Source organism: Streptomyces sp. NPDC059906, from assembly GCF_042730645.1.
Classification (GTDB): domain Bacteria; phylum Actinomycetota; class Actinomycetes; order Streptomycetales; family Streptomycetaceae; genus Streptomyces; species Streptomyces rubrogriseus.
Map to the genome: position 1 here is coordinate 111012 of NZ_JBHWKU010000016.1, position 57671 is coordinate 168682.

General features: G+C 71.3%; 50 protein-coding genes, 1 tRNA gene and 1 pseudogene (2 of these 52 cut by a window edge). 21 read left to right on the plus strand and 31 right to left on the minus strand.

From position 1 onward, the window contains the following. From tmk to bldG, 8 genes are all read right to left on the minus strand, one after another. Positions 1-130: the beginning of a dTMP kinase gene (tmk, locus tag ACFV9J_RS24060; protein WP_385356978.1), read on the minus strand. The gene continues 3233 nt to the left of window position 1, outside the view; 130 of the gene's 3363 nt are visible here — the first part of the coding sequence; the start codon lies at positions 128-130; its stop codon lies off the left edge, out of view. Between the two features lie 106 nt (positions 131-236). After that, positions 237-3107: a type I DNA topoisomerase gene (gene topA / locus ACFV9J_RS24065; protein ID WP_385356980.1), complete on the minus strand. Its 2871-nt coding sequence runs from the start codon at positions 3105-3107 to the stop codon at positions 237-239. A 268-nt stretch (positions 3108-3375) separates the two neighbouring features. Further along, positions 3376-3573 carry a hypothetical protein gene (locus ACFV9J_RS24070; RefSeq protein WP_356859680.1) on the minus strand — a complete coding sequence of 66 codons (198 nt, stop codon included), beginning with the start codon at positions 3571-3573 and terminating at the stop codon, positions 3376-3378. 230 nt (positions 3574-3803) lie between these two features. Next, positions 3804-5321, minus strand: coding sequence for a methyltransferase (locus ACFV9J_RS24075; protein ID WP_385356981.1), 1518 nt, complete (start codon positions 5319-5321; stop codon positions 3804-3806). A 62-nt stretch (positions 5322-5383) separates the two neighbouring features. After that, positions 5384-5974, minus strand: coding sequence for a small secreted protein (locus tag ACFV9J_RS24080; RefSeq protein WP_385356982.1), 591 nt, complete (start codon positions 5972-5974; stop codon positions 5384-5386). Positions 5975-6193: 219 nt separating this feature from the next. Further along, positions 6194-8578, minus strand: coding sequence for a sodium-translocating pyrophosphatase (locus ACFV9J_RS24085; RefSeq protein WP_385356983.1), 2385 nt, complete (start codon positions 8576-8578; stop codon positions 6194-6196). A gap of 324 nt (positions 8579-8902) precedes the next feature. Then, positions 8903-9334 (minus strand): ATP-binding protein, encoded by a 432-nt coding sequence (locus tag ACFV9J_RS24090; protein ID WP_164419823.1) that lies wholly within the window; start codon positions 9332-9334, stop codon positions 8903-8905. A 110-nt stretch (positions 9335-9444) separates the two neighbouring features. Continuing rightward, the gene (gene bldG, locus ACFV9J_RS24095; RefSeq protein WP_003975386.1) at positions 9445-9786 is read right to left on the minus strand and encodes an anti-sigma factor antagonist BldG; all 342 of its coding nucleotides are present in this window, start codon (positions 9784-9786) and stop codon (positions 9445-9447) included. 82 nt (positions 9787-9868) lie between these two features. Here bldG and ACFV9J_RS24100 point away from each other — a divergent pair, with 82 nt between their 5' ends. Further along, positions 9869-12343 carry a DEAD/DEAH box helicase gene (locus ACFV9J_RS24100; protein ID WP_385356985.1) on the plus strand — a complete coding sequence of 825 codons (2475 nt, stop codon included), beginning with the start codon at positions 9869-9871 and terminating at the stop codon, positions 12341-12343. On the opposite strand, the gene ACFV9J_RS24105 is transcribed toward ACFV9J_RS24100, so the two are convergent. The 7 genes from ACFV9J_RS24105 to ssd form a co-directional block, all read right to left on the minus strand. Beyond that, positions 12288-12770 carry an Rv3654c family TadE-like protein gene (locus tag ACFV9J_RS24105; RefSeq protein WP_385356986.1) on the minus strand — a complete coding sequence of 161 codons (483 nt, stop codon included), beginning with the start codon at positions 12768-12770 and terminating at the stop codon, positions 12288-12290. The genes ACFV9J_RS24100 and ACFV9J_RS24105 overlap by 56 nt on opposite strands. Before the next feature lie 146 nt (positions 12771-12916). Beyond that, a complete protein-coding gene (locus ACFV9J_RS24110; RefSeq protein ID WP_385356988.1) occupies positions 12917-13369 on the minus strand; it encodes a TadE family type IV pilus minor pilin in 453 nt (150 codons plus the stop codon). 7 nt (positions 13370-13376) lie between these two features. After that, positions 13377-13604: a DUF4244 domain-containing protein gene (locus ACFV9J_RS24115; RefSeq protein WP_385356989.1), complete on the minus strand. Its 228-nt coding sequence runs from the start codon at positions 13602-13604 to the stop codon at positions 13377-13379. A gap of 80 nt (positions 13605-13684) precedes the next feature. Beyond that, entirely contained in the window at positions 13685-14488 is an 804-nt protein-coding gene (locus ACFV9J_RS24120) for a type II secretion system F family protein (protein WP_385356990.1), read from the minus strand. After that, a complete protein-coding gene (locus ACFV9J_RS24125; RefSeq protein ID WP_385357049.1) occupies positions 14485-15402 on the minus strand; it encodes a type II secretion system F family protein in 918 nt (305 codons plus the stop codon). The genes ACFV9J_RS24120 and ACFV9J_RS24125 overlap by 4 nt, the downstream gene beginning before the upstream one ends. Positions 15403-15437: 35 nt before the next feature. After that, positions 15438-16631: a TadA family conjugal transfer-associated ATPase gene (locus ACFV9J_RS24130; RefSeq protein WP_385356991.1), complete on the minus strand. Its 1194-nt coding sequence runs from the start codon at positions 16629-16631 to the stop codon at positions 15438-15440. Positions 16632-17047: 416 nt separating this feature from the next. Beyond that, positions 17048-18247, minus strand: coding sequence for a septum site-determining protein Ssd (ssd, locus tag ACFV9J_RS24135; protein ID WP_385356992.1), 1200 nt, complete (start codon positions 18245-18247; stop codon positions 17048-17050). 612 nt (positions 18248-18859) lie between these two features. Here ssd and ACFV9J_RS24140 point away from each other — a divergent pair. Then, positions 18860-19717: an HAD family hydrolase gene (locus ACFV9J_RS24140; RefSeq protein WP_385356993.1), complete on the plus strand. Its 858-nt coding sequence runs from the start codon at positions 18860-18862 to the stop codon at positions 19715-19717. A gap of 367 nt (positions 19718-20084) precedes the next feature. On the opposite strand, the gene ACFV9J_RS24145 is transcribed toward ACFV9J_RS24140, so the two are convergent. Then, a complete protein-coding gene (locus tag ACFV9J_RS24145) occupies positions 20085-20909 on the minus strand; it encodes an oxidoreductase (protein ID WP_385356994.1) in 825 nt (274 codons plus the stop codon). A gap of 111 nt (positions 20910-21020) precedes the next feature. On the opposite strand from ACFV9J_RS24145, the gene ACFV9J_RS24150 reads away from it, so the two are divergent. Further along, on the plus strand, positions 21021-22001 hold the full coding sequence (locus ACFV9J_RS24150; RefSeq protein WP_385356995.1) for an ATP-binding protein: 981 nt from the start codon (positions 21021-21023) through the stop codon (positions 21999-22001). A gap of 55 nt (positions 22002-22056) precedes the next feature. On the opposite strand, the gene ACFV9J_RS24155 is transcribed toward ACFV9J_RS24150, so the two are convergent. Next, entirely contained in the window at positions 22057-23352 is a 1296-nt protein-coding gene (locus ACFV9J_RS24155; protein WP_385356996.1) for a hypothetical protein, read from the minus strand. Positions 23353-23606: 254 nt separating this feature from the next. Here ACFV9J_RS24155 and ACFV9J_RS24160 point away from each other — a divergent pair, with 254 nt between their 5' ends. The 6 genes from ACFV9J_RS24160 to ACFV9J_RS24185 all read left to right on the plus strand — a co-directional run bounded on the left by ACFV9J_RS24160 (position 23607) and on the right by ACFV9J_RS24185 (position 31859). Beyond that, complete coding sequence (locus ACFV9J_RS24160; protein WP_385356997.1) at positions 23607-26093, plus strand: SulP family inorganic anion transporter; 2487 nt, start codon at positions 23607-23609, stop codon at positions 26091-26093. A gap of 262 nt (positions 26094-26355) precedes the next feature. Then, entirely contained in the window at positions 26356-28311 is a 1956-nt protein-coding gene (acs, locus tag ACFV9J_RS24165) for an acetate--CoA ligase (protein WP_385356998.1), read from the plus strand. 183 nt (positions 28312-28494) lie between these two features. Further along, the gene (nhaA, locus tag ACFV9J_RS24170) at positions 28495-29919 is read left to right on the plus strand and encodes a Na+/H+ antiporter NhaA (RefSeq protein WP_385356999.1); all 1425 of its coding nucleotides are present in this window, start codon (positions 28495-28497) and stop codon (positions 29917-29919) included. A gap of 134 nt (positions 29920-30053) precedes the next feature. Continuing rightward, positions 30054-30542, plus strand: coding sequence for a phage holin family protein (locus ACFV9J_RS24175; protein WP_003975371.1), 489 nt, complete (start codon positions 30054-30056; stop codon positions 30540-30542). Then, a complete protein-coding gene (locus ACFV9J_RS24180) occupies positions 30539-31513 on the plus strand; it encodes an alpha/beta fold hydrolase (protein WP_385357001.1) in 975 nt (324 codons plus the stop codon). Before ACFV9J_RS24175 ends, ACFV9J_RS24180 begins: the two co-directional genes overlap by 4 nt. A gap of 160 nt (positions 31514-31673) precedes the next feature. After that, on the plus strand, positions 31674-31859 hold the full coding sequence (locus ACFV9J_RS24185; protein ID WP_078582024.1) for a hypothetical protein: 186 nt from the start codon (positions 31674-31676) through the stop codon (positions 31857-31859). A gap of 51 nt (positions 31860-31910) precedes the next feature. On the opposite strand, the gene ACFV9J_RS24190 is transcribed toward ACFV9J_RS24185, so the two are convergent. The 3 genes from ACFV9J_RS24190 to nth are packed head-to-tail and all read right to left on the minus strand — an operon-like array spanning position 31911 to position 35073. Further along, the gene (locus ACFV9J_RS24190) at positions 31911-33116 is read right to left on the minus strand and encodes a MarP family serine protease (RefSeq protein ID WP_385357003.1); all 1206 of its coding nucleotides are present in this window, start codon (positions 33114-33116) and stop codon (positions 31911-31913) included. 45 nt (positions 33117-33161) lie between these two features. Continuing rightward, positions 33162-33941 (minus strand): NUDIX hydrolase, encoded by a 780-nt coding sequence (locus ACFV9J_RS24195; protein WP_385357005.1) that lies wholly within the window; start codon positions 33939-33941, stop codon positions 33162-33164. Between the two features lie 52 nt (positions 33942-33993). After that, a complete protein-coding gene (gene nth / locus ACFV9J_RS24200; RefSeq protein WP_385357006.1) occupies positions 33994-35073 on the minus strand; it encodes an endonuclease III in 1080 nt (359 codons plus the stop codon). Between the two features lie 333 nt (positions 35074-35406). Here nth and ACFV9J_RS24205 point away from each other — a divergent pair, with 333 nt between their 5' ends. Then, a complete protein-coding gene (locus ACFV9J_RS24205; RefSeq protein ID WP_064729047.1) occupies positions 35407-36081 on the plus strand; it encodes a Crp/Fnr family transcriptional regulator in 675 nt (224 codons plus the stop codon). Positions 36082-36152: 71 nt separating this feature from the next. Here ACFV9J_RS24205 and ACFV9J_RS24210 read toward each other — a convergent pair whose 3' ends face one another. The 5 genes from ACFV9J_RS24210 to ACFV9J_RS24230 form a co-directional block, all read right to left on the minus strand. Beyond that, entirely contained in the window at positions 36153-36995 is an 843-nt protein-coding gene (locus ACFV9J_RS24210) for an MBL fold metallo-hydrolase (protein ID WP_385357008.1), read from the minus strand. Continuing rightward, positions 36992-37924 carry an NUDIX hydrolase gene (locus ACFV9J_RS24215; RefSeq protein ID WP_385357009.1) on the minus strand — a complete coding sequence of 311 codons (933 nt, stop codon included), beginning with the start codon at positions 37922-37924 and terminating at the stop codon, positions 36992-36994. The genes ACFV9J_RS24210 and ACFV9J_RS24215 overlap by 4 nt, the downstream gene beginning before the upstream one ends. Positions 37925-37982: 58 nt before the next feature. Continuing rightward, positions 37983-39050: an alpha/beta fold hydrolase gene (locus ACFV9J_RS24220; protein ID WP_385357010.1), complete on the minus strand. Its 1068-nt coding sequence runs from the start codon at positions 39048-39050 to the stop codon at positions 37983-37985. 248 nt (positions 39051-39298) lie between these two features. Beyond that, the gene (locus ACFV9J_RS24225) at positions 39299-39766 is read right to left on the minus strand and encodes a RidA family protein (RefSeq protein ID WP_003975361.1); all 468 of its coding nucleotides are present in this window, start codon (positions 39764-39766) and stop codon (positions 39299-39301) included. After that, positions 39763-39924: a DUF4177 domain-containing protein gene (locus tag ACFV9J_RS24230; protein ID WP_003975360.1), complete on the minus strand. Its 162-nt coding sequence runs from the start codon at positions 39922-39924 to the stop codon at positions 39763-39765. The genes ACFV9J_RS24225 and ACFV9J_RS24230 overlap by 4 nt, the downstream gene beginning before the upstream one ends. A 176-nt stretch (positions 39925-40100) precedes the next feature. On the opposite strand from ACFV9J_RS24230, the gene ACFV9J_RS24235 reads away from it, so the two are divergent. After that, the gene (locus ACFV9J_RS24235; RefSeq protein ID WP_385357011.1) at positions 40101-41078 is read left to right on the plus strand and encodes an ArsA-related P-loop ATPase; all 978 of its coding nucleotides are present in this window, start codon (positions 40101-40103) and stop codon (positions 41076-41078) included. Continuing rightward, positions 41075-42520, plus strand: coding sequence for an ArsA family ATPase (locus ACFV9J_RS24240; RefSeq protein ID WP_385357012.1), 1446 nt, complete (start codon positions 41075-41077; stop codon positions 42518-42520). Before ACFV9J_RS24235 ends, ACFV9J_RS24240 begins: the two co-directional genes overlap by 4 nt. Before the next feature lie 14 nt (positions 42521-42534). Here the strand turns inward: ACFV9J_RS24240 and wblA are convergent, their stop codons facing one another. Beyond that, the gene (gene wblA / locus ACFV9J_RS24245; protein WP_385357013.1) at positions 42535-42873 is read right to left on the minus strand and encodes a transcriptional regulator WblA; all 339 of its coding nucleotides are present in this window, start codon (positions 42871-42873) and stop codon (positions 42535-42537) included. A gap of 460 nt (positions 42874-43333) precedes the next feature. Here wblA and ACFV9J_RS24250 point away from each other — a divergent pair, with 460 nt between their 5' ends. Next, positions 43334-45604 (plus strand): transglycosylase domain-containing protein, encoded by a 2271-nt coding sequence (locus tag ACFV9J_RS24250; protein ID WP_385357015.1) that lies wholly within the window; start codon positions 43334-43336, stop codon positions 45602-45604. Between the two features lie 166 nt (positions 45605-45770). Here ACFV9J_RS24250 and ACFV9J_RS24255 read toward each other — a convergent pair whose 3' ends face one another. Then, positions 45771-46235, minus strand: a complete 465-nt coding sequence (locus tag ACFV9J_RS24255) for a GatB/YqeY domain-containing protein (protein ID WP_385357016.1) — start codon at positions 46233-46235, stop codon at positions 45771-45773. A 119-nt stretch (positions 46236-46354) separates the two neighbouring features. Between ACFV9J_RS24255 and ACFV9J_RS24260 the strand changes: the two genes are divergently transcribed. From ACFV9J_RS24260 to ACFV9J_RS24275, 4 genes are all read left to right on the plus strand, one after another. Next, a complete protein-coding gene (locus ACFV9J_RS24260) occupies positions 46355-47284 on the plus strand; it encodes a metallophosphoesterase (RefSeq protein ID WP_385357017.1) in 930 nt (309 codons plus the stop codon). A gap of 147 nt (positions 47285-47431) precedes the next feature. Continuing rightward, positions 47432-48184: a Pr6Pr family membrane protein gene (locus tag ACFV9J_RS24265; protein ID WP_385357018.1), complete on the plus strand. Its 753-nt coding sequence runs from the start codon at positions 47432-47434 to the stop codon at positions 48182-48184. 67 nt (positions 48185-48251) lie between these two features. Further along, a tRNA-Pro gene (locus ACFV9J_RS24270) sits at positions 48252-48325 on the plus strand. 225 nt (positions 48326-48550) lie between these two features. Continuing rightward, positions 48551-50197, plus strand: a complete 1647-nt coding sequence (locus tag ACFV9J_RS24275) for a PE-PGRS family protein (RefSeq protein ID WP_385357019.1) — start codon at positions 48551-48553, stop codon at positions 50195-50197. On the opposite strand, the gene ACFV9J_RS24280 is transcribed toward ACFV9J_RS24275, so the two are convergent. From ACFV9J_RS24280 to ACFV9J_RS24295, 4 genes and pseudogenes are all read right to left on the minus strand, one after another. Beyond that, positions 50127-50969: a PE-PGRS family protein gene (locus ACFV9J_RS24280; protein WP_385357020.1), complete on the minus strand. Its 843-nt coding sequence runs from the start codon at positions 50967-50969 to the stop codon at positions 50127-50129. The genes ACFV9J_RS24275 and ACFV9J_RS24280 overlap by 71 nt on opposite strands. 157 nt (positions 50970-51126) lie before the next feature. Next, a pseudogene (locus tag ACFV9J_RS24285) lies at positions 51127-52656 on the minus strand (LacI family DNA-binding transcriptional regulator). A 51-nt stretch (positions 52657-52707) separates the two neighbouring features. Continuing rightward, on the minus strand, positions 52708-53064 hold the full coding sequence (locus tag ACFV9J_RS24290; RefSeq protein ID WP_093845284.1) for a helix-turn-helix domain-containing protein: 357 nt from the start codon (positions 53062-53064) through the stop codon (positions 52708-52710). Positions 53065-53136: 72 nt separating this feature from the next. Further along, complete coding sequence (locus tag ACFV9J_RS24295) at positions 53137-53394, minus strand: helix-turn-helix domain-containing protein (RefSeq protein ID WP_093845228.1); 258 nt, start codon at positions 53392-53394, stop codon at positions 53137-53139. A 509-nt stretch (positions 53395-53903) separates the two neighbouring features. Between ACFV9J_RS24295 and ACFV9J_RS24300 the strand changes: the two genes are divergently transcribed. The 4 genes from ACFV9J_RS24300 to ACFV9J_RS24315 form a co-directional block, all read left to right on the plus strand. Next, positions 53904-54836 carry a hypothetical protein gene (locus tag ACFV9J_RS24300; protein WP_385357021.1) on the plus strand — a complete coding sequence of 311 codons (933 nt, stop codon included), beginning with the start codon at positions 53904-53906 and terminating at the stop codon, positions 54834-54836. Beyond that, the gene (locus ACFV9J_RS24305; RefSeq protein ID WP_385357050.1) at positions 54833-55531 is read left to right on the plus strand and encodes an ATP-binding protein; all 699 of its coding nucleotides are present in this window, start codon (positions 54833-54835) and stop codon (positions 55529-55531) included. The genes ACFV9J_RS24300 and ACFV9J_RS24305 overlap by 4 nt, the downstream gene beginning before the upstream one ends. A gap of 227 nt (positions 55532-55758) precedes the next feature. Further along, positions 55759-57045, plus strand: coding sequence for a hypothetical protein (locus ACFV9J_RS24310; RefSeq protein ID WP_385357022.1), 1287 nt, complete (start codon positions 55759-55761; stop codon positions 57043-57045). Between the two features lie 317 nt (positions 57046-57362). Continuing rightward, a protein-coding gene (locus tag ACFV9J_RS24315) for a plasmid mobilization protein (RefSeq protein WP_093845231.1) crosses the window boundary here: on the plus strand, positions 57363-57671 show its 5' portion. 84 nt of this gene lie beyond the right edge of the window; the window shows 309 of its 393 coding nt (coding positions 1-309); it begins with the start codon at positions 57363-57365; the stop codon falls past the right edge of the window.

Below are 57671 nucleotides of genomic sequence, written 5' to 3' on the forward strand. Positions count from 1 at the left end.
GCTGTGCGCTCCACAAACGCCTCAGCTGCGGGCGGCGCAGCAGGGCGCGGACGGCGCGCTCGCGGGAGTCCGCGACGAGGGCGTCGTCCGGGGCGGGGTGAGGGGCCGTTGGCTGCTCGGCTCGCGTCATGCGTTCAGCCTATCGGTCGCCGCCGACAGTCCGGTGTGCCCGGCCGAACGTACGCGCGCCCCGACACCGAATCGATGCCGGGGCGTTCGTTTCGCGAAGAGCGCGCTCAGTCCTCCGACGCCTTCGACGCGGTCGCCTTCTTCGCCGCCGTCTTGGCGGTCGTCTTGGCGGTCGTCTTCTTCGCGGTGCTCTTGGCGGCGGTCTTCTTGGCCGCCGTGGTCTTCGCGGCGGCCGTCTTCTTGGTCGCCGCCGCCTTCTTGGCCGGGGCCTTCTTGGCGGCCGTCTTCTTCACGGTCTTCTTCGCCGTCTTCTTGGCGGGCCCCTTGGCGCGCTTCTCGGCGAGCAGCTCGTAGCCCCGCTCGGGCGTGATCTCCTCGACGCTGTCGCCGGAGCGCAGGGTCGCGTTGGTCTCGCCGTCGGTGACGTACGGGCCGAAGCGGCCGTCCTTGACGACGACGGGCTTCTCGCTGACCGGGTCGGTGCCCAGCTCCTTCAGCGGCGGCTTGGCCGCGGCCCGGCCACGCTGCTTGGGCTGGGCGTAGATCGCCAGCGCCTCCTCCAGCGTGATGTCGAAGAGCTGCTCCTCGGTCTGGAGGGACCGCGAGTCCGTGCCCTTCTTCAGGTACGGGCCGTAGCGGCCGTTCTGCGCGGTGATCTCCACGCCCTCCGCGTCGGCGCCGACGACCCGCGGCAGCGACATGAGCCTCAGGGCGTCGTCGAGGGTCACCGTGTCCAGGGACATCGACTTGAACAGCGAGGCGGTGCGCGGCTTCACGGCGTTCTTACCGGTCTTCGGGGTGCCCTCGGGGAGCACCTCGGTGACGTACGGGCCGTAGCGGCCGTCCTTGGCGACGATGGCGTGACCGGTGGCCGGGTCGGTGCCCAGCTCGAAGTCGCCGCTCGGCTTGGCGAGCAGTTCCTCCGCCAGTTCCACGGACAGCTCGTCCGGGGCCAGGTCCTCGGGTACGTCGGCGCGCTGGTGGTTCTCGGCGTCCTTCTCGCCGCGCTCGACGTAGGGGCCGTAGCGGCCGACGCGCAGCTTGATGTCGTTGCCGACGGGGAAGGAGGACACCTCGCGCGCGTCGATCGCGCCGAGGTCGGTCACCAGCTCCTTGAGGCCGCCGAGGTGGTCGCCGTCGCCGTTGCCCGCGTCGGCCGCGCCGCCGCCGCCCGTGCCGTCGCCCTCGCCGAAGTAGAAGCGGCGCAGCCACGGCACCGACTGGGCCTCGCCGCGGGCGATGGCGTCGAGGTCGTCCTCCATCTTGGCGGTGAAGTCGTAGTCGACGAGCCGCCCGAAGTGCTTCTCCAGGAGGTTGACCACGGCGAAGGAGAGGAAGGACGGGACGAGGGCCGTGCCCTTCTTGAAGACGTAGCCGCGGTCCAGGATGGTGCCGATGATCGACGCGTACGTCGACGGGCGGCCGATCTCGCGCTCCTCCAGCTCCTTGACCAGCGACGCCTCGGTGTAGCGGGCCGGGGGCTTGGTGGCGTGGCCGTCGACCGTGATCTCCTCGGCCGTCAGCGCGTCGCCCTCGGCGACCTGCGGCAGGCGGCGCTCGCGGTCGTCCAGCTCGGCGTTCGGGTCGTCGGCGCCCTCGACGTAGGCCTTGAGGAAGCCGTGGAAGGTGATGGTCTTGCCGGAGGCGCTGAACTCGACGTCCCGGCCGTCGGAGGCGGCGCCGCCGATCTTCACGGTGACGCTGTTGCCGGTCGCGTCCTTCATCTGAGAGGCGACGGTCCGCTTCCAGATCAGCTCGTACAGCTTGAACTGGTCGCCGGTCAGCCCGGTCTCGGCGGGCGTGCGGAAGCGGTCACCGGAGGGGCGGATCGCCTCGTGCGCCTCCTGCGCGTTCTTGACCTTGCCGGCGTACGTGCGCGGCTGGGGCGGCAGGTAGTCGGCGCCGTACAGCTGCGTCACCTGGGCGCGGGCGGCGGAGACCGCCGTGTCGCTCAGGGTCGTGGAGTCCGTACGCATGTAGGTGATGTAGCCGTTCTCGTACAGCTTCTGGGCGACCTGCATGGTCGACTTCGCGCCGAAGCCGAGCTTGCGCGAGGCCTCCTGCTGAAGCGTCGTCGTACGGAACGGGGCGTACGGCGAGCGCCGGTACGGCTTGGACTCGACGGAGCGGACGGCGAAGCGCGTGTTCTCCAGGGCGGCGGCGAGCGCGCGGGCGTTCGCCTCGTCGAGGTGGAGGGTGTTCGCGCTCTTGAGCTGCCCCAGGGAGTCGAAGTCGCGGCCCTGGGCGACTCGCCGTCCGTCCACTGTCTGGAGGCGGGCGACCAGCGACGACGGGTCGGAGGCGTCTCCCGCGCGGCCGGTGGCGAAGGTGCCGGTGAGGTCCCAGTACTCGGCGGAGCGGAAGGCGATGCGCTCGCGTTCCCGCTCGACGACGAGCCGGGTGGCGACGGACTGGACGCGGCCGGCCGACAGGCGCGGCATGACCTTCTTCCACAGGACCGGCGAGACCTCGTAGCCGTAGAGGCGGTCGAGGATGCGGCGGGTCTCCTGGGCGTCGACGAGCTTCTGGTTCAGCTCGCGCGGGTTGGCGACGGCGGCGCGGATCGCGTCCTTGGTGATCTCGTGGAACACCATGCGCTTGACCGGGATCTTCGGCTTGAGGACTTCCTGGAGGTGCCAGGCGATGGCCTCGCCCTCGCGGTCCTCATCGGTGGCGAGGAAGAGTTCGTCGGACTCCTTCAGCAGGTCCTTGAGCTTCTTGACCTGGGACTTCTTGTCCGCGTTGACCACATAGATCGGCTGGAAGTCGTGTTCGACGTCCACACCGAGGCGGCGGACCTCGCCGGTGTACTTCTCCGGCACCTCCGCCGCGCCGCTGGGAAGGTCGCGAATGTGCCCGACGCTCGCCTCGACGACGTAGCCAGGGCCCAGATAGCCCTTGATCGTCTTCGCCTTGGCAGGCGACTCGACGATGACGAGTCGACGGCCGCCCTTCGCGGTCTCGCTGGTCGGGGACAACTTCGCTCTTCTCTCCGGTCGACGCTGGGCCTCCCCAGGGCGTGGTCCCGGGTCGGGTCGTTCTGTGTTTCGATCGTGACGCTGCGGAGTGTGACGGTACCTCCCGCCCCCGTGTCAAACGGGAAAAGCCCGCAACGGCCACTCGAACGGTAACCCGACGAACCGTGTTCCTGCCGCCCGGAGTGCTCACCTGCCCCGACCCGGGTATCCGGAGCGCGATCCCCCGGTTACCCGGGCGGCGCCCCGGCCGGGGTGCGCAACCGGCTCCTCACACCTGGGTCAGGCACCAGGCCCCGAGGCCCAGCGCGACCACGGCGGCGACGCTCGCGACGGTCGCCGATGCGACAGGGCTCACACCGTGCGCGACGGGCCGGCCGTGCCGCACCCGCGTCGTGGTCCACACCAGCAGACCGGCCCCGAACAGGGCGAACACCACTCCCGCGAAGATCGCCGGCCCGCTCTCCATGGTCCCCGTGCCCCTTTTCTCCAGCCCGCGCGTGTCCAGCCTCCGGGAGGCTGTCACGCACGGGCGGCGGGCAGGCGAACCCGAGGTGAACGGGGAGCCGACGGATGCGCCGGGTGGCGTCGGGCGGGACCGGGCGGGGCCGGTCCCCGTACGCCGGGCGGGGCGGGCGGCGCGGGCGGCCGCGGTAGGGGAAATGGGTGCGCGCACCCACGCCCGGCGACCGGGCCGCCCTACGCCGGTTCGAGGAAGCCCTGCTCCACCAGCAGCCGGATCTGCGCGGGCGTGCGGTCGCGCAGGGCCACCGGGTCCTCGCCGACCAGCTGGGCGATGGCGTCCAGGATGCGGCCCGCGCTCATCGTGCCGTCGCAGACGCCCGCGAAACCGGCGCCGACCGTGTCGACCCGGGTGGCCCGGCGCATCCCGCGGTTCTGGCGCAGGACGACGTGCTCCGGGTCCTCGGCGCCGGGCAGCCCGACCTGCTCCTGGACGACCTCGCCGGACAGCGTGAAGTGCGCCTCCAGCAGGGCCGCGTCGTCGTGGGAACGCAGGTAGTCGACGCGGTCGAAGTGGGCGCGCACGGTCTCGCCGAGTGGCTGCTCGACCGGGTGCGGCCATTCCTCGGCGACGACCGAGGGTTCCGCGGCCCCGGTCCGGCGCAGCGTGATCCAGCCGAAGCCGACGGCCTTGACCTTGCGCGCCTCGAACTCGTCCAGCCAGGCGTCGTAGCGCGCCTGGTAGTCGGCCGGGTCACCGCGGTGGTCGCCCGCGTCCCGCAGCCACAGCTCGGCGTACTGGGTGACGTCCTGCACCTCGCGCTGCACGATCCAGGCGTCGCAGCCGCGCGGCACCCAGGAGCGCAGCCGGTCCGTCCACTCCTCCCCCTCCACGTGCTGCCAGTTGGCGAGGAAGTGCGCGAACCCGCCCTCGTTCAGGCGCTCCCCCGTCTGCTGAACGAGCGAGCGGCACAGATCGTCCCCGCCCATCCCGCCGTCGCGGTAGGTGAGCCGGGCGCCGGGCGAGATCACGAACGGCGGGTTGGAGACGATCAGGTCGTACGTCTCGTCGTCGGCGACCGGCTCGTAGAGGGAGCCCTCGCGCAGGTCGGCGGCCGGAGCGCCGGACAGGGCCAGGGTGAGCGCGGTGATGTGCAGCGCGCGCGGGTTGACGTCGGTGGCCGTCACACGCGTGGCGTGCGCGGCGGCGTGCAGGGCCTGGATGCCGGAGCCGGTGCCGAGGTCGAGGGCGGCGGAGACGGGCGTACGGACGGTGAGGCCGGCCAGGGTCGTGGAGGCGCCGCCGACGCCCAGGACGACGCCCTCGGCGTGGTTGCCGATGCCTCCGGCGCCGCCGACCGCGCAGCCGAGGTCGGAGACGACGAACCAGTCCTCGCCGCCGGGCCCGCCGTAGGGCCGTACGTCCACGGTGGCCGTCACCTCGTCGTCGCCCGCGCGGTCGAGCCAGCCGCTCTCCAGGCAGGCGTCGACGGGCAGGACGTCCGCCACGCGCGCGTGGGGGACGGGTTGCTGGAGCAGGAACAGCCGGACGAGCAGTTCCAGCGGCGTGTCGCCGCGGGTCGCCCGGAGCGCGGGCACGGTCTCGCTGCGCGACAGCGCCGCGTAGGCGGGGGCGCCGAGCAGCTCCAGCAGTCCGTCGGCGGTGAAGGACACCCCGAGCAGGGCGTCCCGCAGCCGGGTGGCGACGTCGGAGCGGTCGGCGGCGGGCAGGGGGGACAGGCTGGCGTTACTCACACCCCCATTGTGGCCCGGCCGTCACCGCCCCGCCCCGTGCCCGCGCGGGGACGCCGGTTCCGTCAGCCCTCGGCGGCCGACGGGGTCACCGAGGCCGACTTGCAGCTGGGCTGCTTGGCCATCGCCTGGCCGACGTCGCCCTCCTCCAGGGTCTTCAGCGCGTCGCTGCCGCTCTTGCTGAGCTTGTTCAGCTCGGTGGCGATGTCCTTGAGGCCGTCGGCGAACTCGGCCTGGTCCTTGGTGTTGAGGTCCTCCACCTGCTTGCGCAGGGAGGCGTAGGACGAGGAGAGGCCGTTCAGCTCGGTGACGGCGTCCTTCTGCTTCTTCTCGCCGTCGTCGACGTCCGGGGGGCCGGCCTTCTGGACGGTGGCGCCCATCGCCTTGTAGGCGTCGGACATGTCCTGGAACGCCTTGGCGTCGGTCTTCTGGACCTCGGCGGGAGTGCTGTTGTCCGAGGTCTCCTTCTGGATGGCCGCGTTGGCCGCCTCGATCTTCTTGGCCTGCGGCTGCACGCCCTCGCAGACCTCCTTGGCCCAGGAGTCCAGCTTCTCGTTGTCGTCGCTGCTGCTGCATCCCGTCAGCGCCAGTACCAGTACCGCACCGCCGGACAGTGCGGCCGCGAGCTTCTTGTTCACCGGATTGGTCCCTTCCATGGCTCTCGGCCCCGGAACATACACGCCGGATGGGGGACATCCACCGGACGAACAGCCGTTATGACGGTATTGAAGCCATTTGCACCAAGAGAGAGAAGGCTCACGGTGAGGTGGCGCACGCGGGCGCGAAACGGGCGGACGACGCGTCAACACGCGCCGTCCGCCCGTCCCTTGAGCGGTGCCCGGATCGAATCCGCGCGGTGGCCCGGCGGGCGGAGGCTACGAAACCACCGCCGGATCGGCCGACTTGGGTTCGGGATCGGCGTCGTCCTCGTCGCCCATGGCGATCCCGCGCCGCTTGGACACGTAGACGGCCGCCGCGATGACGGCGAACGCGACGACGGCGATCAGTACCCGTACGCCGACGCTCTTGTCGGCTCCGTAGGAGAACTTGATGACCGCCGGCGCGATGAGCAGCGCCACCAGGTTCATGACCTTCAGCAGCGGGTTGATCGCCGGGCCCGCAGTGTCCTTGAACGGGTCGCCGACCGTGTCGCCGATGACGGTGGCGGCATGGGCCTCGCTGCCCTTGCCGCCGTGGTGGCCGTCCTCGACGAGTTTCTTGGCGTTGTCCCAGGAACCACCGGAGTTGGCGAGGAACACCGCCATCAGCGTCCCGGCGCCGATCGCGCCCGCCAGGAACGCGCCGAGCGCGCCGACGCCGAGCGTGAACCCGATGAAGATGGGCGCCATCACGGCGAGCAGTCCGGGCGTGGCGAGTTCCCGCAGGGCGTCCCTGGTGCAGATGTCGACGACCTTGCCGTACTCGGGTTTCTCGCTGTAGTCCATGATTCCGGGCCGTTCCCGGAACTGCCGCCGCACCTCGTAGACCACCGCGCCCGCCGACCGCGACACCGCGTTGATCGCCAGCCCCGAGAAGAGGAAGACGACCGCGGCACCGGCGATGAGCCCGACGAGGTTGTTGGGCTGTGAGATGTCCATCATCAGGTTCATCGGCGCGCCCTCGCCGCTGAGCTTCTCGCCCACGTCCGCCGCGCCGGTGGTGATGGCGTCGCGGTACGACCCGAAGAGGGCCGCGGCGGCCAGTACGGCGGTGGCGATGGCGATGCCCTTGGTGATGGCCTTGGTGGTGTTGCCGACGGCGTCCAGGTCGGTGAGCACCTGGGCGCCGGCGCCCTCGACGTCGCCGGACATCTCGGCGATGCCCTGCGCGTTGTCGGAGACCGGCCCGAAGGTGTCCATGGCGACGATCACACCGACCGTGGTGAGCAGTCCGGTGCCGGCCAGCGCCACCGCGAACAGCGCCAGCATGATCGACGTACCGCCGAGCAGGAAGGCCCCGTAGACGCCGAGGCCGATCAACAGGGCGGTGTAGACGGCGGATTCGAGGCCGAGCGAGATTCCGGCGAGGACGACGGTGGCGGGCCCGGTGAGCGAGGTCTTGCCGATGTCCTTGACCGGGCGCCTGGTGGTCTCGGTGAAGTAGCCGGTGAGCTGTTGGATCAGGGCGGCGAGCACGATGCCGATCGCGACGGCGACCAGCGCCAGGATCCGCGGATCGCCGCTCTTGCCCGCGATCGCCGCGTCGGTGACACCGTCGAGGTCGGCGTACTTGCCGGGCAGGTAGACGAAGACGGCGACCGCCACCAGCACCAGCGAGATCACCGCGGAGATGAAGAAGCCCCGGTTGATCGCGCTCATGCCGCTGCGGTCGGACCGCCGGGGCGCCACCGCGAAGATGCCGATCATGGCCGTGAGCACGCCGATCGCCGGGACCAGCAGCGGGAACGCCAGCCCGGAGTCGCCGAACGCCACCTTGCCGAGGATCAGCGCGGCCACCAGGGTGACGGCGTACGACTCGAAGAGGTCGGCCGCCATGCCCGCGCAGTCGCCGACGTTGTCGCCCACGTTGTCGGCGATGGTCGCGGCATTGCGCGGATCGTCCTCCGGGATGCCCTGTTCGACCTTGCCGACCAGGTCGGCGCCGACGTCGGCGGCCTTGGTGAAGATGCCGCCGCCGACGCGCATGAACATCGCGATCAGCGCGGCGCCGAGGCCGAAGCCCTCCAGGACCTTCGGCGCGTCGGCCGCGTACACCAGCACCACGCAGCAGGCGCCCAGCAGGCCCAGCCCCACCGTGAACATGCCGACGACGCCGCCCGTGCGAAACGCGATCTTCGTCGCTTTGTGCGAGACGAGAGTGAGATCCTTTTCCGGTTCGCCGGGGGCCGGTGTCGCTTCCCGGGCCGCCGCGGCGACGCGCACATTGCTGCGCACGGCGAGCCACATGCCGATATAGCCGGTGGCCGCCGAGAACGCCGCGCCGATCAGGAAGAAGATCGAACGTCCGGCACGTTGATTCCAGTCGTCCGCGGGCAGCAGCATGAGCAGGAAGAACACGACGACGGCGAATACGCCGAGCGTGCGCAACTGCCGGGCCAGGTAGGCATTCGCGCCTTCCTGGACGGCCGCCGCGATCTTCTTCATGCTGTCGGTTCCCTCGCCCGCCGCGAGCACCTGGCGCACCAGGACACCGGCGAGCACCAGTGCTGCCAGCGCGACGACCGCGATGACCGCGACCAGCACGCGGTTTCCGTCGGTCAGCACGGCAGCCGCGAGATGAGAGGTAGGAAGCTCCGCCATTCGTCCTCCTTGACGCTTGGGCTGAGCTCAAGATGTGGACGGGATTGTAGGTACCGGAAGCCGATCAAAACAGTGCACGACAAAAGGAATTGCTCTGTCAACCACAAGGACACCGGAAGTAGTAGAAGTAGTAATGGCCCTCCGGCATTAATTCCGTGATCCGCTCGATGACCCGTTTCGTGATCCGTTTCATGAACGGCTCGGTGATCAATTCTTCATGCGATTGATCGTGAATGAATTCACTTAACGCCCGCACGGCACCAATGTATGTCCGCGCATGGCAAAGGGCCCCACCAGGTGGGGCCCTCCGGGTGACGCGGGGGATCAGATCGGCGGCAGCACCGCCGGCGCGGTGGGCCAGGTCATGCGGATCAGTCCGCCGTCCTCGCCCGCCGAGACCTCCACGTCGTCGACGAGTCCGCTGATCACCGCGAGGCCCATCTCGTCCTCCTCGGCCTCCAGCTCGTCGGCGGCGTCCCCCGAGGTCTTGACCCCGGGGACCGCGTGCGGCGCCTCGTCACCGACCTCGATGGAGAACTGCTTCTCCTCCTCGATCAGCGACACCTTGACCGGCGCCGTGATGCCGACGTGCTGATGCAGGCCCACGGCCCGGGTGCAGGCCTCGCCGACGGCGAGCCTGACCTCGTCGAGGACGGCCTCGTCCACTCCGGCCCTGCGCGCCACCGCGGCCGCCACCAGACGGGCGGTACGGACGTGCTCGGGCAGCGCGCTGAAACGGAGTTCGACGGTGGCCATGCATCCCCCTCGGAACTGCGGGCGTGCTTTCGAGGGTCCGGGCCGCCGACAGCCCGGACCCCCCTCGTTCTACTTGCTGTCCCGGGCCCCAAGAGGCCCGGGACCGGTCGTCAGTCGGTGGCCGCCACCGCTTCCTCGACCGAGGTGTGAATGGGGAACACCTTGGTGAGGCCGGTGATACGGAAGATCTTGAGAATGCGCTCCTGGTTGCAGACCAGCCGCAGCGAGCCCTCATGGGCACGCACCCGCTTCAGTCCACCCACCAGTACGCCGAGCCCTGTGGAGTCGAGGAAGTCCACGCCCTCCATGTCGACGACGAGGTGGAAACTCCCGTCGTTCACGAGCTCGACCAGCTGCTCACGCAGCTTGGGCGCGGTGTATACGTCAATTTCGCCACCGACCTCGACGACCGTACGATCGCCGACGGTACGGGTCGACAGGGACAGGTCCACGGATCCTCCAGCACCTTGCTATCGAGCGGTCGTCCCTCGGGACACCTCGGCTTGAAGCCCCCAGGACGGTTCGCCAGCCGCGATGGCATTCAATCACTTACCGGCAGGCGTGCACGACGCCTTGGTCCCATTGTCCGTCACGCCAGTGACAGACTCGGTGCCGATGGCCAAGAATCACCGACCCGATCGATCCCCGGCGGAGCCCGGCTCCCGGCCGGAACCGGGCATGCTCCTGGACCGGCTCGCCGCGGGACCGAGCCGGGCTGCGCGCATCACTCATACGGAGCACTTGCCCCCGCGTGCGGGCCGTCATGCCGTCTGGCCGGACCGGATTCGACCGGAGGTCCTGGCCGCGGTACGGGCCGCGGGCATCGAACACCCCTGGGCCCACCAGGCACGCGTGGCCGAGCACGCCCTGGACGGCGACTCGGTGGTCGTCGCCACCGGCACCGCGTCGGGCAAGTCCCTGGCCTATCTGGTGCCGGTCCTGTCGACCCTCGTGGACGGCTCCGAGGCGCCCAACGGGCGTGGCGCCACGACCCTCTACCTGGCCCCCACCAAGGCCCTGGCGGCCGACCAGTGCCGGTCGGTGAAGGAACTTTCACAACCTCTCCGGACTTCCGTGCGGGCCGCGGTCTACGACGGCGACACGCCGTTCGAGGAACGCGAGTGGATCCGCCAGTACGGAACGTACGTCCTGACCAACCCGGACATGCTGCACCGCGGCATCCTGCCCTCCCACCCCCGCTGGTCGTCGTTCCTGAAGGCACTGAAGTACGTCGTCATCGACGAGTGCCACACCTACCGGGGCGTCTTCGGCTCCCACGTCGCCCAGGTGCTGCGCAGACTGCGCAGACTGTGTGCGCGCTACGGCGCGTCGCCCGTGTTCCTACTCGCCTCCGCCACCGCCGCCGAACCCTCGGTGGCGGCCCGCCGGCTCACCGGGCTCCCGGTGATCGAGGTCGCCGACGACGCGTCACCCCGCGGTGAACTGGTGTTCGCCCTGTGGGAACCGCCGCTGACCGAGCTGGAGGGCGAGAAGGGTGCACCGGTCCGCCGCACGGCCACCGCGGAAGCCGCCGACCTGCTCACCGACCTCACGGTGCAGGGCATGCGCTCGATCACCTTCGTCCGCTCCCGGCGTGGCGCGGAGCTGATCTCGGTGATCGCCCAGGAGCGTCTGGCCGAGGTCGACCGCTCCCTGGCCGGGCGCGTGGCGGCGTACCGGGGCGGTTACCTCCCCGAGGAGCGCCGCGCCCTGGAACGCGCCCTGCACTCCGGCGACCTCCTCGGCCTCGCGGCGACGAACGCCCTCGAACTCGGCCTCGACATCTCCGGCCTGGACGCCGTGGTGATCGCCGGGTACCCGGGCACGCGGGCCTCACTGTGGCAGCAGGCGGGCCGGGCCGGACGGGCCGGACAGGGGGCGCTGGCCGTGCTGGTCGCCCGTGACGACCCGCTGGACACCTTCCTCGTCCACCACCCGGAGGCCCTCTTCGACCAGCCGGTGGAGTCCACCGTCCTCGACCCGGACAACCCGTACGTCCTCGCCCCCCACCTGTGCGCGGCGGCGGCGGAACTGCCTCTTACCGAGGAGGACCTGAAGCTCTTCGGTCCCGCCTGCGAGGAGCTGCTGCCCCAGCTGGAGGCGGCGAAGCTGCTGCGCCGCCGGACCCGGGCCTGGCACTGGACCCGCCGTGAGCGGGCCGCCGACCTGACGGACATCCGAGGCGAGGGCGGGCGCCCGGTCCAGGTCGTCGAGGAGGGCACGGGACGGCTGCTGGGCACCGTGGACGCCGGTGCCGCCCACACGGCCGTCCACGAGGGCGCCGTGCACCTCCACCAGGGGCGCACGTACCTCGTCCGCTCCCTGGACCTGGAGGACTCCGTCGCGCTGGTCGAGCAGGCCACCCCCGCCTACTCGACGGTGGCCCGCGACACCACGGCGATCTCGGTGCTGGAGACCGACATCGAGGTCCCCTGGGGCGACGGGCGCCTCTGCTACGGCTCCGTCGAGGTCACCAACCAGGTGGTCTCCTTCCTGCGCCGGCGCCTGATCACCGGCGAGGTCCTGGGCGAGACGAAGCTCGACCTCCCTCCTCGTACGCTGCGCACCCGCGCGGTGTGGTGGACGGTCACCGAGGACCAGTTGGACGCGGCCCGGATCAACCCGGAAATCCTCGGCGGGGCCCTGCACGCCGCCGAGCACGCCTCGATCGGCATGCTGCCCCTGTTCGCGACCTGCGACCGCTGGGACATCGGCGGCGTGTCGGTCCCCCTGCACCCCGACACGCTGCTGCCGACGGTCTTCGTGTACGACGGCCACCCCGGCGGCGCGGGCTTCGCCGAGCGGGCCTTCCACACGGCCCGCGACTGGCTCACCGCAACCCGCGAAGCCATCGCCTCCTGCGAGTGCGACGCGGGCTGTCCGTCCTGCATCCAGTCCCCCAAGTGCGGCAACGGCAACGATCCGCTGCACAAGCGGGGAGCGGTACGGCTCCTCACGGTGCTGCTGCGGGGGGCGGCGGAGGCGGAGCAGGCGGAGCAAGCGAGGTAGGCGGGAGGGACCGCGCGGAGGACGGGGGCGGCTCAGGAGGGGGTGGCGCGGGCGGGAGTGGTGCGGGCGGGAGTGGTGCGGGCGCGGGCGTTTCGAGCGGGGCGGGGCCCGCCCTCGCCCGGACCTCCGCCGTGAACGGCCCTCTGCCCGACGCCGCCGTCACGTCCGAGATCTGCCCGGTGAGCACGCAGCGCACCAACCGCACCTCCTGCGCCCGCGCGACCCGCCCGGCCCTTTCGCACGCCGCCGCGGCGCCCTGCGCCCAGTCGTCCGCCGCGGCGAGCGCCGCCAGATCGGCGCCGCCCGCCGCGCGGTGCCGGGCCACGACGGCCTGCCCCAGGGCCAGCACGATGCCGAACACGAAACACAGAACGGCGACGGCGGCAACGCTCCACACGGTCGCCGAGCCCTGGTCGGAGGCACTCATGGCTCGACCTCCACCGGCACCGTCCCTCACGGCGCCGCCCTCACCGGTCGCGTCTCCCACGGCGCCGCCCTCACAGGTCGCGTCCCTCATGGGCCGGCCTCCACCGGTTCCGCCGCTCACGGCTCGGCCCTCACCGGTTCGGTCCCTCACGGCTCGGCCCCCACCGGTTCCGTCGCCGTCGGGTCCGTCCCCACCGTCTGCTCCGCCGAAGCCACGGCTTCCTCCCGTACTTCGAAGGGCAGTCCGTGCAGTGCCGGTGGCTCGGCCACCACGACCACACGGACCAGGCCCGCCTCCCGGTTCACCGTGACCCGCGCTCCGCGTGGTGCCGCCGCACGGGCCAGCTCCATGACCGCGTCTTCCGGGTCCTGTCGTGCCGCCGCACGGGCCCCAGCCCGGGCCGCGTCCACGCACTGGATCTGAGCGGCCACCACGAGCAGCCCCCACACCAGCGCCATCGCGAACACCACCAGCACGGGAAGCACCACGGCGGCCTCCGCCGTCACGAATCCGCTGTCCGGCCCCGTGCTCGCCCCGGCCTCCGGGGCTCCGCGCAGGCGGCTTCCGCACGCACCGCGAGCCGGGGTCCCGGCTCTCACCGCCCTTTCACATCCGCGCATCGAGAGCCCCCTTCACGATGCCCTGCAGCTCCGCACTGACCGTGCCGCTCGTGACGACCTTGTACAGGACCACGGCGAAGGCCACCGCCGCGACGATCCCCATCGCGTACTCGGAGGTGACCATTCCCGCGTCCCGCCGCGCGGCCTGCCGTCGCACCGCCCCGAGTACTCCGCCCACCAGGGCACCCAGCCGTGCCCGCACCATCTGATACATCGCAACCCCCGTAAGGCTCGATTCCGTTGCTCGCTTGCTCATCCATTGCTCGACTGCTGCTCGTCCGACGTCCCGACCCGTCAGCCACCGCCTCCCCCGCGACCCAGCACTCCGCCGGCCAGTCCGATGACCACCGGCAGTACGCCCACCGCGATGAACGCGGGCAGAAAGCACAGCCCCACCGGCGCGGTGACCATGACGGCCGCTCGACGGGCCCGGACCGTCGTGGTGCGGGCCCAGTCGGCACGGGCCTGGGCAGCCAGGCGGGCGACCGGGCCCGCCGCGGGCAGGCCGGACACCTCGGCCCGCTCCAGCAGCCGCGCCAGGGGTAAGGCCCCCGGGACGCCGGCCAACCCCCGCCAGGCACCAGCTGGTTCGCCACCGAGGCGCACCTCCGCGGCACCGCGCCCCAGCGCGTCCCCGACCGGTCCGCCCAGGGCCTCGCCGACCGCCCGCGCCGCCGCCACCGGACTCGCGCCCGCCGCGATGCAGGCCGCCAGCAGATCGGCCGCCAGAGGCAGCTGGCGAGCGGCTTGCGCGGCGGCAACCTCCGCCGCCTCCGTGCCCGCGGCCGAACGCCGGGCACTCCAACGCCACAGCGCGGCCGCGCCCACCAGCCCCACCAGGACCCCGACCGCACCGCCGACCAGGGCCCAGCCGGCGCCCACCGTGCCGACCAGCGGCAGCCACGGGCGCAGGGCGCTCAGCGCTTCGGCGCGTCGCGCGGCGGAGCGGACCGGCGCCGGCTGCGGTGCCAGTAGGCCCCTGAGCCGCCTGCGCAGCGCCCGGCCCCGCCGCGCGACTCCAAGACCGCGCGTCAGCCGGCCGACGACCAGCACCATCGCCACCGCCGCCCCCAGCCTGTGGACAAAGTCGCCGTTCACGAAGTCGCCTCCGCTCCGCGCACGATCCGCGTCACCCACCACACGCCCAGGCTCTCCAGAATCCCGCCGGCCAGCAGACAGCCCACCCCCGCACCGGTGTGCAGCAGCACGTGCAGGGGGTCGGACCCGAGGGCGACGCCGAGCAGGAGGCCCAGGACCGGAAGACCGGCGAGCATCACGGCGGTGGCCCGGGCGCCGGCCAACTGGGCGCGCAGGTCCGAACGCTGGTCCCGCTCGGCACGCAGCACGCCCTCCAGCCGGTCGAGACCGGCCGCGAGCCCCGCGCCCTGGTCGACCGCGACCCGCCAGCACGCCGCGAGCCCGCGCAGTCCCTCGGCGCCGGGCTGCCCGGCCGCCAACGCCAGCGCCCCGGGGACGTCCCCGCCGAACCGGGCCGCCGCGAGCACCGCCGCCTGCGCCTCACCGAGCCCGGCGGAGTCGTGCGCGGCGCACAGGAGCGCCTCGCCCGGTTGCCGACCCGCCCGCACCTCCCCGGCGAGCGTCCCGCACAGGGCGATCACCGCGTCCTGCCGGTGTTCCTTGGCCCGCCGCTCCCGACCGGCCAACCTCACCCGCCGCAGTACCGGCACTCCGGCCGCCCCCGCGACGACCGGCAGCACCGAGGTGCCCACGATCGCCAGCACCAGCCCGGCGGCCAGTGACCACCACTCGGGCCTCAGCCGGCCCCTGAGACGCCCCAACCCCTCCGTCATCCGACGCGCCGCGGGCGGCCCGGCAGCGCGCGTCCCACCAGACCTGTCAGTCCCACTCGGCCTATCGGTCGCGCTCGTCCGGCCCTCGGCGAGGACCGTCCGCGCCCGCCGTACGCCTGAGTGCCACCCTCCTGCCAACCAGGCGGCCGCGCCCAGGCACACCAGGACCGCGCCCGTCGACAGCTCGCCCGTGCCCGGCATGCCCGTCACCGGAGTGCCGGTCACCGTCATGCTGATCACCTCCGCGCCTCCCGTCCGACCGCCCGCTCTTCGTCCCCCGCGCCGCGCAACAGCTCCCGCAGCCGCTGCCAGCCGCGTTCGGCCACGAAGGCCTCCGCCCCCCATCGCAGCGCCGGCACCGTCCTCACCAGCCCCGACGGGTCCCGCTCCAGTACGTGCACCTCGGCGATCCGGCGCCGTCCCGCGCGGTCACGGACCAGGTGGAGGACCACCGAGAGGGCCGCCGCGAGCTGACTGTGCAGAGCCGCGCGGTTCAGGCCCGCGGTCGTGCCGAGCGCCTCCAGCCGCGCCGGTACGTCGGCGGCGGCATTGGCGTGCACCGTCCCGCACCCGCCTTCGTGGCCCGTGTTCAACGCGGCGAGCAGATGGACCACTTCGGGGCCTCGCACCTCACCCACGACCAGCCGGTCCGGCCGCATGCGCAGCGCCTGGCGCACCAGGTCCTCCAGGGTGACCAGACCGGCGCCCTCCTGATTCGCCGGTCTCGTCTCCAGCCGGACGACGTGTGGGTGGTCGGGTCGCAGTTCCGCCGAGTCCTCGGCCAGCACGATGCGCTCGTCCGGTCCGACCAGTCCGAGCAGGGCGCTGAGCAGCGTCGTCTTGCCACTGCCGGTGCCGCCGCTGACGAGGAAGGACAGCCTGGCCCGCAGCAGGGCGCGCAGCACGCGGTCACCGCCGGGCGGCACGGTGCCCGCCGCCGCCAACTCGTGGAGAGTGAAGGCGCGCGGCCGTACGACCCGCAGCGCGAGGCAGGTGCAGTCGACGGCGACCGGTGGCAGCACCGCGTGCAGCCGGGTGCCGTCGGGCAGCCTGGCGTCCACCCAGGGCCGTGCGTCGTCGAGCCGTCGCCCGGCGACGGTCGCGAGGCGCTGCGCGAGCCGCCGTACCGCCGCCGCGTCGGGGAAGGAGACCGGTGCCAGCTCCAGGCCGCCGCCCCGGTCCACCCAGACCCGGTCCGGTGCGGAGACCAGCACGTCGGTCACCGAGGGGTCGGCGAGCAGCGTCTCGAGTGGTCCGCTGCCGACCAGTTCCGACCTGAGCTGTGCGGCGGCACCGAGGATCTCGGCGTCCCCGAGCACGCGCCCCTGCTCCCGCAGTGCCTGCGCCACTCGCGCGGGCGTCGGCTCCGCCCCGTTCTCGGCGAGCCACCGCCGCACACCGTCGAGCATGCCGGGCGCGGCGTCGAGCATGCCGGGCGCGGCGCCGAGGCCGTGCTGCGCGACCGGTGCCGGAGATCGCAGAGAGCCCTGCGCCTGCGCCCGCGTCCGCGCCCGCCCGGAAGCCGGTCCCGTCAACCCTGCGGGCGCCGAACCCACCCATGCCGTGGTTGCCGAGCCCACCGATGCTCCGGAAGCCCGGTGCCCAGCACCACCGGCAGGCGACAACGATCCCGTAGGCGTCCCGCCGGGCTGCCGGATCACCCAGCCCGGAGCCGCCCGCGTGTCCAGTCCGTCGGAGCCCCCCGGGGCCCTGAGCGCCCTGCCTCCCGTCGCCTCTCCCTCAGCCACCCCCGCGGGCGTCCCCGGAATCCCGCCCTGTGTTCCCACCGACACCGCGTCCATCTCGACCCGCCTTCCACCGCTCACCACCGACCCGGTCACGCCCCTCACGAGCCGCTCCCGCCGTGCCCGTCCGCCTCCGCCAGCGCCCGTTCCCAGAACCCGCGGCAGAAGCGCGCCAGCGGGCCGCGGGCGGGTGTGCCCGGGGGGCGTCTGCTCTCCGTGGCCCGCAGCAGGCCGGACTCGACCGGCACCTCGCCGGCCAGCGGAAGGCCGAGCAACCGGGCCACCTCACGGTCGTCGAGTCCGGAGCCGTAGGGTCCGCGCACCGCGACCCGGAGGTCGCGCAGCACCATGCCCACCGCCGCCGCCACCCGGCCCGCCGCCGCGACGGCCCGCAGCTCGGCGGGGACGACGAGGAGCCCGATGTCGAGCTGTGCGAGGACCTCGGCGACCCCGTCGTCGATCCGGCGGGGCAGGTCGACTACGACCGTGCCGCCCCTTCGCCGGGCCGCCGCGAGCACCGCGCGGACGGCCTGTGGCGGCACCGCGACGCAGTCGCCGCGGTCCCAGCTCAGCACCCGCAGCGAATGCAACTGGGGCAGCGATTCCTCCAGGGCACCGCCGCCGACCCGCCCTCGCGACGCCGCGAACGCCGGCCACCTCAGCCCCTCGGCCGTCTCACCGCCGAGCAGGACGTCGAGGCCGCCGCCCAGGGGATCGGCGTCCACCAGGAGGCTGCGCAGCCCCTCCCGCGCGGAGGTGACGGCGAGCGCGCAGGCCAGTGTGGACGCTCCGGCGCCGCCCCGGCCGCCGATGACGCCGACGGTGAGGGCCGGACGGCCGACGCCCTCGGCGACGTCGGCGATGCGGTCGACCAGCCACTGCTCACCGTCGGGCAGCATCAGGACGTGGTCGGCGCCGATCTCGACGGCCCGCTGCCAGATCCCCGAGTCGTCCTGATCGCGGCCCACGAGGACCACTCCCCGTCTCCGCACCGCTCCCCGGACCCGCCGCGCCGCGTCGTCCCCGACGAGGACCAGGGGCGCGGTCTCCCATCCGGTCCGCCTCCCGGCCGCCGCGGGTGCGGGCGACGCCGAGGAAGCCACCGCCGTCAGCGCCGAAGGCGCCGAAGGAAACGAAGGCGGCGTCATGGGCACCGAGTGGTGCACCTCCGGCGTGGCGCCCGCGGCCGCGCACAGGCGCAGCAGGTCGTCGAGGAGCTCCGTGTCCTCGGTGACGATCAGGGGTCCGCTCTGCCGCCCTCCGGCGGCGGGTGGCGGGTCGTGCGTGATCGTTCCGGTCATGGTCCTTCCCCCTTCGGCGCGGCCCCCTCGGCCGCGCCCCGCGTCTCGTGGTCTCTCGCGCAGCCCCCGCGGCCCCGCGATTTGCGGCCGCGTGAAGAACCGGAAAGCGGTCCCCGCACGAGCGGCCCACATCACGCGTCCGGCAAACAGATCCGGCCATGGAACTCGGCACGGCCCGGACGCATGGGAATCACGGTGCAGCGATCCGGGAAATCGTGTGGATCTTGGTCAAAAACTGTGGACAACTCGATGATTGTGAATATCGACTCACTCGAACCGGTGACCCTCCTCCGGTTCCGCTCCACCCCGCGTGCGACTGCCGCAGAGCAGTCCGGTCACTACGCTGCGTAGCGGACGGTGGCCGCGACAACGCCTGGGCCCCGCGCCGCAACGGCACGGGGCCCAGATCGTAAGAAGAGCGGAAAACCCACCCGGACATGCGACGACCCCCGCCGGGGGGGAGAGCGGGGGTCGTCTCCACGGCCGACTCGGGGGGGGGAGGAGTCGGACCGGGTTAGCACGGTCGCGAACGATCCGTGACTTCCATGGTGTACCCGAGAGCCCTCTCAGGCAAACCCACGCGCCACAGCTTACGCCGAATGGGCTGCGCCTATGCTCAGGGTTGTGGAAAACCACTCCTCGCCCCACTCCGCGCCTCACTCCATGCCCCGCACGGCGGCCTTCTTTGACCTGGACAAGACGGTCATTGCGAAGTCGAGCACGCTCACGTTCAGCAAGTCGTTCTACCAAGGCGGGCTGATCAACCGCAGGGCCGTGTTGCGTACCGCATATGCCCAGTTCGTGTTCCTCGCCGGCGGAGCCGACCACGACCAGATGGAGCGGATGCGCGAGTACCTCTCCGCGCTGTGCCGCGGGTGGGACGTCCAACTGGTCAAGGAACTCGTCGCCGAGACCCTGCACGACCTGATCGACCCGATCATCTACGACGAGGCGGCCTCCCTGATCGAGGAGCACCACACCGCCGGCCGCGACGTGGTGATCGTCTCGACCTCGGGCGCCGAGGTGGTCGAGCCGATCGGTGAGCTGCTCGGCGCGGACCGGGTGGTGGCGACCCGCATGATCGTCGGCGCGGACGGCTGCTTCACCGGAGAGGTGGAGTACTACGCGTACGGCCCGACCAAGGCGGAGGCGATCCGGGAGCTGGCCGGGTCCGAGGGGTACGACCTGTCCCGCTGCTACGCCTACAGCGACTCGGCGACCGACCTGCCGATGCTGGAGGCCGTCGGCCACCCCCACGCGGTCAACCCGGACCGGGCGCTGCGCCGGGAAGCCCTCGCGCGCGAGTGGCCGATTCTGGATTTCCATCGCCCGGTGCGGCTCAAGCAGCGGATCGGGGGGTTCTCCGTGCCCCCGCGTCCCGCCCTCGTCGCGGCCGCCGCGATAGGCGCCGCGGCGGCGACCGCGGGTCTCGTCTGGTACGCGAGCCGACGGCGGTCCGCGGCGGCCTGATCGGGGCCCCCGGGCCGATCGGCTGCCGCCTCGTCGCGGTCGACCGGATCAGCCCTTTCACCCGCGTATGACCGCAAAAGTAAAGAAGTGCGGCGAGCACTTCCGCTTACTCGGGACCGGTAGTACAAAGGACTCAACGGCCCGCGAGACCAAGGACATCCGAAAGGATCACCTTAAACACGCATTTGGCCCCACGGACCGCGCATGGACACCGGGCACCCACGCGACGTCGACCCGTCGATTACGGGCCAGCCGCACCAGGTCACGGGCGAAGTTCCCGGCTTGATGGGCACATATCGAGGACGCTTGGTAACCGGGTGGTCATGCCAGCGGCGGTACGAGCACCTCGTACCGCCGCATTTCTGTGCTACGCCGCCCCGCGCTGGAGCGCCTCGCACACCGCCGTCGACTCGCGGGCACCGAGGGCGACCGCCTTTCCGCAGTGGGCGATCCAGGCGGCCATGCCCTCCGGGGTTCCGGAGACGTAGCCGTCGAGCGCCGCCAGGTAGGCCGCGCGCCCCAGCTCCGCGTGACCGACCTCGGCCGGGCACACCGACTTGGGATCCAGTCCGCTGCCGACCAGGACGATGCGCTCCGCCGCGCGCGCGACCAGGCCGTTGTCGGAGGTGAAGGGGCGCAGCGCCAGCAGCTCCCCGTGCACCACCGCGGCCGTCACCAGTGCCGGCGCGGAACCGCCGGCCGCGACCAGCGCGGCCAGCCCGTCCAGGCGGCCGTGCGCCTCCTCGGCGTCGGGCAGCGGCAGCTCGACCAGCGGTTCGTCCACCGGCTCGCCGTTCTGGCGGGGCCGCCCCACCTGGTCGGCCTTGTCCGCGGCCGCCACCAGGTGCAGCCGGGCCAGCACGCGCAGCGGTGACTGCCGCCAGATGGACAGCAGCTGCCCCGCCTCGGCGGTCAGCCGCAACGCGGCGCCGACCGCGCGGGCCTCGTCGTCGCCACTGAAGTCGCTGCGCCGGCGCACCTCCTCCAGGGCCCAGTCCGCCCCGGACAGCGCCGCCGAACCCCGGGCGCCGCGCAGTGCCGCCTCGGAGGTGATCTCGTTGCTGCGGCGCCGCATGATCCGGTGGCCGTAGACGCGGTCCACGGCCTTGCGTACGGACTCGACGGACTCGGCCACGCCGGGCAGGGCGCCCAGGGCCGCGAGCGGATCGGCGTTCGCGCCTGTCGTACTCATGAGTAAGACCCTACGCAACCCGGCGCCGTGCCCCACGAATGAGTGGTCTTCTTCACCCGCCGCCCGTCTCCCATGCCACCTACAGCTATCGAGCCACTACGCTTGGTGAACATGAAAATTGCTTTCGTCGGGAAGGGCGGCAGCGGCAAGACCACCCTGTCCTCCCTGTTCGTCCGCCACCTCGCCGCCACCGGCGCACCCGTCGTCGCGATCGACGCCGACATCAACCAGCACCTGGGGGCAGCGCTGGGTCTCGACGACGCGGAGGCGGCCGGGCTGCCCGCGATGGGCGAGCACCTTTCGCTGATCAAGGACCACCTGCGCGGCACCAACCCGCGCATCGCCTCCACCGAGAAGATGATCAAAACGACACCGCCCGGCGAGGGCTCGCGCCTACTGCGCGTGCGCGAGGACAACCCCGTCTACGACGCCTGCGCCCGGCCGGTGGAACTCGACGGCGGGGCCGTCCGTTTGATGGTCACCGGGCCTTTCACGGACGCCGACCTGGGGGTCGCCTGCTACCACTCCAAGACAGGGGCGGTGGAGCTGTGCCTGAACCACCTGGTCGACGGGCGTGACGAGTACGTCGTGGTGGACATGACCGCCGGCTCCGACTCGTTCGCCTCCGGCATGTTCACCCGCTTCGACATCACGTTCCTCGTCGCCGAGCCGACCCGCAAGGGGGTCTCCGTCTACCGCCAGTACAAGGAGTACGCCCGCGACTTCGGCGTCACCCTGAAGGTCGTCGGCAACAAGGTGCAGGGGCAGGACGACCTCGACTTCCTGCGCGACGAGGTCGGGGACGACCTGCTGGTCACCGTCGGGCACTCGGACTGGGTGCGCGCCATGGAGAAGGGCCGCCCGCCCCGGTTCGAGCTGCTGGAGGAGACCAACGGCCGGGCGCTGCGCACACTGCACACGGCCGTCGACGCGACGTACGAGCTGCGGGACTGGGCGCGTTACACCCAGCAGATGGTCCACTTCCATCTGAAGAACGCCCACAGTTGGGGCAACGAGCGCACCGGGGACGACCTGGCGGCGCAGGTCGACCCCGGTTTCGTCCTCGGCGAGGAGGTCGCCGCCCCCGCGTGACCCGCGGGTCACCGCGACCTCGTACGCCTCCGACCGGGCGGCGGCCCCGGCAGCCCTACTGCTTGGCGGCCGGCGCCCCGGGCACACCCTTGGGCGCCGGTGCGGGCGCGGCCGACAGGAAGGACGCCCAGCCCTTCTTCGGAGCCTCACCGACGCCGAGGGTGCGCAGCTTCTTCAGGACCTTGGGGTCCTGGGCGTCCAGCCAGTCCGCGAGTTGCCGGAAGGAGACACAGCGCACCTCCTCCTTGTTGCACACCGTCTCGATGACCTCCTCCACGGCGCGCATGTAGGTGCCGCCGTTCCAGGACTCGAAGTGGTTGCCGATGATCAGCGGCGCGCGATTTCCGTCGTAGGCCCGCTCGAAGCCCTTGAGCAGGCTGTCACGCATCTGGTCGCCCCAGAACTCGCGCTTGGCGGGGTCGCCCTGGGTGGCGGTGCCCGACTGGTTGACCATGTAGTTGTAGTCCATGGTGAGCTGCTCGTAGGAGTGGCCGGGGAACGGCACGAGCTGCATCGACAGGTCCCACAGGCCCTCCTTCTTCGACGGCCAGACCTGGTTGTTCACCCCGCTGCTGTCGTAGCGGAAGCCCATCTGGCTCGCCGCCTTCATGAAGTTCTTCTGGCCCTCCAGGCACGGGGTGCGGGCGCCGATCAACTCCTTCTCGTAGTCGAAGGGCAGGGGCGCCGCGTTCTTCATCCCGGTGTTGGTCTTCCAGGTCTTCACGAACTGCTTGGCCTGGCTGATCTCCTCCTTCCACTCCTCGACGGACCACTCGCCGACCCCGCCGCCGGCGCCGCAGAAGTGCCCGTTGAAGTGGGTGCCGATCTCGTTGCCCTCCTGCCACGCCAGCCGCAGCTGCTTGACGGTGTCGGCGATGCCCTGTTCGTCGTTGAAGCCGATGTCGGAGCGGCCCGGGGAGTGCTGGGGCGGGTTGTACAGGTCCCGCTTCTCGGTCGGCAGCATGTACACGCCGCTCAGGAAGTACGTCATGGTGGCGTTGTTCTCCTTGGCCACTTCGCGGAAGTGGGAGAACAACTTCTGACTGTCCTCACCCGCGCCGTCCCACGAGAACACCACGAACTGCGGGGGCTTCTGACCGGGCTTGAGACGTTCGGGCCGGGGCAGGTGCGGCTGGGCCCCGGTGTACGCGGTGGAACCGTCACCGATCAGCCGGACCGCGTTCTTGGGCGCCGGTGCCGCCTTTCCCTTCCCCTTCTCCGGACCTTGCGTCCCTTCGCCGGAACCGGTGCCGTTGTCGATCGCGCAACCGGCCAGCGACGCGGCGCAGACCGCGGCGACCACGGCGCGCGCGGCCGTCTTGCGGGAGGCCATCCTGCGGGTGGCGGCCATGTCCGCCCACCTTCTTCCTTCTCTCGGGCCAACGCCGACTAGGCGATGTCGGGTGCTGAGCCGGGCCGTGCCGTCAGCGCCGTCAAGGTGACACGGAAATGAGAAGGAATTAGTACGACAAGCCGATGAAATAACTGCTCCACTCGAATGCGCGGGGCGTTACTCCATTCGCGCTAAAAACCTATGCCTCTTCTTTACTCTGAATTACTCTCTATTTACTCGCTGTAATCGAACGGACCCTCAGGAGACGGAACATGTCAGCCTGCGTCCCCGCCCGCGCCGATTCGGCCCGGACCAAGCACGTCCACCAACCCCACAGCCCGCCGCCCCACGGCCCCCGGCGCTTCCGCGTCGCGGGTGCCGACGTCTCGGCCGCGATCGCGGTCTTCCTGATCGCCCTCCCCCTCTCCCTGGGTATCGCCCTCGCCACCGGCGCCCCCCTCCAGGCGGGCCTCGTCGCCGCCGCGGTGGGCGGGATCGTCGCCGGACGGATCGGCGGCTGCCCCCTCCAGGTCAGCGGCCCCGCCGCCGGGCTCACCGTGGTGACCGCCGACATCATCCAGCAGTACGGATGGCGTACGACCTGCGCCATCACCGTCTTCGCCGGGATCGCCCAGCTGGGGCTGGGCTGCCTGCGCGTGGCACGCTCGGCGCTCGCCGTGAGCCCCGCCATCGTGCACGGCATGCTCGCCGGCATCGGCGTCACCATCGCCGTGGCCCAGCTGCACATCGTCCTCGGCGGCACCCCCCAGAGCTCCGTGCCCGACAACCTGGTCGCGCTGCCCGCCCAGTTGGCGAACCTCCACCCGGCCGACCTGGCCGTGAGCGCGCTGACCCTGACCCTGTTGCTGCTCTGGCCCCGCATCCCCGGCCGGGCGGGCCAGGTCCTGGGCAAGCTGCCCGCCGCCCTGATCGCCGTCGCGGGTGGCACCGCGGTCGCCGCCCTCACCGGGCTTCGCCTGCCCAAGGTCGACCTGCCGTCCTGGAGCAGCCACGCCCTGGCCGCGATGCCCGACGGTCCGGTACTCGGTCTCCTCGCCGCCGTCCTCACCACCACGCTGGTGTGCAGCGTGCAGTCCCTGCTCGGCGCGGTCGCCGTCGACAAACTCGTCGCCGCCCGGCCCGTTCTGACCGGCCGCGTCAAGCGCTCCAACCTCGACCGGGAACTGCTCGGTCAGGGCGCCGCCAACATCGTCTCCGGGTCGCTCGGCGGACTGCCCATCGCCGGTGTGGCCGTGCGCAGTTCCGCGAACGTGGCGGCGGGCGCCGTCAGCCGGAACTCCACGATGCTGCACGGCGTTCTCGTAGTGATCGCCGCACTGCTGATGGTCCCGGCCCTGGAGCTCATCCCGCTCGCCTCGCTCGCCGCCCTGGTCATGGCCGTCGGCCTCAAGATGGTGTCGCTGAACCACATCCGTACGGTGACCCGCCACCGTGAGGTGCTGGTCTACGCGGTCACCACCTGTGGCGTGGTGTTCCTCGGCGTCCTGGAGGGCGTCGCACTGGGCATCGCCGTCGCCGTCGGCGTCGCCCTGCACCGGCTCACCCGCACCCGGATCACTCATGACGACACGGAGGGAGTCCACCACGTACACGTACGCGGCCAGTTGACCTTCCTCGCCGTGCCGCGGCTCAGCCGGGTCCTGCACCAGGTGCCCCACGGAGCGGACGCCGTCGTCGAGCTGGACGGGTCGTTCATGGACCACGCGGCGTACGAGACGCTGCAGGACTGGCAGAAGACGCACACCGCACAGGGCGGCCGCGTCGACATCACCGGCCGCCGGCCCGGCACCCGGATCTCCGAACCGGCTGAGGAGGACGGCTGCCGCTGCCGTCCTTGGACCCCCTGGCGCAACCACCAGTGCGAACACCCGCCGACGGCCCCACCACCCGGCGCGGACGCCCAGGCGGCCACCGACGGATCCCCCGACGGGAACCTCGACACCGCGACCGGCCCGAACGCACCCGTCACAAGAAGCACAAGAGGCGCAACAGCCGCAACAGGCGCGTCCGGTGCCGCCGACGGGCCCACCGGACACGAACTCGCCCGTGGGATCAGCGCGTTCCACCGCAACACCGGCCCGCTGATGCGCCGTGAGCTGGCCCGGCTGGCCCGGGAGGGGCAGCAGCCCTCCCAGCTCTTCCTGACCTGTGCCGACTCGCGGGTGGTCACATCGATGATCACCTCCAGCGGTCCCGGCGACCTGTTCGTGGTGCGCAACGTCGGCAACTTCGTGCCGCTGCCCGGCGAGGAGAGCGGCGACGACTCGGTGGCCGCGGCGATCGAATACGCCGTGGACGTACTGAAGGTGCGGTCCATCACGGTGTGCGGACACTCCGGGTGCGGGGCGATGCAGGCGCTGCTCGGCGCCGAACCCGGGGGTGCGCGCACGCCCCTCCAGCGGTGGCTGCGGCACGGCCTGCCCAGCCTGGAGCGCGCCCTGCCGGACGTCGACGCGGACGGCAACGAGCAGGAGCAGGGCCACGAACCCGGTCGCACCCGGCCCCGGCTGGCCGGACGCGGGGCCGCCGACACGGCCGAGCGGCTGTGCCTGGCCAACGTGGTCCAGCAGCTGGAGCACCTGCGCGCCCACGACTCGGTGGCCCGGGCGCTGGGCGCCGGAGACCTGGAGCTGCACGGCATGTACTTCCACGTGGGCGAGGCCCAGTCGTACCTGCTGTCCGAGGACGCGGAAGGCGGCGTGTTCGAGCTGGTGCGGGAGGCGAACCTGACCGCCTGACCGCCCGGCAGGACCGCCCGAGCGGTCCCGGGGAGCCGCGGCGCGGGCGGGTGTGAGCGGCGTTACACACCCTGAACCCCGCGCCGTCGGCATCCGTGGGTACGGGTGACCACGGACCACAGAGCCACGGAGGAGACACAGCGGGCAGGCGGCGACCAGAACAGGTCTAAACCATTTGCCCGTCGACCCTTGTCATCGGCCCCCCGGGTCTGATGAGCTGTGGCCTGGGACACAACGGACAACCCTGAGAAAGGGAGATGTCGTGAGCAACGAATCCTTGGCCAACCTGCTCAAGGAAGAACGCAGGTTCGCACCCCCCGCCGACCTGGCCGCGAACGCCAACGTCACGGCGGAGGCGTACGAACAGGCCAAGGCTGACAGGCTCGGCTTCTGGGCCGAGCAGGCCCGCCGGCTGACCTGGGCGAAGGAGCCGACCGAGACGCTCGACTGGTCGAACCCGCCGTTCGCCAAGTGGTTCAAGGACGGCACGCTGAACGTCGCCTACAACTGCGTGGACCGCCACGTGGAGGCCGGCAACGGCGACCGCGTCGCCATCCACTTCGAGGGCGAGTCCGGCGACAGCCGCGCCCTCACCTACGCCCAGCTCAAGGACGAGGTCTCCAAGGCCGCCAACGCCCTGCTGGAGCTGGGCGTGCAGAAGGGCGACCGGGTCGCGATCTACATGCCGATGATCCCCGAGACGGCGATCGCGATGCTGGCCTGTGCCCGCATCGGCGCCGCGCACTCGGTCGTCTTCGGCGGCTTCTCCTCGGACGCGCTGGCCACCCGCATCCAGGACGCCGACGCCCGCGTCGTCATCACCGCCGACGGCGGCTACCGGCGCGGCAAGCCGTCCGCGCTCAAGCCGGCCGTCGACGAGGCCGTCGAGCGCGCCGGGATCGTCGAGCACGTGCTCGTCGTCCGCCGCACCGGCCAGGACGTCGCCTGGGACGACGCCCGGGACAAGTGGTGGCACGAGACCGTCGACGGGCAGTCCGTCGAGCACACGCCCGAGGCGTTCGACGCCGAGCACCCTCTGTTCATCCTGTACACGTCCGGCACGACGGGTAAGCCCAAGGGCATCCTGCACACCTCGGGCGGCTACCTCACGCAGACGGCGTACACCCACTGGGCGGTCTTCGACCTCAAGCCGGAGACGGACGTCTTCTGGTGCACCGCCGACGTCGGCTGGGTCACCGGACACTCGTACATCGTCTACGGCCCGCTCGCCAACGGCGCGACGCAGGTCATGTACGAGGGCACCCCGGACACCCCGCACCAGGGCCGGTTCTGGGAGATCGTGCAGAAGTACGGCGTGACGATCCTGTACACGGCGCCCACCGCGATCCGGACGTTCATGAAGTGGGGCGACGACATCCCCGCGAAGTTCGACCTGTCCTCCCTGCGCGTCCTCGGCTCGGTCGGCGAGCCGATCAACCCCGAGGCGTGGATCTGGTACCGCAAGAACATCGGCGCGGACGCCACCCCGGTGGTCGACACCTGGTGGCAGACCGAGACCGGCGCGATGATGATCACACCGCTGCCGGGCGTCACGGAGGCCAAGCCGGGCTCCGCCCAGCGCCCGCTGCCCGGCATCTGTGCCACCGTCGTCGACGACGAGGCCAATGAGGTGCCCAACGGCGGGGGCGGCTACCTGGTGCTCACCGAGCCGTGGCCGTCGATGCTGCGCACCATCTGGGGCGACGACCAGCGGTTCATCGACACGTACTGGTCGCGCTTCGAGGGCAAGTACTTCGCGGGCGACGGCGCCAAGAAGGACGACGACGGCGACATCTGGCTGCTCGGCCGCGTCGACGACGTGATGCTCGTCTCCGGCCACAACATCTCCACCACCGAGGTCGAGTCGGCGCTCGTCTCCCACCCCTCGGTCGCCGAGGCGGCCGTGGTCGGCGCGACGGACGAGACGACCGGGCAGGCCATCGTGGCCTTCGTGATCCTGCGCGGCACCACCACGGAGAGCGAGGACCTGGTCGCCGAGCTGCGCAACCACGTCGGGGCCACGCTCGGTCCGATCGCCAAGCCCAAGCGGATCCTGCCGGTCTCGGAGCTGCCGAAGACCCGCTCCGGCAAGATCATGCGGCGCCTGCTGCGAGACGTCGCGGAGAACCGCCAGGTCGGCGACGTCACGACGCTGGCGGACTCGACGGTCATGGACCTCATCCAGACGAAGCTCCCGGCCGCGCCCAGCGAGGACTGAGCGGGCCACCCGCACACCGAGGGCACCCGGCGCCGGACGCGCGCCGGGTGCCCTCGCCCTGTGCGGCACCCGGGGCCCGGGTAAGCTGGACGGAACGTAAGAGAATCATCAAGATCCTCATGGTGCGCCGGGAAGTCTGGTCGGCATGTGTTCCGTGCTGCCCACCGACCGGAGGTTCTCCTCGTGACCGCGCCCCGCACCCCCCGCAAAGCCTTCGGACGGCTGTCCCTGCCGGAGCGCACCTACCTCGCGGACGCGCTGCGCACCGAGACCGTCGGCGGCGTCCTGCTGCTCGTCGCCGCGATCGCCGCCCTGGTGTGGGCGAACATTCCGGCACTGCACGACAGCTACGAGAGCGTCAGCCACTTCCACTTCGGCCCCGCGGCGCTCGGCCTGAACCTGTCGGTCGCGCACTGGGCCGCCGACGGGCTCCTCGCGGTCTTCTTCTTCGTCGCCGGCATCGAACTCAAACGCGAGCTGGTCGCCGGTGACCTGAAGGACCCCAAGGCCGCCGCGCTCCCGGTGGTGGCGGCGCTGTGCGGCATGGTCGTACCGGCGGTCGTCTACACCGTCACCAACACCGCGGGCGGCGGCTCCCTGTCGGGCTGGGCCGTGCCGACCGCCACCGACATCGCCTTCGCGCTCGCCGTACTCGCCGTCATCGGCACGTCGCTGCCGAGCGCACTGCGCGCCTTCCTCCTGACCCTCGCCGTCGTCGACGACCTGTTCGCCATCCTGATCATCGCGGTCTTCTTCACCGACAGTCTCAACTTCGCCGCGCTCGGCGGCGCGGTCATCGGCCTGGTCGTCTTCTGGCTGCTGCTCCGCAAGGGCGTGCGCGGCTGGTACGTGTACGTTCCGCTGGGCCTGGTGATCTGGGCCCTGATGTACAACAGCGGCGTCCACGCCACCATCGCCGGTGTCGCGATGGGCCTGATGCTGCGCTGCCACACGCGCGAGGGCGAGGACCACTCGCCCGGCGAGCACATCGAACACCTGGTGCGTCCGCTGTCGGCGGGACTGGCCGTGCCGCTGTTCGCCCTGTTCAGCGCGGGTGTGGCCATCTCCGGCGGGGCGCTGGCCGATGTCTTCACCAAGCCTGAGACCCTCGGTGTGGTGCTCGGGCTCGTCGTCGGCAAGACGCTGGGCATCTTCGGCGGCACCTGGCTGACCTCGCGCTTCACCAGGGCCTCGCTCAGCGACGACCTCCAGTGGGCCGACGTGTTCGCGGTGGCGACCCTGGCCGGCATCGGGTTCACCGTCTCGCTGCTCATCGGCGAACTGGCCTTCGAGGACGACGCGGCGATGACCGACCAGGTCAAGGCCGCCGTCCTGACCGGCTCGCTGATCGCGGCGGCCCTGGCCACGGTGCTGCTGAAGATACGGAACGCGAAGTACCGGGGGATGGTCGCGGAGGAGGAGCGCGACGACGACCTCAGCGGTGTCCCCGACATCTACGAGGAGGACGACCCCGCGTACCACCTGCGGGTGGCCGCCGTCTACGAGAAGAAGGCCGCCGAGCACCGCCGGATCGCCGAGGAGATGGAGTCGGCGCGGCTTGCCGAAGTGGCGGGCGGGGCAGGCGATGAGGGCGACGGTCCGGCATGATCTGACGAGACGGTACAAATGACGGGGCCGTACGCAGTCGAGCGGACACGGATCGGGCCGGACACGGCCGGGCCGAGGACGACGCGGCGCCACGGAACCGTACGCAGAAGAGCCAGCAGAAGAGGGAGACCGCGATGAGCGCACCCGACGGCAGCCCGGTCGGCACCGAACGCAGCATCGGCCAGCTGTTCGCCTCGGCGACCACCGAAATGTCGGCGCTCGTACACGACGAGATCGCGCTGGCGAAGGCGCAGCTGAAGCAGGACGTCAAGCGCGGGGCGACGAGCGGCGGCGCGTTCTCCGCCGCGGGGCTGCTCCTGCTCTTCTCGCTGCCGATGCTGAGCTTCGCGCTGGCCTACGGCATCCGGACCTGGAGCGGCTGGAACATGGCCGTCTGCTTCCTGCTGTCCTTCGCCGCGAACGTGCTCGTCGCGGGCCTCCTCGCGCTGATCGGCATCGTCTTCGCGAAGAAGGCCAAGAAGGGCCGCGGCCCGCAGAAGGTCGCCGCCTCGGTGAAGCAGTCGGCGGGCGTACTCCAGAACGCCAAGCCGCACCCCCGCCCGGAACTGCCCGCGGACCGGTCCCCCGAAGCGATCGAGGCTGTGGCACGCTCGTCCTCATGACGGGCTCCAGCACCCCTTCGGGGCAATCCCCCTCGCCGCAGCACCCCAGCCCCACCTCGGTCGTGCGCCTCGGCATCCCGGGCGGACCCGAGGTGACCCACCGGGACGTCGCGGCCAACGGCGCCCGCTTCCACATCGCCGAGCTGGGCGACGGGCCGCTGGTGCTGCTGCTGCACGGCTTCCCGCAGTTCTGGTGGACCTGGCGGCACCAGCTCGTCGCGCTCGCCGACGCCGGTTTCCGCGCGGTCGCCATGGACCTGCGCGGCGTCGGCGGCAGCGACCGCACCCCGCGCGGCTACGACCCCGCGGGCCTCGCCCTCGACATCACCGGCGTGATCCGCTCCCTCGGCGAGCCGGACGCCGCGCTGGTCGGTCACGACCTCGGCGGCTACCTGGCCTGGACGGCCGCCGCGATGCGGCCCAAGCTCGTACGCCGGCTCGCGGTGTCCTCGATGCCGCACCCAAGGCGCTGGCGCTCGGCCATGCTCGGGGACGTCCGCCAGAGCCGGGCGGGCTCCTACATCTGGGGTTTCCAGCGGCCCTGGGTGCCGGAGCGTCAACTGACGGCGGACGACGGCGCGCTGGTCGGCCGGCTGCTGCACGACTGGTCCGGGCCGCGGCTCCTCGACGACGAGGCCGTGACGGCGTACCGGCGCGCCATGTGCATCCCCTCCACGGCGCACTGCTCGGTCGAGCCGTACCGCTGGCTGGTGCGGTCCCTGGCCCGTCCGGACGGCATCCAGTTCTACCGCCGGATGAAGCGGCCGGTGCGCGTGCCGACCCTGCACCTGCACGGCTCCCTGGACCCCGTGATGCGGACGCGGAGCGCGGCGGGGTCGGGGCAGTACGTCGAAGCGCCGTACCGCTGGCGGCTGTTCGACGGGCTCGGACACTTCCCGCACGAAGAGGATCCGGTCGCCTTTTCGACCGAACTGATCAACTGGCTGAAGGATCCCGAACCCGATCGATGACGGTTCGGCGGCCGTTCGGTGAGCGTTCGGTCACCGAATGGCCGCACCCGGTATCCGAACCGGAACGCTTGTCCTATGAACGGCCACTTGCCCGGCGCATAGGCCAATTGGGGGCCCCGGGAACGGTTATCGACCTTGGGGCGGGGGCACACGTCCGGGTATGGGCTGGACGCACGACTACAGTGACGTAGCACGCGACGGCCGCTCCACGAGCGGCGTGAGCAGCACCCACCGACGCGGCGGCACCCCGCAACTCGCGGGTGCGGACCTTCGGGTGGGTATTCCGCGCATCCTGCGCCGCCGGGCCCGCTGGGTCTCCGTACGCCTGCGCCATCCACGGACCTGAGACACACCGCCCCGACGCCCCCCCCCGTGCACGGGCCTGCCCGGACAGGCCTCAGAGCGCGCAGCTGTCGCTGTCCACCTGCTGGCCGGCGGTGCGGCCCTTGCTGATGTCCTCGCGGATCTCGTCCGCGGTGAGCGCGTAACCGGTGTCGGGGTCGTCCAGGGACTTGGCGAAGACCACGCCGTACACCTCGCCCTCCGGCGTCAGCAGCGGGCCACCGGAGTTGCCCTGACGGACGGTCGCGTACAGCGAGTAGACGTCCCGGCGGACGGTGTCGCGGTGGTAGATGTCCGGTCCGTTGGCCGTGATGCGCCCGCGGACCCGCGCGGCACGGACGTCGTACGCCCCGTTCTCCGGGAAGCCCGCGACGATCGCGTCGTCGTCGCCCCGCGCGTCCTCGTCCTCGTCGGTGAACCGCAGCGCGGGCGCGTCCAGTTCCGGCACGTCCAGTACGGCGATGTCGCGCCGCCAGTCGTAGAGGACGACCGTCGCGTCGTACTTCCGGCCCTCGCCGCCTATCTGCACCGTGGGTTCGTCGACGCCGCCCACGACGTGCGCGTTGGTCATGACCCGGCGGTCGGCGAAGACGAAACCGGTGCCTTCCAGGACCTTGCCGCAGTCGGGGGCGGTGCCCATGACCTTGACGATGGAGCGCTTGGCGGTGACGGCGACCGGGCTGTTCACCAGCGCGGGGTCGGGCGGCGGCGTGTCGAGGACCGGCTCGTTGGAGAACGGGCTGAAGACCTGCGGGAAGCCGTTCTCCGCGAGGACCGAGGTGAAGCTGTCGAACCAGGTGTCGGCCTGCGCGGGCAGCACCTCCTGCACCCCGGCGAGCACCGTGGACTTCCGCACCTCCTTGCCGACCGTCGGCATCGTGGACCGCGCGAGGGCGGAGCCGAGCAGCCAGGCGACCAGGAGCATGGCCACGACGTTGACCAGGGCGCCGCCGGTGGCGTCCAGGGCTCGGGCCGGGGACCACGTGATGTAGCGGCGCAGCTTGTTGCCCAGATGGGTCGTCAGGGCCTGGCCGACGGAGGCGCACACGATGACGATGACGACCGCGACGACGGCGGCGGTCTGGCTCACCTCCGCGTTGTCCGTCAGCGCGCCCCAGATCACCGGCAGCAGATAGACGGCGACGAGACCGCCGCCGAGGAAGCCGATCACCGACAGGATGCCGACGACGAAGCCCTGCCGGAAGCCGACGATCGCGAACCAGACGGCGGCCAGCAGCAACAGGATGTCCAGCACGTTCACTGATTCAGGCCTCGCCTTGTCGTCTGCGGTACGCAGGCCACCCTGTCATGCGCGCCAGTCCAGCGGGACCTGCTTCTCCCGGTCCCAGGGGCGCTCCCAGCCCGCGAAGTGCAGCAACCGGTCGATGATGCCTGCGGTGAAGCCCCACACGAGCGCCGATTCGACCAGGAATGCCGGGCCTCGGTGACCGCTCGGGTGGATGGTCGTCACCCTGTTGGCGGGGTCCGTGAGATCGGCCACGGGGACCGTGAAGACGCGTGCGGTCTCGGCCGGGTCCACGACACCGACCGGGGTGGGCTCGCGCCACCAGGCCAGCACCGGGGAGACGACGAAACCGCTCACCGGGATGTAGAGCTTGGGCAGCACCCCGAAGAGCTGGACGCCGGACGGGTCGAGTCCGGTCTCCTCCTCGGCCTCGCGCAGGGCGGCCCGCAACGGGCCGTCACCGCGTGGGTCACCGTCCTCGGGGTCGAGGGCGCCGCCCGGGAAGGCGGGCTGGCCGGGGTGGGAGCGCAGGGTGCCGGCCCGCTCCATGAGCAGCAGCTCCGGGCCCCGCCCGGCCTCCTCGCCGCCCTCGCCCCCGCGCGTGCCCTCGCCCGCGCGCGTGCCGTCGCCCGCGCGCGTGCCGTCGCCGAAGAGGATCAGGACGGCGGACTGGCGGCCGGCGCCGTCGGCCGGCGGCAGGAAGCGGCTCAGCTGGGTCGGCCGGACCGTCTCGACGGCCCGCACCACCGGGTCCAGCCAGCCCGGCAGACCCTCCTTGCTGAGCATCGCGCCCCGAGTGCGGTCCCACGCGGGACCCTGCGTGTCGCTCGCCCGTGTCATCTCCACCCCCGTCCTGCAGACTCCAACGCCCCGAGCCCCCGAGATCGTTCCGTCACCCGGCCCCCAGCGGCGGCGCCGGCTTCCCGCCCGCGTCCAGGTAGGCCTGCGGGGGCTTCAGCCGCTGCCCCGGGAAACCGCCCTTCTCGTACTTCAGCAGCTTCGTCGCCTTCTCCGGGTCCGTCTCGCCCTCGCCGTACGCCGGGCACAGCGGTGCGATGGGGCAGGCGCCGCAGGCCGGCTTGCGGGCGTGGCAGATGCGGCGGCCGTGCCAGATGACGTGGTGGGAGAGGTCGGTCCAGTCGCTCTTCGGGAAGAGCGCGCCGACGGCGGCCTCGATCTTGTCCGGGTCGGTCTCCTCGGTCCACCGCCAGCGGCGCACCAGGCGCTGGAAGTGCGTGTCCACGGTGATGCCGGGGCGGCCGAAGGCGTTGCCGAGCACGACGAAGGCGGTCTTGCGGCCGACGCCGGGCAGTTTGACGAGGTCTTCGAGGCGTCCGGGGACCTCGCCGCCGAAGTCCTCCGTGAGCGCCTTGGACAGCCCTATGACCGACTTGGTCTTGGCCCGGAAGAAGCCGGTCGGGCGCAGGATCTCCTCGACCTCCTCGGGGACGGCGGCGGCCAGGTCCTCGGGGGTCGGGTACTTGGCGAAAAGGGCGGGCGTCGTCTGGTTGACCCTGAGGTCGGTGGTCTGGGCGGACAGCACCGTGGCCACGACCAGCTGGAACGGGTTCTCGAAGTCCAGCTCCGGGTGGGCGTAGGGGTAGACCTCGGCGAGCTCGCGGTTGATACGGCGAGCGCGGCGCACCAGCGCGGTGCGCGACTCGCCGCGCGGCGGCTTCGGGGCGACGGTCTTCGCCGGGGCGACGCCCGTGACGGCGGCGGTGGCCTTCTTCGGGGCGACGGCGGGCTTCTTGGCCGGCGCCTGCCTCTTGAGGGGCGGGACCTGCTTCGCGGCGGCCGACTTGGCGCCCGTCCGGGCCGCGGTCTTCTTGGCGGCAGTCTTCTTGGCCGCAGTCTTCTTGGCCGCGGTCTTCCTCGCGTTCGCGTCGGTCTTCTTACCCGCGTCGGTCTTCTTACTCGCGGCGCTCTTCTCCACGGCACCCTTCTCCGCAGTCACCCTCTTGGCAGGCACTGCCTTCTTTGTCGCTTTCGCCGTTTTCCTACCGCCATCGGGACCCTGTTCGCCCACAGCGGAATCGCGATGTGCACTCACCCGCGCAGCCCCCTCGGCCTGTGCTCTCACCGGCGATTTGGACACCCGGCCAGCCTACGACCCGGCACCGACATCCGCCCCGGACCTCGAAGATCGGCGTCCAATTGGACCCCTGCCGCGTACCCCGGGACATCAGTGCGGCATCCTTGTGACAGATCACACTGTTTGGACTGTCCGGCAAAATGGGCACCACGGACCCCTGGTACACCGGGGGAACAAGATCCTCTGAGCCGGTCGACAAGGAGAGAACTCGTGGACGACGTTCTGCGGCGCAACCCGCTCTTCGCGGCGCTCGACGACGAGCAATCCGCGGAGCTCCGCGCCTCCATGAGTGAGGTGACCCTCGCCCGCGGCGACACCCTGTTCCACGAGGGGGACCCCGGAGACCGCCTCTACGTGGTCACGGAAGGCAAGGTCAAGCTCCACCGCACGTCCCCCGACGGGCGCGAGAACATGCTGGCCGTCGTCGGCCCCAGCGAGCTGATCGGCGAGCTGTCGCTCTTCGACCCGGGTCCGCGCACGGCCACCGGCACCGCGCTGACCGAGGTCAAGCTGCTCGCCCTCGGCCACGGCGACCTCCAGCCCTGGCTGAACGTCCGGCCCGAGGTGGCCACCGCGCTGCTGCGCGCCGTCGCGCGCCGCCTGCGCAAGACCAACGACGCCATGTCGGACCTGGTCTTCTCGGACGTTCCCGGCCGTGTCGCCCGCGCCCTGCTCGACCTCTCCCGCCGCTTCGGCGTGCAGTCGGAGGAGGGCATCCACGTGGTGCACGACCTGACGCAGGAGGAGCTGGCCCAGCTGGTCGGCGCGTCCCGCGAGACGGTCAACAAGGCACTGGCGGACTTCGCGGGGCGCGGCTGGCTCCGCCTGGAGGCCCGCGCGGTGATCCTCCTGGACGTGGAGCGACTGGCCAAGCGCTCCCGCTGACGCCGGGGAGTGCGCCGGGGCCCGGAGTATCCCTGGGGCCCGGGCTCCCTGGGGGTCCCTGAAGCCCAGCCCTACTCGGGCAGCTGGACGATCCCGTGTTCGCCCAGGTACTCCAGCTGCGCCCGCACCGACAGCTCCGCCGCCGGCCACAGGGAGCGGTCGACGTCCGCGTACACGTGGGCGACGACCTCGCCCGGCGTGCGGTGGCCGTCCTCCACCGCCGTCTCGACCTGGGCGAGACGGTGGGCGCGATGGGCGAGGTAGTACTCCACGGCACCCTGGGCGTCCTCGAGGACGGGCCCGTGCCCCGGAAGCACCGTGTGCACCCCGTCGTCGGCCGTGAGCGACCTCAGCCGGCGCAGCGAGTCCAGGTAGTCGCCGAGACGGCCGTCCGGGTGGGCCACCACCGTCGTGCCACGGCCCAGGACGGTGTCGCCCGTCAGGACCGCCCGGTCGGCCGGGAGATGGAAGCACAGGGAGTCCGCCGTGTGCCCCGGGGTCGCCACGACCCTCAGCTCCAGGCCGCCGACCCCGATCACGTCACCGGCCGCCAGCCCTTCGTCGCCCAGCCGCAGCGCCGGGTCCAGGGCCCGTACGTTCGTGCGGGTCAGCTCGGCGAAGCGCGCGGCGCCCTCCGCGTGGTCCGGGTGACCGTGCGTCAGCAGCGTCAGCGCGACCCGCTTGCCGGCCCGCTCGGCCGTGTCGACGACGTGCCGCAGGTGGGCGTCGTCCAGTGGGCCCGGGTCGACGACGACGGCCAGGTCGGAGTCGGGCTCGGCGAGGATCCAGGTGTTCGTGCCGTCCAGGGTCATCGCGGAGGCGTTGGGCGCGAGGACGTTCACCGCGCGCGCGGTGGCCGGTCCCGACAGGACGCCGCCGCGCGGCTGTCCGGGCAGTGCTGCTGCGTACGTCATGCGGGGGCTCCCCCGGTCGGGTCGGAAGGTGTCGCCGGCGCCGCGCTCGCGACGCGCTTGGTGAACTCGTCGTGTCCCGGCCAGGAGAGGACGACCTCGTCCCCGGACAGCCGCGCCCGGGCCAGTACCGGCGTCATGTCGCGGCCCGGCGCCGACGCCAGCGCCTCGGCCGCCGTGGCGCACCCGGCGAGGCCGCGCAGCGTCGCGACGGTGGGCGGCATCATCAGCAGCTCGCCCTTGTCGTACCCGGCGGTCGCGTCGGCCGGTGTGATCCACACCGTGCGGTCGGCCTCGGTGGAGGCGTTGCGGGTGCGCTGCCCCTCGGGGAGCACGGCCACGAAGAACCAGGTGTCGTAGCGCCGCGACTCGAACTCCGGGGTGATCCAGCGCGCCCAGGCCCCCAGCAGGTCGGACCGCAGGACCAGGCCCCGGCGGTCCAGGAACTCCGCGAAGGACAGCTCACGGTCGACCAGGGCGGCCCGGTCGGCCTCCCAGTCCCCGCCCGTCGTGTCGCCGACCACCGAGTCACCGGTCGCACCCGCGAGCAGGACGCCGGCCTCCTCGTACGTCTCGCGTACGGCCGCGCAGACGATCGCCTGGGCGCCCGCCTCGTCCACGCCCAGCCGGTCCGCCCACCACGCGCGCGTGGGGCCCGCCCAGCCGACGGCGCGGTCGTCGTCGCGCGGGTCGACCCCGCCGCCCGGGTAGGCGTACGCGCCGCCGGCGAAGGCCATGGAGGTACGGCGGCGCAGCATGTGGACGGCCGGACCGGACCGGGACCCGGTGGCCTCGGTGCCGGTGTCCTTGAGGAGCATGACGGTGGCCGCGCGTTTCGGGGTGACCGGGGTGAGGGTGCCGGCCGCCAGCGCGCGGATGCGGTCCGGCCACTCCGGTGGGTACCACTGACCACTCGCCTGACCATTCGCCATGGCCGGAGGCTATCCGGTGACGGGCGGATGTTCGAGTGGCCCCCGGGGCCGGTGGGCGTCAGGAGGGCAGGCCGGTCAGCCACTCGGTGAGCAGCCGGTTCGTCTCCCCGGGGCGCTCCTGCTGGAGCCAGTGGCCGCAGCCGTCGAGGAGGTGCGAGGCGCTCAGCCCGGGCAGGGTGACCGGATACGCCTCGATCGCGTCGGACAGCCAGGTCGTGGAGGCGTCCAGCGCGCCACCGAGGAACAGCGACGGCTGGGTGATCGGGGCGCCCTCGTGCGCGGCCAGGTCGGCCCAGTCGCGGTCCATGTTGCGGTAGCGGTTCAGGGCGCCGGTCAGGCCGGTGCGCTCGAACTCCCCGGCGTAGACCTCCAGGTCCTCCTCGGTCAGCCAGGACGGCAGCCGTCCGGCGGCCGGGAACCGGTCGCGCATCCGGCCGCCGGGGGCGACGAAGTGCGGGTCGGGATCCTGGGGGCCTGGCATGGTGTCGGCGGACAGGGCGGCGTAGAGGCCGGCGAGCCAGCCGCGTACGTCGGGCTCGATCTCGGCCTCGGCGCGGCCGGGCTCCTGGAAGTAGGAGACGTAGAACTCCTGCCCGGCGAAGGGTCCGGCCGGGTCGCTCATGCCGGCGAAGACCTCGCTGGGCCTCGGGCCGCCCGGCGGGGTGTACGGCACGCTCAGCAGGCCGACCGCGCGGAATACGTCCGGCCGCAGCAGCGCGGAGTGGGCGGCGATGTTCGCGCCCCAGTCGTGGCCGACGACCACGGCGGAGCGTTCCCCCAGCGCCTCCACCACGGCGACGTTGTCCGCCACCAGATCCAGCATCCGGTACGCCTCGACGGCGTCCGGCCGCGAGGAGCGCCCGTAGCCGCGTACGTCGAGGGCGACGGCGCGGAACCCGGCGGCGGCCAGTGCGGGCAGCTGGTGGCGCCAGGAGTACCAGGACTCGGGGAAGCCGTGCACGAGCAGAACCAGCGGCCCGCTGCCCTGCTCCACCAGGTGGATCCGGCCGGCGGGTGAGGGCACCAGCCGGTGCACGGGCCGGCCGGCGGCGGCGTGTCCGGGCCTGCCGTCCTGCGGGGTGTCTCGTTCGCCGGTCTGCTGGTCGGTCACGGGCGGCTGCGGCATGGCTCCTCCTGGCGCATACGGTCGGTACGGCCCCCGTCGGGACCGGGAGGGCCGGCCTGGGCCGGCTCCCGCTCCGTACGGGGCACCGGGACCGATACTGCGGGGGCGGTGCGGCGGGCGCGAGGTTTTGTTGCCGGCCTGGCAAGGCGCGCGCCGCACCCGGCGCCGGTCTCCCCGCTCCGTCGGGGTACGGCGGGAAGCCCGCGCACCGGAAGCCCTGTCCGTCGGCGTACCGCGCGCCCGGTCCGCTACGGCTGGACGAGCTCCACCTGGATCTCGACCTCCACCGGCGCGTCCAGCGGCAGGACCGCCACGCCGACCGCGCTGCGGGCGTGCACGCCCTTGTCGCCCAGGACCTCGCCGAGGAGTTCGCTGGCGCCGTTGATCACACCGGGCTGGCCGGTGAAGTCGGCGGCGGACGCGACGAAGCCGACGACCTTGACGACACGCGCGACGCGGTCGAGGTCACCGGCGACGGACTTCACCGCGGCCAGGGCGTTCAGCGCGCAGGTGCGGGCCAGTTCCTTGGCCTCGTCCGGGGTGACCTCGGCGCCGACCTTGCCGGTGACCGGCAGCTTGCCCCCCAGCATCGGCAGCTGGCCGGAGGTGTAGACGTACGGGCCGGACTGCACGGCCGGCTGGTAGGCGGCCAGCGGCGGGACGACCTCGGGCAGCGTCAGACCGAGCTCGGCGAGCTTCGCCTCGACGGCGCTCATGCCTGCTTCTCCCGCTTCAGGTAGGCGACGAGCTGCTCGGGGTTGTTCGGCCCGGGCACGACCTGGACGAGCTCCCAGCCGTCCTCGCCCCAGGTGTCCAGAATCTGCTTCGTGGCATGGACGAGCAGCGGCACGGTTGCGTATTCCCACTTGGTCATGCGGCCGACTCTAGCCGCTGGCCGGGGCACCTCCGCAGCCGCTGGCCGGGGCGCCTTTGCAACCGCTGTCCGAGGGCCGTCCGCGGCCGCTGCCCGGCCCCCGCGCGCGCCGGCCGGGGCCACGTTGTCCACAGCCACCGGCGTACTCCGCGCGCGGACTGGTTACGCTCGAATACGTGAGCAGGCTCCAGGTCGTCAGCGGCAAGGGCGGTACCGGCAAGACCACGGTGGCCGCGGCCCTCGCGCTGGCCCTGGCCACCGAGGGGAAGCGCGCGCTTCTCGTCGAGGTCGAGGGCCGCCAGGGCATCGCGCAGCTCTTCGAAACGGAGGCGCTGCCTTATGAGGAGCGGAAGATCGCCGTCGCTCCCGGGGGCGGGGAGGTGTACGCCCTCGCCATCGACGCCGAACTGGCCCTTCTGGACTACCTCCAGATGTTCTACAAGCTCGGCAGCGCCGGACGGGCCCTGAAGAAGCTCGGCGCGATCGACTTCGCGACCACCATCGCGCCGGGGGTCCGGGACGTCCTGCTGACCGGCAAGGCGTGCGAGGCGGTCCGGCGCAAGGACAAGCAGGGGCGGTTCGTGTACGACTACGTCGTCATGGACGCCCCGCCGACCGGCCGCATCACGCGCTTCCTCAACGTCAACGACGAGGTGGCGGGGCTCGCGAAGGTCGGCCCCATACACAATCAGGCGCAGGCCGTGATGCGGGTGCTGAAGTCGCGGGAGACCGCCGTGCACCTGGTGACGCTGCTGGAGGAGATGCCGGTCCAGGAGACCGTGGACGGCATCGCCGAGCTGCGGACGGCACGGCTCCCGGTGGGCCGGGTCGTCGTGAACATGGTCCGGCCCCAGGTCCTGGACGCCGCCGGCCTGGAGCTCGTACGGGAGACACCGCGTACGGCGCTGGCGCGGTCCCTGTCCGGGGCGGGACTGGGCGGGGCACGGCGGGGCGGGCACGCCGAGCGGCTGGTGGACCCGCTCCTCGCCCAGGCCGGCGAGTACGCCGAGCGGTATGCGCTGGAGGAGGAGCAGCGGGCGGTGCTCGGCGAGCTGGGCCTGCCGACACACGAACTGCCGCTGCTCGCCGAGGGCATGGATCTGGCGGGCCTGTACGAGCTGGCCACCGAGCTGCGGAAGCAGGGGATCGCATGAGTCCGGACGACCCGGCCCGCCACCAGGAGGGCAGCCAGGGCGGCCACCAGAAGGGCAGCCAGGCCGGCCAACCGGAGGGCGCGCGCCGCCTGTCCCCCGCGCGCGTGCTGGACGTCGACGCCCTGCTGGAGGACCCTCGGAACCGCATCGTGGTGTGCTGCGGTTCGGGCGGGGTCGGCAAGACGACCACGGCTGCGGCCCTGGGCCTGCGGGCGGCCGAGCGCGGCCGCAAGGTGGTCGTCCTCACCATCGACCCGGCCCGCCGGCTGGCGCAGTCCATGGGCATCGACTCGCTCGACAACACCCCGCGCCGCGTGAAGGGCGTCGACGACTCGGCGGGCGGCGAGCTGCACGCCATGATGCTCGACATGAAGCGGACCTTCGACGAGATCGTCGAGTCCCACGCGGATCCCGAACGGGCGGCGGCGATCCTGGGCAACCCCTTCTACCAGTCGCTCTCGGCGGGCTTCGCGGGCACGCAGGAGTACATGGCGATGGAGAAGCTGGGGCAGCTGCGGTCGAGGGACGAGTGGGACCTCATCGTCGTCGACACGCCGCCGTCCCGCTCGGCGCTGGACTTCCTGGACGCCCCCAAGCGTCTCGGTTCCTTCCTGGACGGCAAGCTGATCCGCGTCCTGCTCGCCCCGGCGAAGGTCGGCGGCCGGGCCGGGATGAAGTTCCTGAACGTCGGCATGTCGATGATGACCGGCGTCCTGGGGAAGGTGCTGGGCGGGCAGTTCCTCAAGGACGTGCAGACCTTCGTGGCCGCGATGGACTCGATGTTCGGCGGCTTCCGGACGCGCGCGGACGCGACGTACAAGCTGCTCCAGGCGCCCGGGACGGCCTTCCTGGTGGTCGCGGCCCCGGAGCGGGACGCCCTGCGCGAGGCCGCGTACTTCGTTCAGCGGCTGGCGGCCGAGGACATGCCGCTGGCCGGTCTGGTGCTCAACCGGGTCCACGGCAGCGGCGCCGACCGCCTGTCGGCCGAGCGGGCACTCGCCGCCGCGGAAAATCTTGAGGATCCCCGCATTGTGGATCAGGACGGCGGGAAAGCTGGACTTCGTACCTCTTCCGGCAACTCTCCCGACACGTACGGCAGTTCAGAACCGGCCGGCTCCGGGCCCGGCGACTCGGCCCCCGGCGCCCCACCCGGGGCCACCAACGCCTCTCCCGAGGCTTCCGACACCTCACCCGAGGTTTCCGACACGGCGGAGCGGTCCGTCGACGCGCTCGCCGCGGGCCTGCTGCGGCTGCACGCGGAGCGCATGCACCTGCTCGCCCGCGAGCAGCGCACGCGTGACCGCTTCACCGCGCGTCATCCCGAGGTCGCGGTCACCGAGGTGGCCGCGCTGCCCGGCGACGTGCACGACCTCGCGGGGCTGCGGGACATCGGGGCACGCCTGGCCACCGGCCGACCCGAGCTGCCCGAGCCGGGCGCCTGATCCCGCCTCGGGGCTCAGACCACGGCCGCGTAGTTCTCGTACACCTCGTCGTCATCGAGGGGCACGATGCCGACCCCTCGTTCGTACTCCGTCCGCGCCGTCTCGAGGAGCCGGCGCCAGGAGGTCACGGTGGGCCGCCTGCGCAGCAGCGCGCGGCGTTCCCGCTCCGTCATGCCTCCCCACACGCCGAACTCGACGCGGTTGTCGAGCGCGTCGGCCAGGCACTCGGTCCGCACCGGACATCCGGTGCACACCGCCTTGGCCCTGTTCTGCGCTGCTCCCTGAACGAACAGTTCGTCCGGATCGGTAGTGCGGCAGGCGGCCTGCGCACTCCAGTCGGTTACCCAGCCCATACCGGCGCCGTCCTCTCCCGAATCGAGGCTCCCCCACGGCGGCAGCGGCATATTCACCGCCGCCAGTTGAGGACGTTACGGAAGGTGGGCACAGCGCAACACCCCCTTCGGGCCCAATCTTGAATGGCCCGAACGGACTATGGGTAAGCGGCAGATCACCCGGGGGAGTGAGCTGGCGACATGCGCGACGATCCCGACAATCAGGTCATCTCTGTTGCGCCACAACGGACACCGATTGACACACAAGGCGGATTCGGACACGTACCTCACACGCCGTGGCGCGCGCCGGTACACACCAACGCGCCCCCCAGCGGGGCCTCTCGGAAAAAAATCGAGCGGATCCGGAACGATTCGGGGTCGCCGGACGTATTGATACGTGGCCTCACTGCTGTGACAGTTGAGTGCAGCTTAGGCCAAGGCATATACGCGTGTCCGGCGAATGAGAACGTAGGCTGCCTCCATGCCAAAGAAGCGCTCGGGCGGTGGTCTGTCGCCAACGCAGCAGGCCGCCAAGTTCCTCGGTGTCAGTGTGCTCGCGGGAGCAGTGCTGGCCGGCATCGCGTTGCCCGCCGTGGGCGCGCTGGGGCTGGCCGCCAAGGGGTCGGTGGAGGGCTTCGACGCCCTGCCGGCCAACCTGAAGACTCCCCCGCTGAGCCAGCGCACCACCATCCTCGACGCCGAGGGCGGCACCATCGCCACGGTCTACTCGCGCGACCGGACGGTGGTGGACCTCAAGGACATCTCGCCGTACATGCAGAAGGCGATCGTCGCGATCGAGGACTCCCGCTTCTACGAGCACGGCGCGATCGACCTCAAGGGCGTCCTGCGCGCCCTCAACAAGAACGCGCGCAGCGGCGAGGTCTCCGAGGGCGCCTCCACGCTCACCCAGCAGTACGTCAAGAACGTCTTCGTGGAGGAGGCGGGCGACGACCCGACGAAGGTCGCCCAGGCCACCCAGCAGACCATCGGCCGCAAGATCCAGGAGCTGAAGCTCGCGATCCAGGTCGAGGAGGAGCTGGGCAAGAAGAAGATCCTCGAGAACTACCTGAACATCACGTTCTTCGGCCAGCAGGCCTACGGCGTCGAGGCCGCCTCCCAGCGCTACTTCTCCAAGCACGCCAAGGACCTCAACGTCCAGGAGGCCGCCCTCCTGGCCGGCATCGTCCAGTCGCCCAGCCGGTACGACCCGGTCAACGACGAGGCGGAGGCCACCAAGCGCCGCAACGTCGTGCTGAACCGCATGGCCCAGGTCGGCGACATCTCCCCGGCCCAGGCCGAGAAGGCGAAGAAGGCACCGCTCGGGCTGAAGGTCAGCAAGCCCAAGAACGGCTGCATCACGGCCGTGAACGACGCGAGCTTCTTCTGCGACTACGTGCGCGAGGTCTTCCTGAGCGAAGCGGTCTTCGGCAAGACCCGCAAGGACCGGGCCAAGGTCTGGAACCAGGGCGGCCTGACCATCCGCACGACGCTCGACCCGCAGGCCCAGGAGTCGGTGCACCAGTCCCTCAAGGACCACGTCAACAAGTCGGACTCGGTCGCCGCGGCCAGCACCCTGGTCGAACCCGGCACCGGCCGGATCGTCGCCATGGGCCAGTCGAAGCCGTACGGCTACGGCAAGAACGAGACCGAGATCAACTACTCGGTCGACCACGCGGTCGGCGGCTCCAACTACGGGTTCCCGACGGGTTCGACGTTCAAGCCGTTCCTGGCGGCCGCGGCCCTGGAGGAGAACGTACCGGCGACGAAGGAGTACCCGTCGCCGTTCGCCATGGACTATCCGAGCCCCATCCAGACCTGTGACAAGCCCTGGATCAACGACGACGGCTACCGCCTCGAGAACGAGAACGAGTCGGAGGTCGGCCCGTACCGGCTGAAGGAGGCGATGGCCAAGTCGGTCAACACCTACTTCGTCCAGATGCTCGCCGACATCGGTCTGTGCCCGGTCGCGTCCATGGCGGACAAGCTCCACGTCCACCAGGGCAACGGGGACAAGCTGCCGCAGAACCCCTCGGCCCTCGCCCTCGGCTCGGTCGGTATGTCCCCGCTGACGATGGCGAGCGCCTACGCGACCTTCGCCTCGCGCGGCATGTACTGCACGCCGGTCGCGATCGAGTCGATCACCCAGAAGGTCGGCAACAAGCAGAAGTCGCTCGAGGTCCCGAAGTCGACGTGCTCGCGCGCCATGACGGAGAAGACCGCGGACAGCGTGAACACCCTGCTGCAGGGCGTGGTCGACTCCGGTACCGGTAAGGCGGCCGGACTGAGCGACCGCGACAACGCCGGCAAGACGGGTACGACCGACGAGCGCAAGAACGCCTGGTTCGTCGGCTACACGCCGAACATGTCGGGCGCCGTCTGGGTGGGCAGCGCCAGCCAGGAGGTCGAGATGAAGAACATCACGATCGGCGGCGTCTACCACCCCCTCGTCTTCGGTGGCGCGGTCCCGGGCCCGATCTGGAAGGACGCCATGACCGGCGCCCTGTCGGGCAAGGACTCCCCCTCGTTCAACCTCGTCGACATCCCGGACGGCGACAAGAACAAGGACAAAGACAAGGACAAAGACAAGGACAAGGGCCGCGACGAGGACAAGCCCGACGACGGGAACAACGGCGACGACGACGGCTTCATCGCCGGTCTGACCAACGGCGGCACCGGCGACGGCGGCGGGGACGGCGGCTTCCCGGGCAACCTGATCCAGGGCCCGGGCAACGGCCCCGGCGGACGGCGCTGACCCGTCCCCTTCACCTGTGAGGGCCCCTCACCGCGGTCGCGGTGAGGGGCCCTCACAGGTGTTACCGGCGTTACGGCGTCACGGCGCGTCACGGCGCGCTACGACCTCATAGCGCGTTACGGCGTTACCGGCTTCAGCCGCGCCGTAAGGACGACGCCGCGATGGCTCAGCCGGCCAGGAGCTTCTTGACCGCGGCGGCGACCCGGCCGCCCTCGGCCTGCCCGGCCACCTTCGGGTTCACGATCTTCATCACGGCGCCCATGGCCCGCGGCCCCTCGACGCCGGCCGCCTTCGCCTCCTGCACGGCCTGCGCGACGATCGCGTTCAGCTCGTCGTCGGAGAGCTGCTTCGGCAGGTAGGCGGCGAGGATCTCGCCCTCCGCCTTCTCCCGCTCGGCCTGCTCGGCGCGGCCGCCCTGGGCGAAGGCCTCGGCGGCCTCGCGGCGCTTCTTCGCCTCGCGGGTGATCACCTTCTGCACCTCGTCGTCGGAGAGCTCGCGCTTCTCCTTCCCCGCGACCTCCTCCTTCGTGATCGCGGCCAGCGTCAGCCGGAGCGTGGAGGAGCGGAGCTCGTCGCGCTCCTTGATCGAGGAGTTGAGGTCGTCGTGCAGCTTCGCCTTGAGCGTGGTCATGGACCTGATTGTCGCAGGTACGCGAGGAACGGCGCCCGCCGATTTCCGCGCCCCCGGTGACGGCGGCCGCGGACGGCCTCCCGGCACCGCTCCCCCGCCGCTTCTGACACGATGGACGTATGCGCGCGCGATACGGAGTACCCCTGGGAGTCACGGCGGTTGGCGCCGCCGGTCTGATCTACGCGGCGGGGATCGAGCCCCGCTCCTTCCGCCTCCGACGGGTGACGGTCCCCGTCCTCCCGTCCGGGATGCGTCCCCTGCGCGTGCTCCAGGTCTCCGACATCCACATGGTCGGCGGTCAGCGCAAGAAGCAGCGCTGGCTGCGGTCGCTGGCCGGGCTGCGTCCCGACTTCGTGATCAACACCGGCGACAACCTGTCCGACCCGGAGGGGGTCCCCGAGGTCCTGGACGCCCTGGGCCCCCTGATGGAATTCCCGGGCGCCTACGTCTTCGGCTCCAACGACTACTACGGGCCGCGGCCCCGCAACCCCGCCCGGTACCTGCTCGAGAAGGTCCAGGGCCGCCACGGCCTCAACGGCAACCCGCCCGTCGTCGGTGCCGTCCACAACCCGTGGGAGGACCTGCGCGACGGTTTCGACGCCGCGGGCTGGCAGAACCTGACGAACACCCGCGGCACGCTCAAGATCGAGGGCGTGTCGGTCGAGCTGACGGGACTGGACGACCCGCACATCAAGCGGGACCGGTACACGGAGGTGTCCGGCGGCCCGTCCCCCACGGCCGACTTCTCGATGGGCGTGGTCCACGCGCCGTACCTGCGCGTCCTGGACGCCTACACGGCGGACGGCTACCCCCTGATCCTGGCCGGCCACACCCACGGCGGCCAGCTGTGCATCCCCTTCTACGGTGCCCTCGTCACCAACTGCGACCTGGACACCGACCGCGTGAAGGGCCTGTCCACGCACACGTCCGACGGTCACACGGCCCACCTCCACGTCTCGGCCGGCTGCGGCGCCAACCGGTACACCCCGTTCCGCTTCGCCTGCCCACCGGAGGCGACGCTGCTGACGCTGGTGGGCCGGGAGAGCTGACCGCCCCCCCGGGGGGGAGCCTGCGGGCGAATCCAAACGGCCGCCGGGGGTAATCAGGCAACCGGGCAACCGGGTGGCCGGGAAGCCGGGTAACCCACACGGCCCACCCACATAGCCCGCTATGTCCGGTCTGTCTACGTTGAGGCCATGACAGCCCCGATACCCAGGGACATCCCGGACCTCCCCCCGATCCCGGGCCATGTCGTCCTGCCGCCCACCGTCGTACCGGCCCGTGCCGTACTGATCCCGGCCCGCCGTCGCACGGTCGCCGCGTTCCGCGGCCTGATCGCGCTGCTGGCCCTGACCGGCGTGGCGATCGAACTGCTCGCCGCCGACATCCCGCCCTCGACGGCCCTGAGCCACTTCACGATCCAGAGCGGCATCCTGCTGGCGCTGGTCATGCTCGCCTCCGCCCGGTGCGCCTGGTCCGCCCACCATCCCCTGCCGGGCGCCCTCACGGGCGCGGCCCTCTTCTACGTCATCGCCGCCGCCCTGGTCCACCACGTGCTCCTGGCCCACGCGTCGAGCCCGTTCGCCACGCTCGACGGCACCGGCACGGCCTGGCAGACCGCCGCGACCCACATCCTGCACACGGCGGTACCGGTGGCCGCGGCCCTGGACTGGCTCCTCCTCACCCCCGCCGGCCGCCTGCACCTGCGCCAGGCCCCCGCGTGGCTCCTGTACCCCCTGGCCTACCTGGCCTTCACCCTGGCCCGCGGCGAGCTGCTCCTCCCCGGCGCCCAGGCCCGCTACCTCTACCCCTTCCTCGACGTCGCCCAGCACGGCTACAAGATCGTCCTCGGCAACGCCCTCCTCGTCGGCCTCGCCCTCTACGCCCTGGCCGTACTCCTCGTGGCCCTGGACCACATCCGCCCGGACCCGGTCCGCCGCCGCCGATAAACCGGATTTCGTCTCCGGCCACCGGTGGGCTAAAGTAAACGACGTCGCCGCGACGAGCAGCGACAATCGGGGTGTGGCGCAGCTTGGTAGCGCGCTTCGTTCGGGACGAAGAGGTCGTGGGTTCAAATCCCGCCACCCCGACAGAGAAACACCAGGTCAGGCCCGGTGCTGAGGGATCAGCACCGGGCCTGATTTGCTTTGTGACCCCGTTTTGGGAGCCGTTTGGGAGCCAACTTCCGGAATCCGGCTCCCGGCGGCTCCCAGCGAGCGGCCGTCCGCCGTCCAGCCCGCTCTTTGCCACTCACGCTGGGAAAGGGCCATCCCTACGGTTGTGCGAGGCCGATCACAGGCGGTACGACCATCGTCATGCACCGATGGTCTCCGTTAAATGACCGGCAGCTCGCACTCCTCACCCGCATCGGGGACGGAGCCGACCCCGTCACGTCGGACAGCCCAGAATTCGCCCTCACCGCCCGCGCGCTCAAGGAGCGGCGTCTGATCCCCATGCCCAAGCAGGATGGGAAGTGGCGGGCGGAGATCACTGGCGCGGGGCGCTTCTACCTGGAACACGGCCATCACCCGGACCGGCCGGAACCGGCGCCCCGCAAGCAGCGGTCGGCGGTTTCCGAGCAACGGACCCGACCGGCCCCTCCTACGCAGAAGCAAGACACAGCTCCGCCCACGACGAAGCCGGCGCCGCAACGCGCCGCCAAGCCCCCGCAGGCGTCGCCGGCGGAAATCGGAGCCGCCTTGATCGCGGAGGTACAACAGGCTGGGCGGTTCCTCCGGATCCCGAACCCCAGCGACCAGGAGCGAGCCCGCTACCGCAGGGCCTTCGACGCAGCCCGGCAGTGTGCGCCCGAGGGGTACCACCTGAAGTACAGCGGCCGGGCGAAGGGGGACTTCTTCCTCGGTCTGCTCAGGGTGTCGGGTGAGGACGACACCGAGTGGAACCGGATCCGGCTGGCGCGCAGCCGGGTGATCAGCGATGTCGAGGACGTGATCGCCGCTGTCACTGCGGACCACAGCGCCTTCGAGATCTCGGAGGAGGTCCTGCCGCGAGTCCTCTCGCTTCTCCGGCTCCTCGCCGAGCAGGCACTCGCCCGCCACGGCGAGATCACGGTGTCCAAAAAGCGCAAGCAACCGAGGCCCCTGCTCACCGTTCACGGCAGGACGTACGAGGTCGGCTTCCGCGAACGGCAGAAGCAGGTCCGGTACGTGCCCAAGCAGCCGGGCCGACGTACGTACGACTGGCAGCGGGTGACGCCGGCGCACAGGTTCGAGCCATCCGGCGAGCTGGAACTGCTGATCAGCCAGCACTCGGGCTACGGCTACGGCCACAGCTACGGCTGGAAGAAGGAATGGGCCGACACCGCCAAGAAGCCGTTGGAGGAGCAGGTCGGTTCGGTGTTCCGGGCGCTGAAGGCGCGCGCGGAGGAGCAGGAGCGGGCTCGGCTGGAACGGGAGGCAGAGCAACGGCGCCTGCGAGAGGAGCGGGAGCGGCAGGAGGCGGAGCGTCGGCGTCTCGAGGCGGAGTGGGAGGAGCGCGAGCGGCGGGAGTGGGAGTCCGCCGTCAGTGCCGCCTCAATCAAGGCGGTTCACGCCCTACGGGCGAAGCACTTCGGCACAGCCCTGGAGCAGTGGAAGGTGGCCGGAGAGATCCGGGTGTTCTGCGTCGCTCTGGACGAAGCCGCCGCCACATCGGACGACGCCGTCGAAGCCGAGAGGCTGCGAGAGTGGTCGGCTTGGGGGAAGGCGGAGGCCGACCGGCTGGACCCCACCATGAACGGCAAGGGCATGGCCGTTCTCGACTTCCACGCGGAGCCGACCGAAGATCAGCTACGGCCCTTCCTCGGCGGCTGGCACCCGCACCGGCCGGAGAGGGAGCAGCCTGCGGCACGGCCCGAGCCGCCGAAGCCGACCCCGGAGCCGTGGCGCGGCTCTATCGACACACGTCAGGATCAAGGCTGGCGATATGGACGCCAAGGTCGCGCTCAATGGTGGAGGCGATGACGCCGTGCCCACGGTCGCGTAGAGCCTTGACCGCCTTCTCCACCAGCTGGCCGAGCCGGATGACCTCTTCGCGCAGTGCGACCAGCTCGTCGTAGCGCTCAGCCTTGTCCTCGCCGCACCACACCCGGACGGTCCGCAGGACGGCCGCCTCCGCATCCAACTTGCGGTCGTCCCGACGACGGTACGAGTACCAGGAGGGCTGTGCGCGCTCTTGCTCGATGTCCTGCTGCTTGCGGTCCACCTCCGGGAGGATCTCGTCGGCGAGGCGGCCCGCTACCTGACGGGCGACGCGTTCGGTGACCGGCCAGCCGACCAGGCACATGCCGGCGCGGTCCTCGTGCACCATCGGGTCACTGCGGAGCGCGGTGGCATCCATTCCGATGAGCGACGCCGTCTCGTCGAGTCGGCTCAGTTCCAGAACTCCCGCGTCCGCCACCCCTCGGCGGAGGCGCAGCCTGTTCTTCGGCCGGACGAACCCGAGGATCAGGCGCGCGGCCTCGAACTCCGTGCTGCCCCGTACGTGGCGTGACACCTCGGCCAGCCTGAGCTCTGCCTCGTCATCCGCGCGGAACGCGTCGACGTCTGACCACGGTGCTACGAGGCAGCCGGGGCTGACCCATTCCTGCAGGCCGGCATCATCCCCTTCCAGGAACCGGACGTGGATCCAGCCAGACCTGCCACGACCGCCCACCCGGACGATCTCCACCTGCCTGACAGGGCTGCCCAGCTCCTTCGGCCTCGCGCGGTATGCCCAGTGCTCACCAGTCTCCATGTACCTATTGAGCCAGGTCCGTTGGCCCCGCTACTGGGCAATCGTCGTAACTACTGGAGTGAGACGGCCGCGCGGAGTTGACGCGGCCTCGCGGAGGCATCACGGACATGGCTGTGCCCTCCGGGAGGTGTCGCCGGAGGGCACAGCACATTTACTGCTACGACTTGACGGGCACCCGGGACACCTCGCGTGCCCGCAGGAGATCACTCAGCACGCGCACTGGTGACGTGGCACTCATGGCCAAACGCGCATCGAGTGCTGCCTCCCACTGCTCGGTCAGCCCCAGCATGAGGCGCATGCGCATGCCTGGGGTGACGTGGGCGTAGCGCGCCGAGACCGAGCCGTCGATGTGGCCCATGCGTTCGTCCATGAGCACCTTCTCGGTTCCCAGGTCCTCCATCATCGTCCGGTGGGTGTGGCGGAGGCCGTGGGGCGTGAGTCCCTTGGCTATCGGGAGCCAACAGGCGTCGGCTCGTTCGCTGGCACCCCGACCCCGTGCCGGGACACCGGGCCACGGCTCGCCGAGTAGGGGCACCGGCCGGGGCTCCTGTGGTGCCTTCTTCGGGTACCAGCCGGAGACCGCCGGCGTGAACAGCCAGGTTGCGAAACCGTTCCTGCGCCAGTGGGCGGCATGCTCCGGTACGACGCCGCCCCGGACGAACCGGAGGTCAGCGATGGCCTGCTCGACTTTCTCTCGCGTGGCCTCGGTGACGCGTTCGGGGTGGTTGAGGACGTTGGACACCGTGCCGGTCGAGACGTCGGCACGACGGGCGACGTCGACGAGCTTCGCGCCTTAGTGGCCGCCTGTGCGGGCCGCGCCCTGTCCTCGGAAGACGTAGGTCTTGCCGTGGCAGGGGCAAGGCTTGGGCTTCGTGCGGGCGATGTGGTTGGCGACCAGCGCCGACAGCCAGTCCATCGAGTCAATGGTGCGGTAGCTGTCGTCCTTCGGCGGGCAGCGCACCAGCTCCCCCGTGTCGAGCTCGTACAGCTGCCACTCGACCCGGACGGCTCCAGGGCGGAGGAACGCGGTCTCCAGGCCGACGATCTCGCCCCAGCGCGTGCCGGTGTACCCCTTGAGGACCACGGCGACGAACTCGTCGTCGCGGCCGGAGAGCAGGGCGGCGCGCTCGGCGGTCAGCAGGATGCCGAGCGCGTCGGTGACCACCTTCTCGGGGCCACGGTCTCGGGAGCGGCCGGCGCGTTTGCCCCGTCCGCGCCGCCGAGCGGCCGGGTTGGACGTGATCAGGCCCTCGTCGATCGCGTCCTCGAAGATCAGGTGGAGCGTTGAGCGCCAGGTCTTGACGCTGGAGGCGGCGTAGAGGGCCTTCTCCTTCTTGTCCCACAGGTCGACGTCCGTGCGCAGGATGGAGGCGAGCGCTTTGCCCTCGAACTCGGGGAGGAGGTGCTCCTCGATGTGGCGCTTGTAGTTCTGCATGGTGGAGGCGGCCAGGTCCTGGGCCTCGTACCAGCGGTTCGCGTACTCGCCGAAGGTCTCCAGGCCGAGGGTCGGGTCGCGCCATTCGCCGCGTCGGTATTTGTTCTCGGCCTCCGCTGCTGCCCGTTGGGCCTCGCCCTTGGTGGCGAACCTGATCGCCTTGCCGTTGTTGTCGACGACCGTGTTGTGCTTGCCGAGCGCGACCTTGTACCGGCCGCGCCAGTAGTTTCCGCGCTTCTCCGCGAAACCCAAGTTCCGCTGTCCCCCTCTTCCTTTTCCTCGGCTACGGCAGATTGGATCGGGTCACGCGACAGTGCCGTACTGCTGCTGTCGACGCGGCGGGCGGGCCCGCAGGCGGGTCGCCGGCGCAACGACAGGGCGGCGAGGTTCCGCGGAGCCGGTCTGCGTACCGGGCTCGGAGAGCGACTCGGTCGCCCGTGCGGGTGTCTGCCCGGGCTGGGCCGGCCGCTGCTCGTAGAGGCGGATGATCTCGGCGAGGTGCTCGGCGGTGAAGCGGTAGGCGCGGCCAACCCGGGTGTGCGGTATCAGGCGCCTTCGCGCGCGGTCCTTGACCCACCAGGCCGAGCATCCGAGGGTGTCGGCGATCTCCTCGGGGCGGTAGAGGCGGGGCGGATGGGCGTCAGACGGCCTGTGGAGCACGGGCGCGGGCGTGGATCGGTGCAAGGGGGGCGGCTCCTAGTCGGGAGGTCGTGGAGGGGCTGCGTGGGCGGCTCAGGCGGCGCCCGGCCCCTGGAAGAGGGCGGCGGGTGACACCTGCAGGGCGGCGGCGATGGCGACGAGGTCGTCGATATCGCATCGCCGCTTGGCGAGTTCGATGCGGGACAGCATCGTGTTGGACATAGGGCGGCCCAAGGCGGTACAGCGTGCCGCGAGTTGGCGCTGCCCAAGGCCGCGTTCGATTCGGAGGTTTTCGATGGTGCGAGCCACCGTCAATCCTGCGGGTCCTATTTCCAGAGATCGTGCTGCCATAGCTCCAGTTGTAGCGTGCATTCGGCGGTTTGGTTAACCGCCGATCGTCGGCTATGTTGCGCCGCGCTCAATCGGTGAGCGAGGCGGTCGGGGTGCTGCGCAAGGCCGGATCTCGAACACGTCCCAGCCTTCGCGAACCTCTCTGACATGGGGTGTTGTGTTGTAGCTTCGCCACTCGGGGGACGTCAACGGCTTGCCGATGTGATGCTTCTGGCTCGGGACGCAGGGCAACTATTTGGTCAACCGCCGATCGTGCCCTACCGTTTTCGCACCGCCCTCGCCGACTCGATTTCCAGCGGCATTTCTGCCGTGAGAGATTGCGCCGGATAAGGCTGGACTTGCGCGACCTGGGTGTGGCTATGTTGACGACACCCCGGACAGCACGAGCGGCCATCAACGCTCCCGCGTCAACGGCCAGACATTCCAGCCCCCTTCACGCCCGACCGCCCCCGACCGACGGTGAACCGTGGGCATCCCGCCTACCGGCCACCGAGTGAGGACCTGCCCCCTTGGCACGAATCCGCACCATCAAGCCGGAAGCCTTCGTCTCCGAGTCCCTGGCCGCCGTCTCTCTGACCGCCGAGCGCACCTTCTTCGGCCTGCTCACCCAGGCTGACGACCAGGGCCGCCACCGCGACCACGCCGCGATCATCGCCGGACAACTATGGGTCCTGCGTCCGGAACACACGCCTGGCGACGTCGAACAGGACCTCGCCCAGCTTGCCGACGCCGGTCTGATATGCCGCTACAAGGGTCCGGCTGACAAGCGCTACCTGCACATCGTCACCTGGCGGCAGCATCAGAAGATCAACCGTCCCAGCGCGAGCCGCCTCCCCGCCTGCCCGCACCACGACACGCTGACTGGCACCTCGCCCGGCGCTGACGCGCCGGCTAAGAGGGTCGGCATCACGGAGACCGCACCGCAGCCTCACGGAGCACTCGGTGAGGGCTCCGGGCGAATACGCGAGCCTGCGGTGAAGTCGGTCACCGATGACGAAGCAGCAGGTCAGAGCGATTTCATTGAGCCCTCCGTGAGGCAGCGGGAAGGGCTCCGTGAGGGAGCGGTGACGCCTCACGGCCCGGATCTAGGACCTAGGATCATGGATCTAGGAGATACCCCTTCGGGGGGCGCGAGCGCCCCCGCACCCCACGCCGTCTCGGCCAACGAGCTCATCGCCGAGTACGCCGCCGCTTGCACACACCGTCCGCCCAAGGACGTCGTGGGCCATCTCGCTCGCGAGGTGCGCAAGCTGCTGGGCGAGGACATCACCCCCGCCCACATCCGGGCTGGCCTAGAACGGCACCGCGCCAAGGGCCTGCACCCCAGCACTCTACCGAGCCTCGTGCACGAGGCCATGAACGCGACCCCCACCGTGCCGGTTGTCCACAGGGCGTGGACAAACCCCGCCGAGGTCGAAGCCGCCTACGGAGGTGACCTCTGACCGCCACCCTCACCCGCGAGCCCCACCGGGTCGGCCCGCTCGCCGACCGGCTCAACGGCATCCTTGCCAGTCGCGGCATCGACCTCGCCACCGCCGCCGTCGAGGACGGGCACGCCGAGCCCGTCACCGCTCTGGAACTCGCCGACGCCAGGATCCCCGCCCGCTACCGCCGAGCCCTGGCCGACCACCCGAAGGTCACCGCCTGGGCCGACGAGATCGCCCACGCCGGACGCCCCGGCCCCGGCGGGCCGGGCATCGCCGAAGGCCCGTCGCTGCTGATCGCCGGCCCCACGGGCACCGGCAAGACCCACCAGGCGTACGGCGCCATCCGCACCCTGCTCGCCCGAGGGGTCCGTCTGCGCTGGGAAGCGACCACCACCGCCGACTTCCACGCGCGCCTGCGCCCCCGAGCCGGCCACGACGCCGAACGTGACCTGCAGACCCTGGCGCGCTGCCCGCTGCTGTTCCTGGACGACCTCGGCGCGGCCAAGACCAGCGAATGGACCGAGGAGCTGACCTACCGGCTCATCAACCACCGGTACGAGCACATGCTCCCCACCCTCATCACCACCAACCTTCCGATGGAGCATCTGCGCGTCACGCTCGGTGACCGCGTCGCCTCCCGCCTCGCCGAGATGACGGAGCGCGTCATCCTCGACGGCCCCGACCGACGACGCACAGCGCCCGCCGCCTGAGCCTCAGCGCCCTCTCCAGGCTGGCCCCGCCGCATCGCCCACGCTCACCCCAGACCTGCCCGCGCCAGCCACTCGCGTAGGCGGGCGCTCAGTGCGCCGTCGATTCACCCTTCGCCCCTCAACCCCCGACGCCTTGGAGCCCCCTCCTGCCTCCTCACAGCCCCGTCCCCCTCGCCGTAGAAATCAGCGGCACGCCGCTCCTCCCTGACTGGGCCACCTCCCCGGTGATGACCGTGGCGCTCCTAATCCTTCCCGTGCTGCTCGGCCTGCTCGCCGGGTGGCTGATCCGCCAGCAGCGCCGCCGGCGGCATCACACCAACCGCTGGCGCGGGACTGTCGCGGTGCCGGTCGCGGCCGTGGCTGCGCTCGGCTGCACCGCCTACAGCGCGGACACCAGCTGGCGGTTCGCCGCCGACTATCTCGACATGGGCGGCACCGCCGAGCGCGTCGCGATGTTCGCCGCCGCCGAGCTGGCCCTGTTCGCCACCGCCCTGATGGCGCGGCAAAACCTGAACGGCCCGAAGCAGGCACCCGGCCTGCCCGGCACCCTCACCTGGGTCATCACCGCAGTGCAGATCCTGCCCGCCTATGCCGAGTCCGGGCTGGTCGGTGGCACCGTGCGGGCCTTTGTCGGCCCGGTCATGGCCGCGATGTTGTGGCACCTGGCCATGGGCATCGAGCTGCGTCACCGCGCCCCCGACGCCGCCTCACGCGGTCTGGGCGCCGTCCTCGTCCGCCAGGCACGCGAACGCCTCCTGGCCCGGCTCGGGATCGCCGACCAGGACGCCGATGCCGCCCGCCTCATCCGCGACCGCGCGCTGAGCGAAGCCGTCGCCCTGATCCTGCGCGCCGAGTCGCTGACCGCCCGCCGGCGCAGCAAGCGGCGGCAACAACGCCTGACGGAACGCCTGCACGAGGCGCTGGAGCGGGCGGACGTCGACGGCGACCCGCTTCAGGACGAGCTGCTGCTGCGCAAGCTCGCCACCCGCAAGCAGGCCCTCGGCCTCGCCTCCATCACGCTGTCTCCGCGCTGGCAGACTCCGGCCTGGGCCCCCGACCATGAAGGCGGGCACAGCCGCCCGCGCTCCGCCCGCCCGGCACCACTGCCTCGGACAGAGGACGCTGCCCGCCCACACCCATCAGACCCGGGTGACGACGAGGCGCCTCCGGCTGCCCGCTCGGAGCCTGCCCGCCTGGTGCCCGGGCTGCCCGCACGGGCAGAAGCCGAAGACAGCCCGGCGCTTACGGGCAACAGTGCGGGCAGCGTGTCGGGCAGGCGCGAGCGGAAACCGGCTGCCCGGAAGAAGCGCCACACCGGCAAAGCCCGCGCCTCCGATGAAGTCATCCTCAAGCACGCTCGCCGGATCTACGAGGAGACCGGCAGCGTCGGACGCGACCGGGTCGAGGCCGCCCTGCGCGCGGTCGGCTACACCGTCTCCAGCGACGACGTCGGACGAGTCGTCCGCGAGTTCAAGGCCCAGCTCAAGGCCACGGCCGGCGATCCACTCCGCTGATTCTCCAGCACCAACACTCCCAACCAGACCCCGACCCGAAGGGCCCCATGCACACCCCGCACCACGAAGACCCCAAGCCTCACGAGGAATCCTTGCCGACCGCCCCTGCCCCGTCGGGAGCAAGTTGGTGCAGGAGCATTGCTCCCGGCAGGAGCAATGCTCCTGCCTCCCCCGCCCCGACAGCGGTGCGAGCAGATCGGCACCGGGGGGCGCCGATCGTTCAGGATGCGGCCGAAGGCGGATCGCATCCTGAGAGGGAAGAACCGCGCGCGTGCCACAGCACCGACTGTGTTCACGCCGCTTCGTCGAAGCCCCGTGTGCAGCAGCGTGAGCGTCTGCGCGACGAGAAGAAGCGCGTGCGCCAGCCCAGCTGCCGCATGAATGACGACGAGTACCAACTGCTCGTCCGGGCAGCCGCCGAGTGCCGGATGAGCATGGCCGGGTTTCTTGCCCGCTCGGCTCTTAACGCTGCCCGTGACCTCAACCGCACCACCGCGGACATCGCAGGCAAGAAGGAGATGCTGCAGGAGTTGTTCACGCTGCGGCGGCGCCTCGGGCAGATCGGAAACAACCTCAACCAGGTGGCCAGAGCGCTGAACTCCGGAGCCGAGGCCCCGCAGGCCGAG

Coding starts and splice junctions, on each gene's coding strand:
- ACFV9J_RS24100 (WP_385356985.1), top strand. CDS start 9,869: ATGGCATTCAATCACTTACCGGCAGGCGTGCACGACGCCTTGGTCCCA.
- ACFV9J_RS24085 (WP_385356983.1), bottom strand. CDS start 8,578: ATGGCGGAGCTTCCTACCTCTCATCTCGCGGCTGCCGTGCTGACCGAC.
- ACFV9J_RS24160 (WP_385356997.1), top strand. CDS start 23,607: ATGTCAGCCTGCGTCCCCGCCCGCGCCGATTCGGCCCGGACCAAGCAC.
- ACFV9J_RS24150 (WP_385356995.1), top strand. CDS start 21,021: ATGAAAATTGCTTTCGTCGGGAAGGGCGGCAGCGGCAAGACCACCCTG.
- ACFV9J_RS24180 (WP_385357001.1), top strand. CDS start 30,539: ATGACGGGCTCCAGCACCCCTTCGGGGCAATCCCCCTCGCCGCAGCAC.
- ACFV9J_RS24105 (WP_385356986.1), bottom strand. CDS start 12,770: ATGAGTGCCTCCGACCAGGGCTCGGCGACCGTGTGGAGCGTTGCCGCC.
- ACFV9J_RS24220 (WP_385357010.1), bottom strand. CDS start 39,050: ATGCCGCAGCCGCCCGTGACCGACCAGCAGACCGGCGAACGAGACACC.
- ACFV9J_RS24310 (WP_385357022.1), top strand. CDS start 55,759: ATGACCGTGGCGCTCCTAATCCTTCCCGTGCTGCTCGGCCTGCTCGCC.
- ACFV9J_RS24115 (WP_385356989.1), bottom strand. CDS start 13,604: ATGTATCAGATGGTGCGGGCACGGCTGGGTGCCCTGGTGGGCGGAGTA.
- ACFV9J_RS24130 (WP_385356991.1), bottom strand. CDS start 16,631: ATGCTCGACGCCGCGCCCGGCATGCTCGACGGTGTGCGGCGGTGGCTC.
- ACFV9J_RS24275 (WP_385357019.1), top strand. CDS start 48,551: ATGCACCGATGGTCTCCGTTAAATGACCGGCAGCTCGCACTCCTCACC.
- ACFV9J_RS24210 (WP_385357008.1), bottom strand. CDS start 36,995: ATGACGTACGCAGCAGCACTGCCCGGACAGCCGCGCGGCGGCGTCCTG.
- ACFV9J_RS24230 (WP_003975360.1), bottom strand. CDS start 39,924: ATGACCAAGTGGGAATACGCAACCGTGCCGCTGCTCGTCCATGCCACG.
- ACFV9J_RS24215 (WP_385357009.1), bottom strand. CDS start 37,924: ATGGCGAATGGTCAGGCGAGTGGTCAGTGGTACCCACCGGAGTGGCCG.
- ACFV9J_RS24185 (WP_078582024.1), top strand. CDS start 31,674: ATGGGCTGGACGCACGACTACAGTGACGTAGCACGCGACGGCCGCTCC.
- ACFV9J_RS24240 (WP_385357012.1), top strand. CDS start 41,075: ATGAGTCCGGACGACCCGGCCCGCCACCAGGAGGGCAGCCAGGGCGGC.
- ACFV9J_RS24225 (WP_003975361.1), bottom strand. CDS start 39,766: ATGAGCGCCGTCGAGGCGAAGCTCGCCGAGCTCGGTCTGACGCTGCCC.
- ACFV9J_RS24280 (WP_385357020.1), bottom strand. CDS start 50,969: ATGGAGACTGGTGAGCACTGGGCATACCGCGCGAGGCCGAAGGAGCTG.
- ACFV9J_RS24175 (WP_003975371.1), top strand. CDS start 30,054: ATGAGCGCACCCGACGGCAGCCCGGTCGGCACCGAACGCAGCATCGGC.
- ACFV9J_RS24090 (WP_164419823.1), bottom strand. CDS start 9,334: ATGGCCACCGTCGAACTCCGTTTCAGCGCGCTGCCCGAGCACGTCCGT.
- ACFV9J_RS24125 (WP_385357049.1), bottom strand. CDS start 15,402: ATGCCGGGCACGGGCGAGCTGTCGACGGGCGCGGTCCTGGTGTGCCTG.
- ACFV9J_RS24265 (WP_385357018.1), top strand. CDS start 47,432: ATGACAGCCCCGATACCCAGGGACATCCCGGACCTCCCCCCGATCCCG.
- ACFV9J_RS24145 (WP_385356994.1), bottom strand. CDS start 20,909: ATGAGTACGACAGGCGCGAACGCCGATCCGCTCGCGGCCCTGGGCGCC.
- ACFV9J_RS24260 (WP_385357017.1), top strand. CDS start 46,355: ATGCGCGCGCGATACGGAGTACCCCTGGGAGTCACGGCGGTTGGCGCC.
- ACFV9J_RS24255 (WP_385357016.1), bottom strand. CDS start 46,235: ATGACCACGCTCAAGGCGAAGCTGCACGACGACCTCAACTCCTCGATC.
- ACFV9J_RS24195 (WP_385357005.1), bottom strand. CDS start 33,941: ATGACACGGGCGAGCGACACGCAGGGTCCCGCGTGGGACCGCACTCGG.
- ACFV9J_RS24140 (WP_385356993.1), top strand. CDS start 18,860: ATGCTCAGGGTTGTGGAAAACCACTCCTCGCCCCACTCCGCGCCTCAC.
- ACFV9J_RS24250 (WP_385357015.1), top strand. CDS start 43,334: ATGCCAAAGAAGCGCTCGGGCGGTGGTCTGTCGCCAACGCAGCAGGCC.
- wblA (WP_385357013.1), bottom strand. CDS start 42,873: ATGGGCTGGGTAACCGACTGGAGTGCGCAGGCCGCCTGCCGCACTACC.
- ACFV9J_RS24070 (WP_356859680.1), bottom strand. CDS start 3,573: ATGGAGAGCGGGCCGGCGATCTTCGCGGGAGTGGTGTTCGCCCTGTTC.
- ACFV9J_RS24155 (WP_385356996.1), bottom strand. CDS start 23,352: ATGGCCGCCACCCGCAGGATGGCCTCCCGCAAGACGGCCGCGCGCGCC.
- ACFV9J_RS24295 (WP_093845228.1), bottom strand. CDS start 53,394: ATGGCAGCACGATCTCTGGAAATAGGACCCGCAGGATTGACGGTGGCT.
- ssd (WP_385356992.1), bottom strand. CDS start 18,247: ATGACCGGAACGATCACGCACGACCCGCCACCCGCCGCCGGAGGGCGG.
- ACFV9J_RS24080 (WP_385356982.1), bottom strand. CDS start 5,974: ATGGAAGGGACCAATCCGGTGAACAAGAAGCTCGCGGCCGCACTGTCC.